Here is a 57,671-nt window from a genome sequence, read left to right as displayed (position 1 = left end):
AGCGGATAACCATAAAGTACACGATTTGAATCGATACAAAAGACACAAAAATCATAATGGACCCTTTTAATACAGAATAATCGACCAACTGCTGGAGTGCAATAAAAGCTACGCCGCTATGAATTAATGCCATCACGATAGGCAAAAAGAACATCAACACTAACTGACGGCTTACGATTTGATGCAGTTCTTTTCTTGTCAAACCTAGCTTGCCAATCATCTGATACTGCTGACGATCACGCTCCAGATCCGTATATAGTCTAAAGTACAAGAAGCTAGCGGCAAATGTAAAGAATACAACACCCACCAAGGTACTGACGATAAATAGGATGCCGTTTTCCTGCTTGGAGGAGATCCAATTCAATACTAATGCAGAAAAATAATAGTTGCCGTTATCATAATCATTACCGATTGTTTGTGCCAGTTGATTGGAGAGCTCTTTCGATTTCTGCCAGCCCGGAACTGCAAACAGATAACGCTTGCTCTGCTCTACCTTCTTGGTGGCTGCTTCATCCATTAAGGTCTTATACTTTGCATCTGTGATCACGATCGTTTCTCCATAATAGGGAAGTACAAGATAAGGGACTGCTTTCTGAATCTTTATCGCTTTCTCTACATTATGCTGCATGATCATCACTTCATCCGGGTATTCTCCCCGTTCATAACTGGTCTTCTCTGAGACAATTGAAGGTAGCAGTATAGCCTCATTATCGTTCGATAACGATTCCGTGGGATGCCCTAACGCCACTGCCAAGCTGTTATAATCGCTCAAATTAATCACGCTCACCCCACTATCCGTAAATAAGGGAACTGCTGTACCTAACTTATAACTGAAACCAGAAGCTGTAAGCTCTCGTTTAATCAACTCGACATGTTCTTTTTCCAGTTTATTAGGAAGATTTGATACATAAGTGAACGCATAAGGGTTTTCCATTTCTTCTAATCCCGGATCAGCAATGGCAATACAGGTTCCGATGCCCGTAAATGCTACAGCGGATATAATCGAAATCATAAAAAACATGGTTGCGTTGTCTTTCATACGATAAGCTAGCTCCGAGATCGTCACCATATTCGTCTTACTGAGAAATACCGGTTCCTTTTTACGTAAGGAATGAATCACATATACGCTTAGCTGTGTAAATAAGAAATACGTCCCTGCTACAACAAGCACGACACCTGATGCCAAGAGCAGCAAGGAATAAACACGCTCAATTACAAAATAAAACACAGCACTGTACCCAGCCAGAATTAAGACAACTGCAAGCAAAGACAACCAAACGGAAGCTTTTGGTTCTGGTTTTGGTTTCTCTTCTGATTTTAATAACTCTACCAAATGTCCTACTTTTACTAACCGTGAGGTAAAGAAGGAGACAACCAGGAACAACACTGCAAAGGCTGCAATTGTAATCCATATCGCCTGCACTGGGAAATAAAAGGGTAATCCTTTATCGATGTACAGCACTTTAGCGCTCATCAATAACACAAGCTTCGCAAAGATTAACCCGGTCAATATTCCCGCAGTCACTGCCGCACCGCCGATGATCATATTTTCCGTAAATACAAGACGGTGCAGCTGCTTATGCGACAGCCCATGAACCATCAGAATGCCGAATTCCCGTTTGCGGGTCTTCAAGAACGCACTAACCGAATATAAACAGAAGAAAAACGAGAAGATAAAGATCAAGTACTGTGATATATTCATCCCCATCGTCGCCAGATGACTCATCGTATCGCTTGTCGAAGCAAGCTCACCTTGCAGGTTCGGATGGAACAGCAACAATGCATACACAAAAAATACCATGACCGAAAATGAGCTGCTTAAAAAATGAGCGAGATATATCCGTTTGTTACGTATGACGTTATTAAACGCGAACTGTCGAAAAGTCATGGCGATAACCCCCCAGCAGCGATAACACATTAATGATCTTCTGATAGAATACCTCACGATTGTCACCACATGTGATCTCGTTGTGGAACTGTCCGTCCTTTATAAACACGACACGATCACAATAACTCGCAGCCATTGCGTCATGCGTCACAAGCATCATCGTTGCCTGCTCTTGTTTGTTCAGCACAGTCAGTAGTTCCATCACATCTCTTGCCGCTTTGGAGTCCAGATTCCCCGTTGGCTCATCCGCCAGCACCAGCTTAGGCCTATGGATAAGAGCGCGGGCAATCGCTGTTCGTTGGGCTTGTCCCCCCGATATTTCAAATGTACGCTTGCCAAGAATATCACAGATTCCTAATTTGCCAGCTACCTGTTCTACCCGGGTATGCATCTCCGCAATCGAGGTGCCATCAAGTGTTAACGGCAGCAAAATGTTCTCCTTTACGGTCAATGTGCTGAGCAGATTAAAGGACTGAAACACGAACCCAAGCTCACGCCGACGAAATAAGGCGAGTTGGTCGGGCTGCAGCTGATGCGGATTCTGCCCTTCTAGAATCACCTCTCCTGATGTTGGGTAATCAATCGTGGATACCAGATTTAGCAAGGTGGTCTTGCCACTGCCGGATGGACCCATGATACCTACAAATTCTCCCTTGTTTATGGACAAGTCAATGTTGGACAGTGCCGTATATGGAATTTTCTCATTATAAATTTTACTTAACTCACGGACCTTTAATATCTCCATGTCTTTATTCTCCTTTCCTTGTTTCAGCTTATGTACCCCATTTTAATCCAACTGTTTCCTGCTTCATATATGGCTGCCTTTCGTGCATCTTACATCTTTGTAAGATAGCTGATTCGCCCCTAAAATAAAAAAGACGATAAGCCTTCATCGCTCATCGTCCTAATTCAAAGCATACGGAAATACAATCTGCACAGTCGTCCCAACGCCAGCCTCTGACGCCAGTCTGATCTCATGATTCAGCCGATCAATCACTTCCTGGACAAGGTAAAGTCCCATCCCCGTCGACTCTTTATAAGCCCTGCCATTCTCACCTGTGAAGAAGGGCCTAAACACACGTGACAAATCTGACTTTGGAATGCCGATGCCATGATCCTTGATCTCAAGAATAACAGCTCGTTCCTCTGTGAAGGCTGACACGGTCACTTTCTCGCGGCTCCCTGCGGAATACTTAATCGCATTCGACAGCACCTGCTGCAAAATAAAGCGCAGCCACTTCGCATCCGTCTCCACAACAAACCCGACATCCACCATAATCTCAGGGTACACGTAACTGCGAATAAACGACCGTTTGTTGTCTTGTATGACCTCATTGACAAGTTCACGCAGTTCAACCTTATCCACGTGAAAATCTTGTGCAAATGTCTCTAATCTAGCCATGTACAACACCATTTCAAGCCCTTGCCTCAGACGATCTGTCTCTTCCCCAATGCTCTCGAATCGGGTATCATCTGCGTCCTGTGTTATTAATTCGATGACAGACAATGGAGTTTTCATCTGATGCACCCATTGATTCATAAATGTGAGGTGATCCTGCTGCTTGCGTTCCCATGACTTCAACTGCTGATGGTGATACCGATATTGCGTTGTCAGCACTTCATTAAATGCCTTTGGAAACGGAGCCGTGCTGACATTATCAATATTGGACACGACTTCTTGGGGGTGGGATAGCCGCTGGTACATATCACGATGGCTGACATATCGATAAACTAAATAGACAAGGAGCAAGCAAAGCCCTAAAAATATGGCATAAAACGCCGTCGGGAGCCGGTCATAGCCGTCAAACCAATAAACAAGCAGCATTATAAAAGATTGAATGATTGAGAAACAGATAAGTGGAATATGATCTCTAATAAACAGCCTCATCCTTCTACCTCATCATGCCATGTCACATTTAGTCGATACCCGTAACCTCTTACCGTCTCCAAACTATCCTCAATCCCAAGCTCCAGCAGCTTCTTCCGAAGACGGGTAATATTCACACTTAACGTATTATCATCGACATAATTATAGTCGTCCCATAACTTATCCAAAATAGCCTCTCGACTTACTACGCGTGGGCACTGCTTCAACAGCGTCTCCATGAGCAGCGTCTCCTTGCGTGTTAATACGGCATTTTTGTCCTTCAGACGCAGTTCCATTCGCTCCGGGTACAATGTCATCCCAGAATGCTCGATCACTCTTTCCTTCGTGGCATAATCGCCATATACACGCCGAATCTGGCTTCGAATCTTGGCCATCACGATCTCATAGTGAAAAGGCTTCGTTATATAATCATCTGCGCCGCTTTCTAACGCGAGCACCTGATCCATCTCCCCGCTGCGCGCCGAAATAAAAATAATCGGACAGGTGGAAACCGAGCGAATCTGGCGGCACCAATAGTATCCGTCATAACTGGGCAGATTCACATCCAATAGCACAAGCTGCGGCTGCACCTCTTCGAAGGTGTGCAGCACCCGCTGAAAATCCTTAATTATAATCCCTTCGTCTCCATACTTCATAATGTGAGATTGCAGCAATTCGGCAATTTTGGGATCGTCCTCTACAATTAAGATATGGTTCATTCCGTTTTACACTCCTTGTACGCCTGAGGTTACATCATATGACAATCCTTTACCTGAACACTTTAACATAATTAAGAATGGAGAGACAATGAAGGGGAAATTTTATTAACTTCGTCTAGTATGCTCCACATTCTCTGCCACCTGCTTGAAGCCCCATATCTTTTTAGGGCCTATGTTCGTTTACAAAGTGAAAGCAATTCATACAGGAAAGCAGCGGATAAAAAAGAGATTAAACGTGAGAACTTTAATTTTATTTTATGTATAAATTACATTTTGCAAGGAGGTCTGCTATTATGGAAATTTCAAAGGGAGTTGAGATGCTTTCTCTAGATTTTCATGGAAATATTGTTTACCCTGTTCTTGTATGGGATCGAGAAATGGCTATTTTAATAGACACAGGATTCCCGGGACAATTTGAGGATTTACGTGTGGCATTGGAAAACGTAGGCGTGTCGTTGGACAAACTAAAAGCTGTGATTTTGACGCATCAGGATGTGGATCATATAGGGAGTCTCCCTGAGATTCTGCGAGAATGTGGAAATAATATTAGAGTATATGCACACGAACTGGATAAGCCATATATTCAAGGGGAGTTGCCACTGCTAAAAGATGGTCACCTTGTAACCCCCCCGAAGGGCAAAGTGGACGATATCTTAATAGATGGTCAGGAACTGCCGTTTTGCGGCACGATTCGTATCATTCATACTCCGGGGCATACCCCTGGTCATATCAGTCTTTATTTAAAACAAAGTAAGACTCTCATTGCTGGAGATTCGATGTACGGTGTAGACGGGATTCTTGGGGGAATTCATGTCCCGACCACACTAGATATGAATGCAGCTTGTCTCTCATTAAAAAAGTATTTAGATCTCGACATTTCATCTGTGGTTTGTTATCACGGGGGATTAAGTAATATAAATGTTAATGATCAGATATTAGGGCTTAATCAGGCATTATAAATGGATTACACCCTGGATTTATGTACTGCTTCGTAAAGTAGCCCTAACTCTCAAAAATACATAATAACCCCTCTCATGAAATCTATTAATTCTAGTTTTTATGAGAGGGGTTATTCGATTGTATTGCTCTATTGTGTTCCCTTGAGTTCAGCTAGGAACGCAGATGACTGTTCTTATTATTGAGTTAAAAAGTTACTCCAAATCAACATATAAATAATAAAACCAAGCATTGCAGCACCCCAGCCTGTATGACTAGCTGTGTTTTCATCTCCATTTTTTATTTTCTTGGCAAGCGCAACACCATTAATAAAAAATATAACGGCAACAATTGGCGTTACATAAATCATTATATAGAGCATTGATAAGCCCCCCTGTTTATATCTTATCTTTAGCAAGAGCGTTAAGCAGCATGTATACGTTTCATCTTTCATTTTTATGAAGACTATCCGCTACTAAGCATTCCTGCCCATAAGTTCATTTAAAAGGATGCTCCGATGTCTTCACTCGGGCCTTCCTCCTCATTACATTCCATTTCCAGTTGTTCATGATAGAACTTACGCGATTTTTCGTATTGCTTCAGGATACGTAGCTCACTTAACGCGTAGATGAAGTCGTTGATGACTGCTCATTTCCTTTCGCTTTCTCCTGCATCTTTTTGAGCTTCGGGATGCCATTCAGACCATATACCTCGTCGTAAGCATCAAATATTTGCCGTGCAATCGGCGCTGCTCCATACGAGCCATAGCCGCCTTCTGGAACTACCACCGCAACTGCCAGCTTGGGCTTCTCTGCCGGCGCATAGGCGATAAACACCGCATTCTCAAGTCGTCTTCCACCCACGTCCTGCTCCGATGTCCCAGTCTTGCGATAGTACTTATACGGAAAGCCGTCGAACCCCTGAGTGCCAACCTTAAGCATCGCACCCTCGATTACTCGCCAGTACCTCTCATCAAAGTGCGTCTCGTTCAGCACTTCCCGACCAAATGTCTTCACAACTCGGCCATTGCCATCGACAATCTTGCTGACGAACTGCGGCTTAATCCGCTTGCCGCGATTAGCCAGCGTAGCCGTATACTGTGCAAGCTGTAAAGCCGTATATTTCCCCTGCTGACCAAATGAAGCATATACTAATGCAGATTGAGCATTATTACGCTCCGCTTCAACCATATAATCCTTCATGCCTCCCGACTCTAGCGGCAGCCCGCTTCCTGTCTGTACCCCTAGGCCAAAGGCATCCATGTAGGAATCCCAAATTTGCAAGCCATTCTTACCATCTCGCTCCTTCATTCGATAGAGACGTTTGCCTACCATATCTACCATAAAGGCATTTGAAGATCGCTCTAGAGCCTGCGCAGGACTGATTCTTCCCCAAGCACGATTGCTGGCATTCCACACGTTTTTCTCATACCCGCTGCGCCCAAATTGGGCATAACCTTGATCTGGGTATGTATCATCTGGGTCGAACAGACCTTCCTGCATCCCAATAAGCATCGTTAACGGCTTCATGGTAGATCCTAAATATACTAGCGAGTTCGCCCTTCTCATCCGTTCCTTGTCATCTGCATAAGGCGGCTGCACTTCACGTATGGCCCCATTCCCTGTAGAAAACCTCGTTAATTCGTAGTTTTTAATGCTGATTTGTCCATTTTTCCATACTTTCGGATCGTAGTCAGGCATGCTCGCAATCGCGACCACATTACCTGTATCAACCTCCATTGCCACCGCATACCCCGTTCTCGCATGAGCTGCGTGTTCGAACTTATTCGAAGAAGTACGCAACCTTGTTAGGTGCTCCATGATCGACTGCTCCGCACGAAGCTGAATACTCTTATGTATGGTCAAATATAAATCACTGCCTCGTTCTGGCTTGTTTAGTTCCATCGCTCCAATAATTCGTCCCGCTACATTAACAGGGAAGGTCTTAACGCCATTGAGACCGCGGAGCACATCCTGATACATTAACTCTATGCCATCAAAACCAACATCTTCATAATCCAAATAACGTTTTTCCGTAGGCATGTCCTTGCGCTGCTGAAAAATTTTCTTATAATGAGCGGAGCTCTCGCGCACTCCTTTAAATTTCTTTAAGTAACCAATGGTTTGTACAGCAACCGTGTCGTTGTCATAATTGCGAACACTATCTTCAACGACCTCTATCCCCTTAAATTCTGGACGATGCTCCATCAAATAAGCGATCTCTTTTTGATTTAACCCTGTCTTAATAAGCCTTGGCACATATACAAAGTTCAAAGCTCCTTCCAAATCCATTTTACTAACAATAAGTTTCGCTGTTAGCTTCTCGTTCGAGCGATCCCCTAACTTGGCAAGTACATTAGCCAACTGGAGTGCCAACGCATGAGCTTCCTTGCGGTTAGCTGCCTGCAACTCTGTCAGCTTCGCTTTTTTCGGATCGCCATAATTTTTCTCCACATTAAAATAGAGAGATTGCGTTGAGGTCGAATACGCAAGTCTTGTGTTGGACGCATCCCAAATTGTGCCTCGCAGCGGAGGTATGGGAACTTCGCGGTAACCAAGCTGAGCTTCCTGTGCTTTCATGCTCGGGCCTTCAACGAACTGCAATATAGCCAGCCGTACAATTAATACGGTAAACAACATAAAAGTAACAAAGAAAAACGCATTCATCCGAATCGATAACTGGCGCTGTCTGAGAACTCCATTCTTCTTAGGATCGTCTTCCTGTACGAGCTTCAATACGTTCACATCCTCCTGTAATTTCAGGTTATAGGACAGAACTATGCCGATACATGATGATATATAACCATTACGATGATTATATCAAAATTACACAAAATGGTATATCATTCCATTGTAATTTAATGCTTTTCCATCGTCATCACATGCAAAAAGCTCCAGGCCAATGCCTGAAGCTTTTCTGCTGATTGAATATAGCTAATCATAGAACCGATACATCGATAATTCATCATTCATGCTGCGACGTTTAATAAATATTTTTCCCATAGAAGATCTCATCCATCTCCAGCTTTAGCCCATCTGTAATCTCCTGCTGTTCCTCCGTGCTTATCGTGTCCTTTGTATAACCAAATAAGTAATTGTTCAGGTCAAATGCCTTCAGCTTACACTTTGTGTGAAAAATATTTTCCTGATAGACATTCACATCAATCATGTCAAACATGTCTTTGATCTCTTCCGGAATATAATTCTGAATAGAATTAATCTCGTGATCGATAAACAGCTTGTGCCCATTAATATCACGCGTAAATCCACGAACGCGATAGTCGATCGTCATAATATCCGTATCAAAAGAATGAATCAAATAGTTCAACGCTTTTAAAGGCGAGATTTCCCCACATGTGGACACATCAATATCTGCACGGAATGTACTAATGCCCTCATCCGGATGATACTCTGGGTAGGTATGCACCGTAATATGACTTTTGTCCAACTGTAACACTACATTGCTGGGAAGCGGTCCAGGTGATTCTTCAAACGATTCGGTTGGCACTTCTACAACAGGTCCCTCTGATACCAGTAACGTAACACTTGCACCCTGTGGCACATAATCCTGCTTGGCCGTATTTAGAACGTGTGCCCCTATAATATCGGACACTGTGTTTAAGATGCTGGTTAGTCGATCCGCATTGTACTGCTCATCGATATACTCGATGTAAGCCTCTCGCTCTTCCTTAGTCTTCGTGTAGCAGATGTCGTACATATTAAAGCTTAACGACTTCGTTAAGTTGTTAAATTCGTGCAGTTGGATACGCTGGTCCCGTGTTAATTTCATGCTGGTCCTCCTCAAAGCAAATGTCACTATAGGTTTACCCATCGGAGGGAATAAAAAACATGAAAGCGTACTGAACCTAATCCTCTCCTTACATGCAGATTGACTTATCCCCTCGTATACTCCGGCATCACAACAAAAAAGGAGAGCAGGCTGCTCCCCTTTTATAATCCTATATATCAACGCAATCCTTCACAAGTTGGATGAATAACATCTGCTTACTCAGGTTTGGTTCCAACTCGCTTCGCTAACTCAAACAAATCCAGCCCTTTCAGTGCCCCCTCTACCAGTTCAGGCAGCAAGGATGGTGTACATGCAAAGCAAGGCGTTCCGTCACGCGACAGAAGCTTAGCAAGACGTTCATCGTAGAAAGGTTGTCCCCGATCAGATAAAGCCAGCAGGCACATCGTCCTCACCCCTGCTTCACGCAGTTCGCGCATCCGCCGGATCAACGCAGACTGATTCCCGCCCTCATATAGATCAGAGACGATAATAAAGAGCGTCTTCTTTGGCTCCTCGATAAATTGCTCACAATAAGCAACTGACTTATTGATGTCAGTTCCCCCGCCAAGCTGTACGCCAAACAACATATCAACAGGGTCATTAGCGCATTGTTCGGTCAAATCAACCACTTCAGTATCAAATACGACAACTCGTGTGTTCAGCGCAGGAATACTTGCGAAAATGGAACCGATGACAGAAGCCCAAATGACCGATTCCGCCATCGATCCGCTCTGATCGATATCGACAATTACCGTCCATTCGTTGCTGCGCCGGGCCCGATCGAAAAAGTAGAACTTCTCCGGAATGATCTGACGCCGTTCCGCATTGTAATGCTTTAGGTTCCGCTGGATCGTTCGTTTCCAATCGATGCCGCTAACTGAGGGCAGTGGTGTATGCTGCCTACGATTAAGAGCTCCTGTCACAGCTCTGCGGATATCATTTTCCAGCAGCTTCACAAGATCATCTACGAGCGCTTGGACAAGCGAACGTGCTGTATCCTTGGTCTTCTCCGGTATTTTTCCTTTAAGCGATAACAACGTGCCGACAAGCTGAATATCTGGCTTTACTTTCGCCAACACCTCGGGTTCGAACAGGAGCTGCTTCCAGCCTTTGCGCTCCATTGCATCATGCTGAATGATGGAGACGACGTCCTCTGGGAAAAAGGTACGCACATCGCCAAGCCACTTTGAAAGCCGAGGTGCTGAATTACCCGATCCTGCACCTCTGCCGCCTGATGCTGATGCGCTATTGCCGTTCGTTCCTTCGCCTGTCTCGTCATAGATCGCCGCCAGTGCTTGATCCATAATTATTTCTTCCTCAGTTAAACCCACTACTCTGTCCGCACTAAATCCAGCTAATTGCTGCTCTACGGCCTGTCCCAGAATAAGCCGCCAACGGGATACCACCCGAGAATCCACTGTTGTACTCATCGTTAAAAGTCCTCAAAGTCAAAATCGTTCAGCTCATCTATCATTTTAACTTCGTCCTCCTTCAGCTCACCTGTCAGCACTTCTGCTGCTGCTTCTGCGTGCACACCCCATAACTCGCCTAGCAGTTCTGCTATCATCGTCTTCTCGCGAGGTGAAAATGTACTAAATGCTCTGCGCAGGAAGACAAGCGCACGGACAAACTCGTTGTCATCAAGCGATTGAATATAGCTGCTTAACTGCTCCCATAAGCTCATCCGTGACAGAAGCGCATATCGGTTACGCTGTGACAATCCTTCGAACCAGCCTGCTCCCAAGTCTGCAGGCACACCCGGCGACAAGCGTCGTGCTACTTCAGTGGAGCATTGCTCGACGGTGATTGCATTGCGCTCCATCAATATGGCACAGGCGAATCCAGATAGCCTCGGATTTCTGTCATCCCGCTCTGCCAGGTGCTGCAGTTCCCGCAGCCATAAGGGATCGTCCACATGCTCATGGTGATCCAATGCTACACTGTTCATCTCATTCATTGCTGTGCACATCGCATTAGCAGCTTCGTCGTTACAGCCGCTGCAGTCCAGCAGGAACAGACATGCTCGTGTAAATAATTGTTCAAGCAGCGGGATTAGCGGTGACGTGTCTACTCTGCGGATGTCACCATAGCTGATGATGGTAGACAGATCTCGTGCCGCAGCAGCAATCTGCACCACATCCCGGCTATCAGCGGCGAGCTGCTGCAAAGTTTGGCGTGCTGCTTCCATCTGTGCCAACATACCGCATTCACATGCTGTTCGAATCAGATTTGAGGCTTCAGCAATCGTACCGCAGCCATCTAACTTCTGCTGCAGTACATGAGCAGCAGCAACCTCCACCGTCTCGCCAAGCAATGTTGATTCGACGACTTGAATCTCTACTTCTGGCGACCACTGCATTACCCAATGCTCTGCCCAAGTGGCCCGATCCTGTCCGCTTGGCTGCAGCTTCGCAAGCGTAATTCCAAGCAAATTCAACCGATGGAGCAGGAACGATCGGTTTAAGTCCAAAAACGCCGCTTCCTCTGTAGACACACGGCGGTTTTCACGCAGATCAAGAGCTACATCCGTTGCTACTGCCGTCTTATATTTATCAAGCTTCAAGCGCTTGAGCAGCCGGTTCAGATCATCCTGAATCGGTGTCTGACTCACGCCATCCGCCAATGAGCCAATAGACGTACCTACATCTACCCGCGCCAGCGTATCTGCCACGACGGATAATTCGCCTCTGCCCAGCAGCGTCTGCGCCGCATCCCGCAGATCGCGCAACGTCGGCGCACTGCCTCCATGCAGCGCCGCTAACGCCTCTGCAAGACGTACCGCTTCTATAACCTCAGCGGTAGAGCGATGCGTTCCAGTGTCCCGCATCCCTCTTGCGACCATTGATAAATAATACTCTGACAGTTCGTCCAGCGTATCCGTACTCATCCGATGCCACATCATTTCGTAATAGTTGGGCGCATTGTTTCCCGCTCCATAACCAGACATAGATGACAGCTTATAGTAAGAATATGGCATCAGCGTAAGCTTGGCGCTGCGCCGAGGCAAGGCTTTAAGCTCTGTATCCGTCATCGCATCCGTCAGATCAACTAGTGCTGATGCATGGTAGGCCCCGCATACCACTACGATCTTGTGAGGGGCGTGACCTGCCGCGATGGTGGCGTTTATCTGTCTTCTCATATAAGCTTCCCGCACAGCATTATAAGCATATTCTCTTCGCTCATAACGCCGCTCGCTCGCTTCTGACAGCTCCCTCATCTGAGCGGAAAAAGCTAGTATCGCTTCTTGATAAGCCCCGGCGTTCAGGTTGTGCTCGTAATTCCGTTCCCAATACATGTCGTAGTCGTGCTCTCCAGCCAATTCAGCGATTCGGCTATAGATAGAGTGCTCTCCGGATTTATCTGCCTCCGTCTTTGCGACGGCGTCTTCCGTCAAGGAACGTTTCTTGGCTAGTTGTGGCTCTTGATCTTCCGGCTTATCTTGTTGTTCTGACCCTTGTACTTGCTCTTGTGGCTTATCTTGTTCTCCTGCCCTTTGTGCTCCCTCTTGCTCGTCGACCTGCTCTTTGACTTCCTGCTGCAGCCGAAGCTCCTGCAAGCCAAGCGTAACATCAGCAGGCAAATCAATAAAAGCAGCCAAAGCGTCGTGTTCCTGCGCCCACTTCATCGCTTGATATTCAGGCGAGTAAGCGGCGAACGGCCACAATACCGTCCGAACTGGCAGATCATCTGTAAAGGCCAGTATCGCCACAGGAGGCTGAGTCGCAGCATGAGTGAGATGCCGCATCTCTGCTGTCGCATCAGCAGGGCCTTCGATCAGAACAGCCGTAGGCTTAACCTCTTGCAAGTAATCGAGCAGGTGCTTGGCTCCGCCAGGCGACAGATGCCGTACACCAAATATATGTACAGCTCCTTCCGCAGTCACGCTCACTCGTTCATCTCCTTGCACGCCGTATACAAGCCGCGCCATTCTGCGCCGCGCTTCTTCATCACGTTATCGAGATATTCCTTCCACACCAATTTGTCTTTTACGTCATCCTTAACGATTGCACCTTGAAGACCAGCAGCCAAATCCTCATCCGTCAACTCTCCACTGCCAAAGCTGGCAGCAAGCGCCATACTGTTTGTCAGTAGCGAAATAGCTTCCGCTGTTGAGATGACCCCTGCAGGCGTCTTCACTTTCTCCTTCTTATCGATCGTCATACCGCTGCGCAGCTCACGGAAAATGGTCACTACCTTGATAAGCGCCTCGTCCGCCGGCACCGCAGCTTGAAGATCATAAGAAGCAGCAATTTCACGAACACGCTTCTTAACAATCTCAACCTCAGTGTCCATATCCGAAGGTGTAGGCAGCACAATAATATTAAATCGGCGCTTTAAAGCCGCTGACATTTCATTAACGCCGCGGTCCCTCGTATTAGCTGTTGCAATTATCGAGAAGCCTTTGCGTGCACTTACTTCACGGCTTAGCTCAGGCACCGAGACTGTCTTTTCGGATAATATAGAAATCAGGGCGTCCTGAACTTCCGATGCGCAGCGGGAAATTTCCTCAAACCGCGCGATACCGCCGGCCTCCATGGCCCGCATGATCGGACTTTGCACAAGCGCTTCAGGAGTAGGTCCGTTAGCCAACAGCATGGCATAATTCCACGAATAACGTACGTGTTCCTCGCTCGTGCCAGCCGTCCCCTGCACAACAAGTCCAGAATTGCCGTAGATGGCAGCAGACAAGTTCTCAGACAGCCACGATTTGGCTGTGCCCGGCTCGCCAATCAGCAGCAATGCACGATCCGTCACCAGTGTCGCGATAGCCATCTCAACCAAACGTTTGTTTCCCATATATTTGGGCGTAATAACGGTTTTCCCCGCCTTACCACCGACAATAAACGTAAGCACGGACTGCGGCGACATCTGCCAACCCGCTGGCACCTTGCCTTTATCTGCTTTGCGCAGCGCCTCAAGCTCTTCCTTATACAATAGTTCCGCAGGCAGTCGCATCATTTCCTGATTCTCTTGTCGTGCAGCCATTTGCTCATCTCCCTTTACGTTCTCAATTCGCTATCGCCCGCAAACACTATACGGGCTTACCTGCATTAACCCCTGTGCCGTCCGCCTGCATCATTCGCAGTACATACTCCAGCTGGCTGCCTGCTGTATACCGATAGTTAGGCGCAACAGCAGCTAACCGCTCTTGATACGTTGCTGGAAGCTGACACAGCTGCTCCCATACGTTCCATTCAAATACGTAACCCATTTTATTCCGCTTATGCTCCAAAAGGGTCATTAACGCTTCATGACGAACATGCTCATCAACCTCAGCACGCTCGAGCCCAGCCAGTAACAGTCCTGCAGTGGAAGTACTGAAACCTGCGTGCTCCGTTAACTGCTGCAGCATAAATTGCTGACAAGCCTTGTGTCCAGGGGACGCAAACGCACATACCAACTCGGTTGCTCCTTGTTCCATAAGCCACTCAAGCCACCGGTTATCCCATTGCGCTGCCATCTGCTCCAAAGGTATTAACTCAGCCGCAAACAGCGTTGATTGCTCATGCTGTGCCCCCCACAACGTAGGGCTAAGTTTATATCCTCGCTCGATAACCAGTCCTTCTACAACACTGAACAACTGCTGCTTTCTTTTGTTGGTTTCTTTATTAGTAGCAATCTTCCATTTATTACGCATCGATTCAACGTATTGATCAAACAATTCAGCAGGAGACAACTGCTGGAATGCAGCGCGGAACGCATGTGGTACATAACGTGCATTGTTCTGCTCCAATTGTTGCAGCAGATGCAGCGCTTCCTCTGTGTTTTCTTGACTCAGGTAGCTCGCCGCATAATCAATAAGCTCCATCCATCCTAATGAAATAAAGAAAGCATATTGTTCTACTGTATATTTATAGCGTGCATACAATTCCTCGCTGCGCTTTTCGTCCAGTCCTGTGAGATAATGCTGAATTCTCGCCCACAATACCTCAATCTTCTTTTTGTCATCCTTAAGTTCCACTGCTCTATGTAGCTCCACACCAAGATCGTTGACCAGCTTCACCATCAGCTGACTTGAAGCACACTTGGCGGATGCTTCAGCAGCCAGCTCAATGTCCTTGCCGGAAAAAGCCTCATGCAGACGCGCTGCCGCTGTGTCCGTTCCCATCTCAGCCAAAGCAAAGTAAGCTGCTTCGCGGATCGACTTCTTTTTGTCTTTGGACCACTCCAGCAAAGACGACTCATAACGCTGATGCTTAGCTAATGCTCCGATCCCCGCTATGCGAACATCGTCTGACCCCGACTCGGCCGCTTGATAGATAAGATCAAGCACATCCTCGCCACCGACCTGACCAATAACTTTCAGCTTTCTCGCTTCCAACTTACCGCCTGTGGCATCGAAACTCTCTACTAAATGCGGTACAATCTGCTCGCCATAACCTGGCAGTACATGCTTCATCGTGTAGTCTACAATGTCCGTATACGGATCTTGCAACGCGTTGATCGCTAATCTCATCAATCGTAAGTCCTGAAACATGCCCTCTTCAAATGCATGTACAATAATCTCATGTCGTCCGCTTCCCGTCGTCGTTAACGCCCGCTCCACATCAGCCAGCTTGCGGTAAGGCAAAAAGGTCGTTAAGCTCGTCGGACGACTGTGCAGTTGGCCAAGCTCCCCACTCACCGCTGTGGAGCCCAGCGTACGAAGCACGGACTCCAGTAACAGCGTTACGTCCTGCAAGCATTCAGCAGGACTATGCTGGAGTGAATCCGTAGGCTCCACAAGAGCTGTGATGCCTTCGGCAAGGCGCTTGAAGACAGGCGCACGCTCTCCAAGCTGTTGAAATTGGGGCAGCATGCGTTTCAAGCGGAAGTCCCCTGCCGCTAGATCACTGCCTGCAATATACAGCCGACGTAATTCTTGATGAAGCTCTTGCAACAGCGCTGTGCTCATGTTCTTCAGCCTCCTAATATAATAGTCGGATCATATCCGCGCCTTTGATAATGGTTAACGGTTGTGCAACGAGTCTACCTGAACCCATATGATACTCGAACACAACCAGCATCGTTGCATCCGACAATTGTTCAGCTGGAATATAAGGTAGCAGCTCTACTGATCCTTGATTTGACGGAGTGATATCCTCCAGCGCCAGATGATGCCCTGCCTGATCGACAAGGGCATAGTGGCCTTGCTCATTCTGAAGAACCTCCGACACATGCAGAAGCATCACCGGATTCCGGTCACTTAACGGATTTTTAAGTTGGTTCTTCACCAACTTAATTGCTTCCGCAAAAGATCGCTGCCCAAGCTTCGATAGCGACTCTATCTCTTGCAGCTCCATACGTCGCGGAATCATGTCCTCCCAACGAACGCGGCGGTTCATTTCACCGGGATATGTATATAGAGCGGATACCTGTACAGCATCAAAGTAGCTGTCTTCTTCCTTCATATGCTTTAACGCCTTATAAGGGCGGTATTGGATTGTTCTATGAATGTCTCCACTTGATAGTTCCAGCCAATAACCCAAATCCACAAGCTCCTGTCTTGCCTGATCATCATAACTGAAATACGCAAGCTGTACGAGTTCAACCTGTTCCCTCATCAGCCCACACGCTTTCAGTTGGTCCAACTGCCACGCATGGCCAAGCCACTCCTCGATTGTCGACTCGTGATCCAGCGCGAGATCAGGATCAGCAAGCTTGGCCGTTAAGTGTGCTCGACCTTTCCTCACAAGCGCATGGATTAGTGTCAACTGTTCCATCGCGTACGTGTAAAGCTCATCTTGTTCACTTGCTTGCTTGAGCAGTAAAGATAATTGACGCAGCTCAATCTGAGCACCAGTCAAATAATAATTGCCCATTTGCTTGACATGCTCATCGATCGTCTTGAGCACTTTCTTGTCTATAGTCGCCAATCCTCCACGTATGAGCGAAAGCGCGAGCTTCTCCAACAGTTCCAGTCCATCCAATTGCGCTTGGATCTTCTTCTTTAATGCTGATTTATTTACTTTTTTGGGCTTCGTCTCAATGCCTTCAGCCGCTTGCTTTGTCTTCTGCTCTTCACGTTTCTCCGCCTTCTCCCGCTTCGAAAGGATGTCTTCTGGAACTTCGGCTTCCAAGAATTCCGCTCCCCCAGCATAGGCGTATAACAGCCCAAGTGCATGTTTGCAAGGCAGTTGTCTGCTCGGACAGGAGCAGCGCAGCACTGGCTTTTCTGGATGAATAAAATCTGCCGAGCACTGATAATTGGATTTACCGCTACCTGAACATTCACCAAACAGCAAAGTCGCGTCCTGCGAGCGATTAAATCTCACGAAGCTGCGTTTCTTCACGAGTCCCTGCGCATTCTTGATGGCAGAGCTGTTGGGTGCCAACGAATCAATATAGGATTCTGTAATCTCGATCAACATTTATCGCTCCTATCTGTCATTCCCCGTATAAGTGTCCTGCACTATTAAAATGATACCTAAACGACTATCCACAACATACCAACTAAAGTCCTATTTAACAGTTATCGATATACACCTGACATGATATGTTCATATTCCATTTGCTATCTATCCCGCATCGCCGAGCTCTCAACATAGAGGAAACCCGCAGGACATAACAAAAAACAGCCCCATCATCATTCGATTTGAGCTGTTTTTAATAGTTATATCATTGGCATGGTACAATCCATGATCGGTTAATAACTGTAAATTGTAGACAATGTTAGGCAGCGAACCGCAGCTTATGTTCCAAATCTCTTTCTATAACCGCACTTTCGGCATAATTCCTCGACAGCCTCACGCCGGGAGAAACCATAAAACAAATTGTTCGCCCGCTCGCTCTCTACGATCTCGGAGAATGGATCATCGTGCACGTTGCCTAAATTAATAACACCTTCTCCATCCAGACAACACGGCACAACGGTTCCGTCCACGAGAATCGCCGCCTGACTGCGAAGCGCATGACAGAAACCTTTGCCATCATCCTCAGGGGCACTCAGGCTAGGCCATTCAAACTCATGGTCCTGATTCAAATAGACGTTGTCAGCAATCTTCAAGCCGCTGCCGCGTATCACTTTTTCCTCTATTTTATAATCAAGGTTAAACTCTTGCTCCAGAATTTCCAGCGTCTCGCGATTGCGATTCTTCACTTGATTGGTCACGTTATCTTGATCTAGATTCCAAAGTCTAAACGAAAAGATAACGTTATACTGCTTTGCTTCCCGTACAAATGAAAGGATTTCCTTCAAATACCCGTCGCGATCCTCTGAACCAATATGCCCATCAAAGCTGTGAAGCGAGAAATTCATCTGCCGCAGGGCAGGCTTGCCCAGCAGCTTTTGTCTATTTTTCCGGATCAAAGTACCGTTGGTTGTAATGTTAACTTTAAAGCCCTTTTCATGGCTCGCATCCAGCAGTTCATCCATTTTGGGATGAAGCAAAGGCTCACCCTTGACATGCAAATAGATATAGTCTGTATGTGGCTTTATTTGATCCAATATGTGATTAAAAGTATCCAGCTTAATAAAATTAGCCTTCCTTTCCGTTGGCGGACAGAAAGTGCAGGCCAGGTTACATACGCTTGTAATCTCGATGTATACTTTTTTAAACGTCTTCAATACCTGTTCCCCATTCCATGTTGATCATGTATGTTCTATATATTTATATTTTACAATAAAGTTGGTCGTCAGCCTTATGGCCTTTAATTAACTTAGCAGTTTTGTTGGGAATACGCTACATGAAAATAATAGCCTTCATACAAGCATAAACCACATTAAAAGAGGTGCCTGCATCGCAAGCACCCTTTCCTTAATACTATTCAGCTCACCAACGTTAGCCTCTTCGCCTCGCAGCAATCATGAAACGCTCAGCATTGGTTATAATCCCTTGGGCCGTCATATGATCCGCTACAAATTGTTCAAACACCTCCATATCACCCTTCACTTCACCGAAGTTAGGAATGATTGGTGTATGCGTTAACAGAAATAAGAGATCCTCCGGGGTCTCATAATATTCCGTTGCATAATATTGATCAAATTGAATATCCCGGAAGCCAGCAGCACTTAATTCGGCGATATACCCCCTCATTAAAGTTTCTGGCATAGACTCATACGCTTGTCCTCTGCCAAACGCCGCTTTGAGATTGATCTTGTCCCGCTCCCCTACTTGTTGCGTCATAAATAGGCCATCCGGTGCTAATACTCGGGCTACTTCTTCTGCGTAAAATCCCGAATGACGGCAGGACACTACGTTATAGAATTCGTTTGGAAACAGCAATTTTTCTGCATCCATCTGCATAAAACGTACATTTGGGATACCCGCTCGGTTTAAGTTTTGAACCGCTGTCTTGATCATGCCTGATGAATGATCAATCCCAACGATCAGTTGAGCGGAGTCGGCTATAGCCAATACAGCTTCTCCGCCGCCCGTTCCAATATCAAGCAAGAAGTCTGATGGTATGCATGCACGAACAACTTCTTGATAGAAATCCCATCCAATACCTTCCGAGGTTAACTTCATCTGAGAGAAGTCCCATCCATTTATGCGGCCTACTTTATCGTAATAAGCAACAGAATCAAAAGCTTTCATCTATAAACACCCTTTCCATAATTAAAACGTGATAATTGCGAAACCGTCCAACCTGTCGTTCATCAGCATAGTTCGTAAGATCAAAAGGGCAGACTACCCCCTTGATGGCTGGCACGCGTATTTTTCCAGCCCGAAAACTAGCTACCTCGAACGATACGGTAAGACATCCGCTTCACCCCAAATGGAAAGATTACGTTTATTATAAACCGCTCGAATTCGAACATTCAAGTTAGCGACAGCGATGCTCGTTCGTTTTAGAGCATAGGTATTCTTCCTGTAGCTGAATGATTCCTTACTTTTCGAGGCCGGCTCGCTCCCGCAGCTTTTCTATTGCAGGTACGGTGAAACATGCCAAATTGTCAGGAAGCTGATCAATCGGAAACCAACGTACTGCGCCGATCGCTCCGTCTTCTTCCATATTACAAGCCTCACCGCTTCGAACAATGGTATCATAAATAACGGATACCCAATGTTCCCCATCCTCGGCTCGTATCGTTTCCGCTGTAGTTAATAGGCCCTTCACTTCGATATCCAGGTTTACCTCCTCTTTCACCTCTCGTATAACACAGCTCTCCAAATACTCATACAGATCCACCTTTCCCCCCGGGATACTCCATGTTCCTTTCTCGGGACTCCGGTTTCGCAGCACGAGCAAAATTTCGTTGTTCTCATTTTGAATAACCGCACCTACCCCTAATCGAGGTATATGTATAGTAGATGTCATCCTGTTCTCCTTATTCCTTTCACCAATTCGCTCATCAGTAATAAAATAAGCCTCGTTGTATAACAAAAAGAGGAGCGTCAGCTCCCCGTTATTACTTATCAAGATCATATTACCATATATAAGCCACATCTTCTTCTGATCTCTATTTACTTGAACCAGCCCTTCTCTTTAAAACGGGTAATGGCTTCAATTCGATTTCCTACATTAAGCTTGTCGAGAATAACTGAGATATAATTCCGCACGGTTCCTGTCGTAAGATACAATTGATCCGCAATTTGTTTGGTGTTCTTCCCATCGGCAATCAGACTCAGTACTTCCTTCTCGCGCTCGGTTAATGGATTCTCTTCTCCATAAGCCTCGTCTACCAGTTCTGAAGCATAAATACGTCTACCTGCCATAATGCTTCTGATGGAATCCGCCAGTTCCTCACTTGGGCTGTCTTTTAACAAATAACCATTGGCTCCCGCTTTGAGTGCCCGTTCAAAATAACCAGGCCGTGCAAAAGTTGTTAATATCATCACCTTGCAGCCAAATCCTTTTAATTCCTCGGCTGCATCAAGCCCGCTCTTTCCAGGCATCTCAATATCCATGACACAGATGTCGGGCTTGTGGAGATGCACAAGCTTTACAGCTTCCTCACCGTTGCTTGCCCTGCCGACAACACTCATATCGTCCTCCAGATCAAGCAAGGAAGCGAGCGCTCCAAGCAGCATTCTCTGGTCCTCCGCAATTACGATTCGGATCATGAGCTTCCCTCCTCTTCTGGCTGCTTAAATACGTTTGGTACTTTAATGATGACCGTTGTACCTCTATCTGAATAGATTTCCATACATCCATTTACAAACTCAAGCCGCTCCTTCATACCCCGCAGCCCGTTACCTCTCGTATAAGGAGACTCGCTTGCAATGCCGATGCCATTATCCTGCACCTTGACGCACAGCTCAGTCCTTGACGGTTGGATCATAATCGAGCATGTCGAAGCGCTACTATGCTTCACGATATTGGTTACAGCCTCCTTGAGACACATACTGAGTACATTCTCATTTAACAAAGAGGTATTGCTTAGCTTCTCGTCGCCCTCCATCGTAAACTCAATCTCTGCCGCCTTTAAGATTTGCTTGATGCGGAACATCTCATCTTCTAGCCGTGTGCCCCGCATCTGAGTCACCATCTCCCGCACTTCTTTAAGGGCGCTTCTGGCTGTTTGACGGACATCGTTAATTTCCACTTGGGCCTGAGCTGGATTCTTGCTTATTAATTTCCCAGCCAAATCACTCTTTAAGCCGATCAAAGAAAGCTTCTGACCCAGAGTATCATGCAGATCACGGGCAATTCGTTGACGTTCCTCCAGCTTGACGAGCTCAGAGATCCGCTTATTTGCATCCTCCAGTTGACCTTGGAGTTTGTCCCGCTTGTTACGGTTATAAGTTGTCACAGGAAGTAGAATGACTCCAATCAGACTGACGAGGACAAAAGGCAACTGCGTAATGAGCAGCGAGTTCTTGGTCACAAATCCAACATTAATGGTCACAACCGTCGTAACTAAATGGATAGAATATAGTGTTACAAATCCGATCCAATGCTGAATGTTGCCAATAAAAAACGCCAAAAACAGGGAGAAATAAACGTATCCGAACTGCATCGTCATCGTAACGGAGATGATGATCTGTAAGGAGGTCCAAAAGTAAACAAGCCAACCTTTTGAAACAAAAGAAAGCATGTAGCAGATAAAAAAAGCAACAATCATCACAATCCCGATAACGACCTCATAGGTGGAAGAAGCCCGAAATATAAAATAAAAAGGAAGGATGTAAAAGACGACCCATACGTACGGACTAAGTCCCGTATTACGGTGAAATATTTGATACCATTTCTGCATGCTCGTCTTCCTCCTTCCTTACTCTAAGCTGAATACGTATTTAATTGTATAGTAGCACAAAACGGCTATTTTCTGATCATTCGTTATTCGCCCTGCACCTTCGGTCTGCGATTGCTCACTTTATCCGATAAGCGACCAAGCCTGTGCTGGAGCTGCTTTAAATCCTTAAAGCTGACAAACGTCTTGTTCTCCTCATCCCACAACCGGAAGCGTAAAGACTTCAAGCTGGTGCGCAGCGTGATCGTTGTCGCCTTCTGAAGGGGCGGTGTCGCATTATGCGCCTTCTCCAAATTATAGTTAGGCACCTTCGGACTTAAATGGTGAACATGGTGAAACCCGATATTGCCAGTTATCCATTGCAGCAGCTTTGGCAGTTTGTAATAAGAACTGCCTTCTACAGCCGCCTGTACGTAACTCCATTCTTCTTCATGCTCAAAGTAGGAATCCTCAAACTGATGCTGCACGTAGAACAGCCAAATACCAAGTACACCCGACAAGAAAAAGATCGGGCCCTGTACAAGCACAAATGCCTGCCAACCGATTGCCCAAACCAAAATCGTATATAAAGCCACAATAGATACATTCGTTACATAAGTATTGATCCGTTCTTTTCTTCTTGCTCCTTTGTGATTAAAGCGATAAGAGATCAAAAAGATAAAGATCGGGCCCAAACCCAGCATGACAATCGGATTCCGATAGATACGGTATGCGATACGCGTAAATAAAGGCGCTGCCTTATATTCATCAATGGTCAGCACCCACATATCCCCGGTACCCCGTTTGTCCAGATTACTGCTCGTCGCATGATGGATCGAGTGGCTATTTTTCCATTGCTGATAAGGCACAAGCGTCAATACGCCTGTAATCGTGCCTAATATATCGTTAGCCATACGGCTCTTGAAGAAAGACTGGTGACAACAGTCATGGAATATGATAAATGTACGTATGACAAATCCAGAAGCAAGCACTGCAATTGGGACTGTGAGCCAATAAGATACGGAAAGGCTTAAATATGCAGCGTACCAAAGCAGAACCAGAGGTACTAAAGTGTTTATGATCTGCTTAATACTCGACTTCGTATCGATTTGCTCGTAGGGTGCGACATTTTTCTTTAAGTTAGCCAGCTTGGATTGATTCATTTTATCTTTTTCCTCCTACTATAGGGCGCATAGAACGTCTCCGCCGTTCGCACGGCTGTAGATTCCTATTTTCAGTATAGGAAATTCATCTGGTTTGTAGTAGTCATAAACGTCAAGTACGAGGCATGACAAATGTCATATAGGAAAACTTCATACAAACCGGATAATGGCACAACATAAGCTGATTCGTATCTCATAATAGCCCACTAAATAGGAAAAGCCCCCATAAGGGGGCTTGCTTATTATTTATAAATGCGAACAGTCTCATGCGGACACATGCCGTTATTCTAATACAATTCGATTCAGCATCAGATTAACTGGATTGCTGATGGAATCTCCTACCGGACAAGTTCGCTCAATAAACTGAACGAATTCCTCTACCTGCTCAAGCGTAGCATTTGACTTCACGTGAATATTGTACCTGATATCCGAGTACCCTCGCCGAACGTCTGATTTGTTCATAAAACCGTCCGTATCCAGGTCCCCTTCCACTTCTACTCGGAATTCCTCCAGTTCAATGTTGAACTTAGGGGCATATACGCGGGCAACAATGGATTGACAGGCTCCCAGCGCACATAATAGTAACTCTACCGGATTCATAGCTGTATCTGTACCGCCTAAGTATTTAGGCTCGTCTAACGTAATTTCGAAATTTCTGGATTGCGCCTTCACGACCATGCCTTCCTGCAGACTTGCAGTTGCTCTAAATGTTTGAACGGGCATATCGCACCTCACTCCCATCTATTTCCTGCAATTATACCACGCTTCAACAATAAAAATAGTCATATTTGTAAATTCACATAAACGTTAACGACAAATACCGCACTGATAATACTAAGGTGCAGCAACCGCTTGAATGTATATCCCTTCCCATGCCTTAATCGCAATCGCCTTACTGCTGGACTCTCCTTTGATTGCATAAAGCTTGGTACCTTCTCGATAGTAGTTGGAATAAGGTTCGGTCAACGTCTCGGTCTCATCCAGAGAGTAACCTGCGATTTCTCCTAGTTCTTCGTCTACTTCCGATAAGGTGACGTCGGTTATTCGGTACGTTTGATGATTCCATCTCACCGAGGGGTAAGGAAAAGAAGCAGCGGATTGCAAACGTGGCTCTAGTGTTGCAGGATCCGCCTTCTTTGCTGTCTCGTTATTCATACAGGCACTGAGAAGGAGAATGGCTAGGATCATAACTAATTTCCTCACGATACATCACCTCAGTATCTTAACGCTCCTTGGTATCCAATTGTTTCAGCTGCGCCGCTATAATTTTACAAATACACGTTTAAAAGTGAAGCTGATTTTGACTAGATATATTGTTAAACTGACCATTTTGAAGAATAAACACACCATCGTCTTCATTAAGAGGCTTATACGTACCATCATTTGATTTGCGCAGGAACAAAACCACTTCCTGATTGGCTTGCAAATAAGTTGTATGCTCAGCATATACATTCAACCTGCCATCACTTCCACCCATCTGGGCAATCCGGATCTGTGCACCTGCTTGAGACCGGTCTCCCTTCATCACTTGCTTAACTTTAACTTTAGCTTGCGTAACATAAGTATGATACTCCCCTTCTTCATACTTGCTGCCCGCCTCGGCAACCACTCTACCTTGGACGACTAGATCAGCCGCCTTGGCTAACTGCTGCTCGTTTTTATAGTGAACAGCCCAAGACGGATGCAGATATACACCGCTCGCCTTTTGGTTTGAGCTTGTGCCCTCTTGTATTACCCCGTTCATTAATGGATACAAGTTGTTAACAACCGCAAGATCAGAAGCAGAAGGAGATAGCGCACGTGCTCTTGTACCGTCACTGTTAAACGTATAGGGATGCATGATGGAACTGGTTTCTACAATAGAAGTATGATTCAAACCGAGGGAGTGGCCAATCTCATGACCCGTGACAGCTGCTTTAATAGCTGATGTGTATTTGGCAGTAGAGGTATAATACGTATTCATTCTTAGTTGCGCATTCGAGATCATTCCATTCGTGACCGTATAATCGGCAATACCGTCCCAATCTACTCTGGAGTCGTTAACATCGTAGGCATAATATTTTGTCGCTGCACCTACAACCGTTGTCAGGCTAAAATGTGAAGCATTTCTCCATTTGGCAGCCCCTTCGTTCCAGGCAGCAGCATCTTTTGAACTCAACGAGACGTTCATCGTATGGATTCTGCTTGGCCATTTCGCGAAAGAAGTAACTGTCGCATATACAGGAGCAGTGCTGATCATGATAGCAAAAGCCCCTAACGCCAATACGCTAAGTAAAGACTTTTTTGACTTCATCGAAACCCTCCTAAATAATATGATAGACAAAATCGTATTGATCTTGCCTTCTCTATCATATATAAAATACCATTATTTTACTATAATAAATAATTTAGAAGGATTGTGCTATCATGAGGATGCTTTGCGTGCTTTTTTCCCCAAGGTGAAAACGCTAGCTATCATCCGCTGAGCCCTTTGTATACGAATACATAGGGCTTGACCAGAAGCGCACGTCCATATATAGTAGCTTTCGACAGCTACTATACGAAAGAGGAGAGAATATATGAAACGTAATCGTATCATCCCCCTCATCATGGCCACCGTATTATTTATGTCCCTATCATCGTTCCATGGCGGCCTTGCTAACGCAGTAGAAGCAGATCCTCCGTCGGCTCCCTTGTCTCCTACATTCAAGTATCCCGAAGAGATTGTCGTCAAGTTTAAGCCGCATGTCGATATACCGTATCAAAATCAAATTGATGCCGAAGTTAAGGCACTTCAAGATCCTTCACTTCATGCCGCACTTACACAAGTCCCACAATTAAACTTCAGTCGTTTATTTTCCATACTAGATAACAACTCACAGTCCCTCTTTTCAGCACCAGGAAATCTATCCGTTTTCGAACAATACTATACCGTGTCTATTCCAGACGGTGCTAACATGGACATTCTTCTAAAGCAGTTCAAGGATTCGCCGCTTGTCGAGGAAGCTTACATCAAGCCGCAGCCAGTAATGGCCCCATCTATCCCACTCACACCTAACTCTACACCCGTACAACCTGACGATGATCCTAACTATCCGCTTCAAGGTTATGCCTCTCCCGCTCCATCAGGTATTCATGCGCCTTATGCATGGCAGTTCGAGGGGGGCGATGGCAAAGGCATCAAGTGGGTTGATGTCGAACAAGGCTGGGCCTTTAACCATGAGGACCTGGTCAATCACGCCATTCCCTTGCTGCCTGGCAGCTTAAATGCCTTGTACTTCGGACACGGTACAGCCGTACTCGGACAAGTGGCTGCGGTAGATAATACGATCGGCAATATTGGCCTGGCAAGTAAAGCGCAGCCATTTGCCTCTTCCCAGCACCGCACAAATTATACATACAATACCGCGGAAGCAATCATCGTTGCAGCCAATACGTTATCAGCAGGCGATGTCATCTTGCTTGAGGCACAGACTAGTTATCCTACTGCCTCAGGGTATATCCCGATCGAAGTATATCCTGCGGAATTCGACGCCATTCAATATGCGGTCAATCGCGGTATCACCGTTGTTGAAGCAGCCGGTAACGGCAACGTAGACCTGGATCGGTTCCAAACGGTCGATGGTAAGTACATCCTGAATCCGAATCACCCGGACTTCCGCGATTCAGGTGCGATAATCGTTGGAGCAGCCAGCGCCAGTCTGCCCCATAAACGCATGGGCTTCAGTACGCACGGCAATCGTATCGATGCGTATGCATGGGGATCATGGGATGTGCACACACTCGATGCCGTTGACGCGAACTCTACCACGGGTTACATGAAGGACTTTGCCGGCACATCAGCAGCGTCTCCGATCGTGACAGCATCGGCCATCTCCATGCAAGGGATCGCCAAGGCAACATTTGGCACCCCATACTCACCGGCTGAGCTGCGCAGACTGATAAAGAGTGCTGCGTACAATACACCGACAGCTGACCCGGCTCGCGACAAGATCGGATTCATGCCTAATCTCAGGGAAATGATTAAGAATCTGAAAGCACCCGGCAGCGTGCCGCATGATATCATTGCTCCGCTCGCACCAACAGGATTAGTGGCTGCAGCTACCGCACAGGACAATGTAACCCTCACATGGGATGCGACCACGGATGATGTGACTTTAGTTGGCTATGATATATTTGTGAATGGGAACCTGCTTCCAAGCGCATGGACATCCAGTACTTCCGCAACCCTTCATTCTCTTAACCCAGGCACAACCTACACGATTACTGTCAAAGCAAGAGACGGCAGCAACAACCTGTCCGAGGCAAGCGCTCCGCTCAGCGTAACTACCGTCAAGAGCAGCATTTGCTCGAATAACGAATGGAATGCTTCCACCGCCTACTTGAATGGGCATCAGGCATCTTATAATGGTGTCCTTTATCAGGCCAAATGGTGGTCTCAAAATCAACGGCCAGATCAGAACAGCGGCCCATACGCGGTGTGGAGCATTGTTCAGTCCTGTTCTGCAGCGAACTAGACGCCTTATTCAGAACAGACCGTAAATGCCTGTCATTCGCACAGGTGTTTACGGTCTGTTTTCTTTTGAAATGACGCATCGCAGCTTTAATCTATAACTATAAAGACGATCCTCACGACAGTGCTTCCCATCGCGCCCACATCTCCCTTGGATTTAACTCGTATACATCATTGTCCCTATACATGAATTGATGCATAATAAACTCCCGGCGAATCGTAGCAAAATCATCATGATATAGTTTAATAAACTCGTTTAACTCCTTTTCTTTGTACTTTCTTCCCTTTTCCAGCTGCGCTGCCATATGATCCAATATAATCAACTTCTTCTTAAGTTGAGCGGGTAAGCTCTTTAATCTGCCATCAGTCGTGAAGAAATTTCTAATAACGGTATCCTGTACACGTGAAGATTGATTCTCCATGACATCCATCCTCTCCTTCGAATGTATATGACGATAAATCAATGCCTCTGTTGCCAATGCACTAAATCAACCGTAGAGTGACTGCTATCAGCAAAGTCTGCACAAAAGTCATATTTTTTGTCCATTGAGTGCAGGAGCATAATTGTTCTAAGATAGACTAACTGATAACGATTATCAATAATTGTGTCAATTATGTTTATGATAAGGGGATTAGACAATTCATGAAACGATACTCCAGAAAAAAATTCAATACCTTGACAACTGCATTTCTGCTGCTTGCCCTGCTGCTGGCTGCTTGCACTAATATCGGAGCATCCGATCATTCAAATGAGAAGGTAAGTTCACCGACGACTGCTTCAGAATCTAAAACAAAATCGACGTCCCCCTCTCCCTCTACGCGAGAGTTCACCGATTCGGAGGGAAACCAAGTTCAAGTGCCAGTTAACCCACAACGGATTGTCCTCAATAGCAATCGTTATGGTGACTTGAAAATATTTGACGTACCCATTGTAGGACTGGATAAACGTTACTATGACAAAACGATATTTCCGGAAGTGGAACAGCTAGAGGATATCGGCTTCCCCATTAATTTGGAAAAGACACTGTCACTGACCCCAGATCTCATTATGCTAGGTGATGTGATGAATGATAAAGAATACGACAATCTTTCTAAAATAGCCCCTACCATCACCTACGATTACACATTATCGATAGCAGATACGGTACGAAACTTCGGGAAATTACTCGGAAAAGAACAAATAGCGGAAAGATGGATTACGAGCTATGAGCAAAAAGCAAAAAATAGTTGGAACAAGCTGCGACAGGACGGAGTAATCGGTAAAAGTGAAACAGCAACCGCCCTGGTCTTCTTCGGCAATAAGAAGTGGTACGTCATGGGAAGTGCTGGCATAACGAGTACTTTATATCACCCGCTTGGCTTTAAACCTGCTCCCAAAGTACAGGAGGTTATCGATGCCGGACAAGCCTATCCTGAAGTGTCCGCTGAGTTGCTGCATGAATATGTTGGGGATCGCTTATTTGTACTCACGAATGTGGACAAGAGCGGACAAGCAGAACTAGAGACCTTTATGAAAAGTCCGATCTGGACCAGTATCCCTGCCGTCAAAAATGGAAAGATGGTCAGAGTGGATTACAAGTGGAATTATGACGATGCAACAACGGCCAACCTGCTGCTAGATGAACTCCCAAATATGCTGATTAAATAACAAATTTCACTATAGAACGAAGCCATTTTCGACTTACCTTGAAAATGGCTTTTTGATATTATACACTTCCGATATATAGTAGCGATAATAATTCTCAATTAAAGCTGAGCTGGAGGTACTACCATGGCTTTGAACAAAACAGAGAAAAAGAACTCCGAGCTGCGTTCCCTTTCTTACTTCTTAAACAGCATACGCCAAATAACGTCGGACAAGCCGGCTCTCATTAATAATACAGTCTCACGACCAGCCGAATACCGTTTGCTGCTGATCATAAAAGGACATGTCGAGCTGAGCGTGAATCGACAGCAGTATTTAGCGGGACATCAATCCTATTTCCTTCTTGCCCCTACCCAAACTGCCGAACTAGAACGCGTAAGTGAAGAAGGCCTGCTCTATGAACTAGCCTTTGAAGTGGAACACCGTAGAGGAGAGACTTTTCACTTAGCTAAAGTATGGGGAATGGAGCTCAACTACGGAGAATGTTCCGTCTCTAAAATATTAGAGATAATAGAAAACTTGCTTCAATATTCGACTGTACATGACGATCTTACCTGGCTCAAATATCAACAGCAGTTCCTTGCCTTGCTTGGTGAATTACTGGAACAGCTAACTGCTCAGCCAGTCCCAGCGGCCGATCCTAAAGCAGCCATAATAGATACCATTTCCTTTTTACAAGCAAACTTCCATAAAGATATAACCGTGCAACAACTAGCTGCTATGTCTAAGCTCCCTCGCTGGCAGTTCTGTCGTATGTTCAAGCGCTTAACGGGCCAGACACCAATTGATTATATGACCGCGCTCCGGATCGAACAAGCGAAAGAACTGCTGACCGTATCAACAATGCGTGTATGGGAAGTGGCACACCAAGTTGGCTACATGGACGAACAGTACTTTAGCCGTCGCTTTCGACGCATTACAGGTCTGACACCAAGCCAGTATTCACAACTGCACAGCACGGAGCAATGCATTAAAGATTGGCGGGGAAGGCAGATTCTCATTCCAACTCATCCGCAGCGAATCGTTTATGACGACGCCAGCACACTTGGCGATCTGCTTGCACTTCATGTTCCTCTTGTGGGAGCCGATTTGCGCCAACACCATGTGGACTGGTTTCGTGCAAGGCTGAAAGATACACAGGAAATCGGTTTTCCCGCTATTCCAGATAAGATCCGTGCACTGCATCCTGACCTTGTACTGCTAAGCCGTTATGGGAGTGAGCAGTACGAACAGATTGCTTCGATTGCGCCAACGTTTACCTTTAATGAGTACGCCCCACTCTCTCAGCGTTTGCACAAGCTAGCTCATATTTTGGGCATCAAGCAGGAAGCTCATGCCTGGCTCGATGAATATGAGCAGCAGATCGAGCAAATGTGGAGAGAACTAAGAGAGCTTCACTCCCAACAGACCGATACGGAGACGGCAGTCGTACTATTTTATGATCATAATCAAAGGTTGTATCTGCTGAATCGGATGTGGGGATTGGCCAAGCTGGTTTACCATCCACTTGGCTTCCGTATGGATCCGCGCCTGCAAATGGTGCGGCCTAACATGGGCAGGTACTTTTGTATTCCACCGGAACAGTTAGAGGATTATGTCATGGGTGATCGTTTATTCGTCCTTGTTAGACCAGCTAGAAATATAAGTGCTGCCCAAGCCGCACTTCGTCAACTTTCAGGCTGGAACGAACTACCCGCTGTTCAAGCCAACAAAGTGCACTTTCTCGACTGTGTCTGGAATAGTGATGATGGCTTGACAAGCAATTTGCTGCTCAAGCACTTTCCACATCTCTGGACGCCATGAATTAGGGGAGGCCCGCTGTGATTCCGTTGGGATCACTCATTGTCCGTGCCACCTGCAGGTCGATCAATTATTCGCTGCGTATATTGATAAAAAAGAAGCTGCTCCCCTCTTGTTACACTTAGGGAAAGCAGCTTCTTTATTCTCTAGACTGACTATAAGCTTAAGCTTCGCCCGCCGGTGGCGTGAACGTACGCTTCGCAAGCTCGGAATCAAGCATATAGAAAGCGTTGCTGTCATTGTCAATACGACGAAGCTTTTGAATGATGCTGTCGAAGGTTGACTCTTCCTCCACTTGCTCATCGATAAACCACTTGAGGAAGTTGATTGTCGCATGTTCGCGTTCATTCCACGCAATGTCGGATAATTCATAGATACGCTTTGTTACAGACTGCTCATGCGCATAGGAATGTTCAAAAGCGTCAAGCAAGGAGCTGTACTCATTCTGAGGGTTCTCCATCCCGCTGATCACCGCACGCTTGCCCAATGTATTAATAAAGTGGAATATTTTCATTCCATGGAATTTCTCTTCTTCCGCCTGCACGATGAAAAAGTTAGCAAACCCATCAAAGCTCTCCGACGAACAGTAGGCCGCCATGGCCAGATATACCTGCGAGGAATAAAATTCATAATTCATTTGATCGTTTAACTTGTCGAGCAGCTTCTCACTTAACATCGGATCACTCTCCCTAATGGCTTGTCTTGATGAAAGGTAAGCTTTTACAGCTTGTGCACATAAAATGACACAGCCTGACGGAAACGTCTCCGTCCGGCATCATTCCTTATCCTGTACAAGCATGCTTCCTTCTATTCTCAGTATGTTAGAAATAAGCGGAGATGTAAATGAAAACTTGCCTACAGTACAAGCTCTTATTGATTCAAATGGCTATGCTTGCGTGAATATACAAAGTATACGACCGTCCCTACGCCAATCCATATCACAAATGAAATCCAAGTGATTAAAGGCAAACTGACCGCCAAATATAAGCAGAATAATGCACTAAGAATGGGCAGTACCGGCACAAACGGAACCCGGAAAGAAGCTTTTAAATCCGGGAATTTCTTGCGTAAAACGATAATGGCGATGGATATTAACGTAAATGCAGCCAATGTACCCATATTGACTAAATGAGCAAGGGTGGTTAAATCAATAAAGCCTGCAATTCCTGCAGCTACAAACCCGGTTATCCATGTGTTAGCGAATGGAGTTTGAGTCTTGGCTTTGACTTGCGAGAACTTCTTCGGTAGTAATCCATCACGGCTCATGGCGTAGGCTAGGCGAACTTGCGCATAAATTAAAGCCAGAATAACAGTTGTAATCCCAAATACAGCTCCGACTGAAATGATACCCGCTATTGAATTTTGTCCAACTGATTGTAGTGCTAGTGCAACAGGGGCACCCACATTTAACTCGGTATACGAAATCATCCCTGTTAATACACCCGATACGACCATATAAACAAGGGTACAAATAAATAAGGACGCGATTATGCCAATAGGCATCGTTTTTTTAGGATTTTTTACTTCTTCTGATGCTGATGCGATAACATCAAACCCGATGTAAGCAAAGAACACAGTAGCTGCACCTGTAATAATCCCGTTAAATCCAAACGGAACAAATGGCACCCAGTTGTCTGGTTTAACATACCAAATTCCCACAACGATAAATAACAAGATAACTGCTAATTTGACAAATACCATCATGTTGTTAAATTTAATACTTTCCTTTACCCCTTTACTAACAAGTGCAGTGATGGCCAATATGATGAGCACGGCGGGTAAATCGATAATTCCTCCTTTTCCTACACCAGGAGCAGAGGACACAATGGCGGGGACATGTATTTGAAAGCCCTTAAGCAAGGATTGAAAGTAAGCTGACCAGCCCGTTGCTACAGCAGAGATTGCCAGTACATACTCAAGCATAAGATCCCATCCAATCAGGAAAGCACACAATTCGCCCAACGTTGCATACGTGTATGTGTACACGCTTCCCGAAACAGGTACAGCTGATGAAAACTCAGCGTAACAAAATGCGGCGAGTGCGCAGACTATGCCTGCGAGTGCAAATGATAGCATGATTGCAGGTCCAGAAGCTTCTGCCGCTACCACACCAGTAACCACAAAAATACCGGTACCGATCACACAGCCTACGCCAAGAAAAATTAAATCCATTAAGGACATAGCCCGAGCCAGTTCTTTTTTCTCACTTTGAGCAAGCATAAGACTCAGTGACTTTTTTCGAAACAGCTGATTCACAACAATTCCTCCTATGCAATGGGCACAAAAAACATTTTTAGTATGCCGACATATGCAAAATTTATTAATTTTGCAAACCATCTCCGCGTCGACGTTCATCGTATGCATGCAGCATAGGAGAAATAGATTTTGCTAAATTTTCAGTTATACTATCATTTTTCTGTTTAAAGCATCAATTTAGAATAAATTCTGTTTTTATAAATTTTTGTATATTAAAATAGGCGAGGAGCGAAGAACCTAACATAGATTCTTTGGTTGTATAGTCATACTCAATAATCCTTTAGGCGTGATCCGTTTCATATGTCCAATTGCAAAGAAAAAGCACGCTCGTGTCGATGTGTATACATCGCAGCAGCATGCTTTCTTCATAGCTTTCTATCTATACAATTTGTGGCTAGTTACTTCTTCGATCGTTGCCCGACTCATCATATCAATTTACGGCTATACCATTTCTCGCCTCTGAAGCGCCAGACAAAGATCGAGCCACGAACGCCCCATTCAATGACCATCGCAATCCAAACACCCATGATTCCCATACCGAGTGTTATCCCTAACACGTAGCCCAAAATTACACGGAGTACCCACATCGTAAGCAGCGACGTAATCGAAGTAAAATTCGAGTCACCGGCTGCTCGTAAGGCGGAAGGCAAAATAAAGCTAATTGACCATAAAAATGGCTGTGTGACTGCAATCAGCACCAGCAGTTGAAAGATATCCGGCACAATCTTGGCTGGCGGAGAGAATAAGCTCACGATGAACGGGTATAAAGGTAAAAGAATCGCCGCCATCACAACAAAAAATATCGAGGACAGCCATATAAACGACTTAATAAACTTCCTCGCATCTTGAGTGTTCCGTCGCCCGATACATTGGCCGACCACCGTTACTATGGAGATGCTCAACGCATTTGCCCCGATCTGAAATACCAATGAGATGGAACCGCCAATCGCGTTCACTGTAATGGCCATCGTTCCAAGTTGGACGATAAACGTCTGCGTTAATAGCTTTCCGCCATTAAAAAACATCTGCTCCGCCGCGAATGGAACGCCAATAATCATAATTTTTTTAAGAATAGAGAAATTAAGCTTAAGTGCATTTTGGATGCGGAACCGCAGCGTCTGATTGTATTTAACTAAATAGATTAACGCAATAACCATGCCCAATACTCTTGCTGTGATCATCGAAATAATTAACCCGACGACCCCCATATCCAGAAACGTAATAAACAAAATATTTAAGCCCAAGTAGGTAAGGTTCATAATAAGCGACAAACCCAAGCATGCTTTGGTCTCGGCAATCCCTCTCAGCGCTCCCGTTATAGCTTGGAAAATCGCAATAAAGGGGTAAGAGATACAGCTACCAATCAGAAACAATTTCGCATTGTCGAACACTTCCGCATCAGCCCGTCCAAACAATAAATCTAACGTTGGATTATGAAAAATAATGACCAGCGCGCTAATCAGGATCGATAAGATGGCCACGGCAGATATGGCCTGCGCGGCTGACTTGGCAACCATCTCCTTGTTGCCGCTGCCCTTATACTGCGCTACGATAACGGTTCCGCCCGTTGCCACAGCAACAAAAACGTTAATTAAAAAGATATTCAGCGAATCAACCATACTCACTGCACTGACGGCTGCAACACCTGATGAGCTGATCATCGCCGTATTTAACAAGCTCATCAAAATAATAAAAGCTTGATCCACAAATATCGGGATAATTATCGCGATAATTTGTTTATAATCAAGCGTGTCACCTGTGAAATATTTGTTCAGCAGGAACGTAGTCCTTCTCTTTATACTGGGATCTATTGTACTCAGTGTAATCATCTCTTTTTTTGGTATTATTCTGCCATGGAATCCATTGACAGCGCTAGTTGCTGCATTATTATACCACTATCCCAAGGATATAAAAGTGATGACTGTTACCTTAACAGGGCGTAAAAGCGACCTTTTGAGCGACATATGGGCAGTCGCCGCTCCAGATCGCAGGAGAGGTGGAAATGTGGCGGATGCTGGATATGTTTATCCAGTGACGTTCTGATCAGACCTCTACCAGTTCCTTATCACGCAGCGACACCAAGATGACAAAACCGATCATGACCTCCGTAATGTCCATCGCGGTTTGTTTGCCATTCCACGTATCGGATTGCCACATCGCAAACCATTCTGAACCCACAATGGCAAAGCCAAAAAACCAAATACAGAATGCCAACATGTAGGCGATATATGCGCAAGTCTTTGCATTATTAAACAACTTTGCTTCTTGCTTTACGTTTCGAAGCATCCTCACTGCTGCAATCCAGGCGAACAAAGAGAACAAGCCTTCCGCAGCAATGATGCCAACGTAGGCCACCGTGTGCAGGATCGGACTCGTTATGGAGCGCCACATAAGCGCATTCCCGTCAAAGGTAGTATCCATCGACAGCACATGCTGTACAAACATATAGTTGGAATGATAATCCATCAGATTGCCTGCAAAAATTGCCGTTCCAAAAAGTGCCGTAAAGAAAACGATCAATACTTTTAAATATCGTAAAGTCAAATTGCTCAAGACACATCACATCCCTCTCATGTTTTGTAGGCAGAACGACAGTTCGATAATGCTTACACGATTTCCCTCCTCAGAAGGGATACCTAAATTTTACCACATATAATGATTATTATCTGAATAAAAAAGGACACGCTTGAGGCATGTCCCTTGTCCTGCTTATACTGTTGTTTTACCGCCGCCGTCCTGCTTCTTTTTTAACTTAGCTTCTGCTTTCTCTAGATTCTCAGCAACTCTGAACTGTACAATTTTGCTTATTAATTCATAAGGCATCGGCTGATCAAGCGGAAATTGCACGGAGCCTTTAGCCCCTTTGAATGCTGATAGTTCCTGTTCAAATGCGCTGATTCCGCTTGGAGTCGGATAAAAGCCAATATGATGCTTATAGGCTGCAAAATGCACCAAATTGCCATGCAGGACAAACGTAGGCATTTGATAACTGATCTTTTCGCTTGCACCTGGTGCTGAATCTCGAATTACTTTTCTTACCGCTTCAAGAATAACCTGAACTTCAGGAGAAAATTGTGAAATATACGCATCGATGGTTTCATATATTGTTTTGTTTCCGTCCATTGCTCTCCCCTCTCCTCACCTTTAATAAATTCAGTTACTCCTCACTAAGCAGCTGCTTTAGTGTGTCAATATCATTCATCGAAACCAATTCCTCAAGGTGATCAAATATCTTCTTCTCATCCCAGTTCCACCATTGTAGCTCCAACAATAACTGAATCACCTCATCGTTGAAACGCTTCTTAATCATTTTTGCAGGGTTGCCGCCAACAATTGTGTACGGTTCAACGTTTTTGACTACAGTTGAATTAGAAGCAACTATTGCCCCGTCACCAATTGATATACCTGGCATAATCGTGACATGTTGACCAAGCCAAACATCATTACCTATTTGAGTATCACCCTTGAAAGGCAGCTGTTCAATCGTTGGAGTAACCTTTTCCCAGCCTCCAGCGAAAATATTGAAGGGATATGTAGTGAATCCATCCATCCGATGATTCGCACCATTCATAATAAAAGTAACTCCTTCAGCCAAGGCGCAGAACTTGCCGATAATCAGCTTATCACCTAAAAAATCATAATGGTGCTGGATGTGATCATAGAAACGCTCTGGAGAGCTGGTATTATCGCTGTAATAGGTATAGTCACCAATCTCAACGTTTGGTCTACCTGGCAAATTTTTGATATAACAAATGGTTTTAATCTTGTCATTAGGATACAGCTTCGTTTTATCTGGAGCTAGCGACATGCATTCACTTCCTCTCTAATACATAACATCAAAATCCTGAGATACATCCTTGAGTGCGTTCGGGCTCGTGCGTGAACCATATAGAGCTACTGCACGAATATGCTTATCTTGATTGGCAACTTCTGATACCAAGTCCATGATCGCTTGTTCTGTACGCATAAGATTCCTTTAATACATGTTCACTTCGCGTGTTTTCCCTTACATAACTATTCCTATCCTTCACAGCCCATCCAATGACCTATTTATAGGAAATAATAACAAGAATACGCTTCGATAGCGATACTTCAAATTAAAAATAGGTTGCGAATTTTAGACGATGTTTGCGGATTATGGGATTATGTAACCGGTAACATCCTTGCTACAATGAACATGCAACTAAACGATCTTAGTTCAGGGGGAATAAAAATGAAAAGGCTTTCTATATTAGTGATGGCTTGTATGTTGTTTATGGGAGCACTAAGTGGATGTGGAAATAACGAGTCCGAGCAAGCGGCATCCAATAAACTCGTCATCTACAGTCCGAACAGTGAAGAAATTATTAAGACAATCATCCCAATGTTTGAAAAACAAACAGGAATTACGGTTGAGCTTGTAACGGCTGGGACTGGCGAAATTATAAAGCGTTTACAATCAGAAAAACAAAATCCTTATGCTGACGTAATGTTCGGTGGTTCTATGGCAGGCTATCGTGAACATGCCGACTTGTACGAGCCTTACGTATCACCAGAAGACAAAAACTTAATTGAGGGACATCGTAATACGTCAGGATTTGCAACTCCTTACATCTCAGATGGAAGCGTGCTGCTCGTAAACAAAAACCTCGTTGGCGACATTAAAATTGAAGGTTATGAAGATCTGCTTAATCCAAAGCTTAAAGGTAAAATTGCATCGGCTGACCCAGCGAGTTCAAGCTCCGCATTCGCACAGCTGACCAATATGCTCCAAGCGATGGGCGGCGATTATGAGAATGATAAAGGTTGGGACTATGTCAGCAAGTTGATCCAGAACCTTGATGGTAAAATTGCAAGCGGTTCCGGCGCGGTTCACAAAAGTGTAGCTGATGGTGAATATGTGGTTGGTTTAACTTATGAAGACCCTTCTAGCACATATGTGAAAAACGGTGCTCCGGTAGAAGTGGTGTATCCAAAAGAAGGCGCCGTATTCCTGGATGCAGCATCCGCGATTACAAAAGGTGCTCCACACATGGATAATGCCAAGAAATTTATCGACTTCATTCTTTCTAAAGATGCTCAGGATGCGTTTGGTACGCAATTGACAAACCGTCCGCTCCGTCAAGATACGAAGCTTGGCGACCATATGAAGCCATATGCCGACATCAACATGATTAAAGAAGACACGGACTATGTAAGTGCTAATAAATCCAAAATTGTAGAGCATTACATCGAAATGTTCACAAGCATCAAATAAATTATAGAGAATTAGGTGACAACTATGAGCGTGAATATATCCATTAAAGACTTAGTAAAAAAGTATGGAGATACTACCGTCATTCCTGAGTTGTCCCTGGAGATTAAGAAGGGTGAGTTTTTCACCCTCCTTGGTCCTTCGGGATGTGGAAAGACAACTCTGCTGCGTATGCTCGCTGGCTTTAACAGCATTGAAGGCGGAACAATTAATTTTAACGAACGAGTTATTAATCAGGTGGAACCGGGAAAACGAAATATCGGGATGGTATTTCAGAGCTATGCGATTTTCCCTCATTTAACGGTCAAAGGTAATATCGCTTTCGGCCTTGAGAATCGAAAGTTATCCAAAGCTGAAATTGCCTCCAAAGTGGATGAGATTTTGAAAGTTGTTCAAATCGAACAATATAAAGATCGGATGCCAAAAAATCTGTCAGGCGGTCAGCAGCAGCGTGTTGCACTAGCAAGAGCGATCGTCATCCGACCAGACGTCCTACTAATGGATGAGCCTCTATCGAATCTGGACGCCAAGCTTCGGGTCGACATGCGGAATGCCATTAAAGATATTCAAAGAGAAGTTGGCATTACAACGGTATATGTAACGCATGATCAGGAAGAAGCTATGGCGGTATCTGATCGGATTGCCGTTATGAAATCCGGAATCATTCAGCATTTGGGCACACCTCAAGAAATTTATCAGCGTCCTGCAAATGTGTTTGTTGCTACTTTTATCGGCCGGACCAATATTATCAATGGGTGTCTTACAAAAGAAGACAATCACTATAACTTACATTTCGGTGTAGAATACGTCGAAGAACTCACGAACATTAAGCTAATGGGATCAGATAAGCAAGCCACTCTTGACGTCAAAATCTCGGTTCGTCCTGAAGAGTTTATCATCACTGAGGATAACACTGGCATCAAAGCAACCATTGTACACAGCGTATTTTTAGGCCAGAACACTCATTACTTTGTGGACTTGGAATCCGGTCAGCGGATTGAAATTACGCAGGAATCAAAATCCACACACATATTAGAGCCTGGTCAGATTATTTTCCTAAAAGTGAAAAAGGATAAAATTAATGTGTATGACACAACAGGTGAATTGAATTATACAAGGAGCGGTCAGCTATGAAGGGGACACGCAAACGATTTGATGTCTGGACCAACATTTCATTCCTGATCTTTATCTTCTATGTTCTCTTTCTTGCATTACCTTTGTTTACGATGTTGATCAAAAGTGTATACAACGGCACGACGGGTGACTTTTCCTTCGCCTATTTTACAAAATTTTTCAGCAAGCCTTATTATTTAAATGCACTATTTAACAGTATTAAAGTAACCGTCAGTGTGACATTCCTTGCTGCACTCATTGCAACACCGCTAGCCTATATTATGGCAACGGTTAAGATTAAAGGTAATGCTACTATTCGAGTATTAATTCTGATCTCATCGATGTCAGCCCCATTCATTGGAGCTTACTCTTGGATCCTGCTGTTAGGTAGAAACGGCGTCATTACCAGATTCATTAGTAACACGTTTGGAATTACGATGCCTGATATATATGGCTTTACAGGTATACTAGTGGTCTTAACTTTACAGATGGTACCTCTTATCTTTATGTACGTATCCGGAGCACTAAAAAATGTGGACCAATCGTTAATGGAAGCTGCCGAAAGCATGGGTTACAAAGGCTTCAACAAAATGCGCAGAGTGCTGCTTCCACTCATTACACCAACGCTGCTCGCAGGCGGACTGCTCGTATTCATGCGTGCACTCGCTGATTTCGGTACACCGATGCTTATTGGTGAAGGATTTAAGACCGTCCCTGTACTGATTTTTAATGAATTTATCAGTGAAGTCGGCGGCGATGATGGCTTTGCAGCTGCAATCAGTGTCATCGTTGTTCTCTTTGCAACAGCGATCTTCCTGATGCAAAAATTCATTTCCAATCGTAAATCGTTTACGATGAGTGCACTAAATCCGATTGAATCCAAGAAGAAAAAAGGAATTGGCAATATTGCAGCACATGTCGTCATCTATCTGTATACTTTGATTGCACTGTTACCGCAATTGTACGTCATCTATACTTCTTTCTTGAAATCAAACGGCCGCATCTTTGTAGAAGGTTTCTCGCTTCAAAGCTATCGCGATGCATTTAACAATATCGGGAGCGTCATTACGAACACGTTTGTGTTAGCTATCGTATCCCTTGTCGTTATTATTCTGTTAGCAATACTAATCGCTTATGTAACCGTTCGCAGAAAGAACGCCTTAACCAATACGCTTGATATTTTCACAATGTTCCCTTACATCGTTCCGGGTTCCATTTTAGGGATAGCGTTATTGATTACGTTCAACGACAAGCCGCTTGCATTAAGCGGAACTGCGTTAATTATGATTATCTCGTTTGTTATTCGGCGGCTGCCTTATACGATTCGATCAAGTGCCGCCATCTTGCACCAGATCAATGATGGAATTGAAGAAGCAGCAATCAGCTTGGGTGCTTCCCAGATGAGAACCTTCTTTAAGATTACACTGCCGATGATGCTTGCCGGTGTCGTCTCTGGTGCTATCTTAAGCTGGATTACAATCATTACCGAATTAAGCACCTCGATCATCCTATATACGGGCAAGACAAAGACCGTAACGGTTGCCATTTATACCGAGGTTATTCGCGGGAACTACGGGGTTGCTGCAGCACTGTCCACGATCCTTACCATTATTACAGTCGTGTCGCTGCTGACCTTCCTTAAACTGTCCGGGCAAAAAGAAGTTTCACTTTAATCAGATAAGCTTCAACCACTTCCAAGTCGGTACCTGCATCAAGGGGCCGACTTGGTTGTATTTGGATGACCTTCGGATGAAGTGATTATATTCAGCCTTGTCCAGCAGTAAGGTATAATAAAACAAAGGTCTTGGTATGGATGGGGGGCACAATGGAACATAAAAAGTATCGCAACTTCAAAGAATCAACCCGTCACTTATTTCGAATATATACAATTATCCCGTTTGCCGTGTTAATGATATTGTTTCTGGTGTTTACTATCATTAATGGCAGAATGAATTTGACTCAAAAGACAACCGAGGCTGCCCAATCCATTAGTCAGTCCATGGCAGAAGTGTATCAGCAATACTACAACGAGATTAATAGGATGGCTGCCTCACCTGCTGTGACAAACTACGTAAACTCACACTTGGGCAGTGATAAGGTGTACTCTGAATTTTATGATTTTAATAACCATCAGAAGGTGAAGAGTATTTTCCATATTGTCAGTACGGGAGGCATCTTTCTGGCTAGCTCTGCTCCGCCGGAAGTGCTGTCGTCCAACTTTGCTTTCAGCAATCTGATTAACCGGATTCATCAACGGCCACAAGATACGCTGAGCGAAATGAACAGCTTCCGTTACTCCCATGATCGCGATACGAGCTATACGTTTGGCAAAGCGATCATTAAGAACGGGCAAACGCTTGGATATATCATTTATCAACTGTACGAATCGGACATTCAGAAAATTATTTTCGAGCAAAATAACGAAATTGCGATGATCACCGACCAACATAATACGATTATTGCCACTACAAGCAATGCAACCAAAGGGGTTCTGAATAAATTCAGCCCTACGTTCGATAACCAGGGGCATGTATTATTAAATAATGGCAAGTATTATATGTATACCAAACGGATACCTGATACGCCGATTCAAGTCGTCACGCTTAACTCTTACAAGTCCGAGCAATACACCTACTATACGGTGTCTGTGTTTGTCCTTGCTGCGAGCGTATTGTTATGGATCATGATTCAGATCATGTCTCATAAAATGTCTACCCGCAATTCTGAATCTATCGACAAGTTAATTCATGCGTTAGCGCAGCTGCGCGAGGGGAATTTTAACGGGTACGTCGACATTCAGACCAATGATGAATTTGAGATTCTTGGGGATGAATACAACGTGATGCTGGATCGATTAAAAGATCTGATGGAGAAAAACAAAGAATTGTCAGAGCTCAGCACCATTATTGAGGTAAAACAGCTGCAATCGCAATTCCATCCGCATTTTATGTTTAATGTGCTGGAAACCCTACGCTATGCCATTAAAATAGACGCCAATCAAGCACAAGACATTGTAATGATTTTATCCCGACTGCTCAGGTACAGCATCGGACACGATCGCAGTGTCCAACTGCAGGATGATATGAATTATGTGCAAGACTACCTTAAACTGCAGCACATTCGTTTTAATGAACGTCTGGAGTATCGGATATCCGTAGCGGAGGAAACCCAGGAGGTATACGTCCCTAAGCTGCTATTGCAACCTATCATTGAAAACGCTATCAAGTATGGCTATCAACACCAAAGCAAGGTGCTTATTGAGATACGGATTTATACATCTGCAGGTAAGCTAATACTGGAAGTGCATGACAATGGCCACGGTATGAACGAAGAGACGTTGCAGCAAGTAAACCAAATCCTACAGAGTCAGAGCAATACGACAAAGCATATTGGGCTATACAACGTTCATCGCCGTTTAGTGCTGTTATATGGTGAGCAATCTGGTATCCACATAGACAGTACGCAAGGAAAAGGCACCTGTGTGACACTTACAATTCCTTACGAATGGGGTGAAAATGATGTTTAAGGTTCTGCTGGTAGAAGATGAAGATATGATTCGCAGAGGGATAAGATTTAGTATAGATTGGCTGAAATATGATTGTATCGTCATTGAAGAAGCCCTGAACGGACAAGAGGGCTATGAGAAGATCTGCGAACTTCGGCCTGATATCGTCATTTCGGATATCAACATGCCGATCAAGGATGGCATCTCAATGATTAGAGAGGGGCTGCAGCAGCACACGTTTAGCAGTATCATCATCTCGGGCTATAATGAATTTCATCTTGCCAAGCAAGCTATCCAGTTAGGTGTAACCGAGTTTCTCGTAAAACCATTAGAGGATGACCAACTGATCCGAGCACTGGAATCTGCCAAAGCAAAAGTAGATTTAATCCGTAAATATGAAGTCATCTCCAGCTTCAAGCAAGAAAGAGAAGAGATTATAAACAGCCGTTTTTTAGAAAAAGAAACCAAAACATCAAAATATGTAGCCAAAATGATCGCCTATGTACAAGAGCACTACGCCAAGAAGATCAGCATTCATGATCTCGTGGAGCAGCTCGACTTAAGCGCCTATTATTTAAATCAAAAATTTAAGGCAGAAACGAGTTATACATTTAATGAGTTTGTTAACCGCTATCGCATCCAAATCGCGATCGATTTATTAAAGGCAGGAGATAGCAAAGTATATACAATCGCGCAGGATATCGGCTTTAGTGACTACAAGTACTTTATTAGCATTTTCAAAAAGTATGCCCATAGTACGCCGAGCCAGTATCAAGAAATATTTCGGAAGCAAGAATGATGATTTGAAACATAACCTAATGCAGCCAGTTACTTTACTCCCCCTTCTACTAAATAAATATAGTATGAAACTTTAGCATCCAGCGCGTACCGCTAATTCAAGCAGTGTGCGCTGGTGAGCTGATGATAAGACTTTTCCCATATTAGTATCCCCTTCCACATATCATTATCACTTTCTTCTAATAGGCCCTACATTAAAAACACGATATTTCTATTTACCTGACAGAGGACATGGTGTATACTTCTTAAATGATAATTTAATTGATAATGATTATCATTATCTTGAAAATTTGTTTTATCTTTGAAAGGGGCCCTATTTTCATATGTTTAGAAACAAACGCACACTTGTATTTCTTTGTATGATGTTTATAATAGCGATGTTGTCCGCCTGTGGCGCAGCAGCACCTCCTGCCCAGACATCAGCATCGAACCAGCCAGCAAATAATACGGATACCGATAAAGCAGCAACTCGAATGTTCAAAGACATTCAAGGCCGCGAAGTTGAAATTCCAGTTGCACCGCAGAAAGTCGTATATGTCGGCAGCAACCCGGGTGACCTGCTGGCCATTGGCGTCAAGCCAATTGGAGCGACCCTTAGCGTCATCGCCAGCCAGATTGCCTATCCCGAAATGATTAAAGGGATTACGGATGTTGGTTATCCTTACTCACAAGAGAAGGTACTGGCCTTAGAGCCTGACCTTATCATTTTTGATGACTGGGATGTGAAGGGACTTGCATCACTGGAGAAGATTGCACCTACCATCGTGACCGGGCTGGATGACGCTACGCCTACCAAGGATCGTGTCATGCTTACAGCAGACGTACTTGGACGTACTGAAGCAGCCGAAACATGGTTCAAGGCATATGAAGAAAAAGCAGCCGCCACTAGGAACAAGCTGCAGCTTAAAGGGAATGAAACTGCTGTGTCCTTGCTGCTTATGGGTAAGAATATGTTTATCATGGGCAACCAAGGCTTAAACACGACGCTGTATGGACAGCTTGGATTCAAGCCTTCGGCTGGAACACAGCAGCTTGTCGATAAGAATGAGCGCTTTGTGGACATTTCCAGCGAAGTACTGCCGGACTATATGGGCTCTGATATTTTTATCCTAAACGACTCCGGTAGCGAAACAATGGCCGCTCAGAACAACCTAATGGATAGCTCCATGTGGAAGACGATTCCCGCTGTTAAGCAAGGACATGTGTATACCTTAGACAGCAAGTTTAACTATGACGATCCGATTACACTGGATCTGCTGTTGGATGAGATCGTTCAGGTCATGTCTGGAGCCGGTAAGAAATAACAACATGTATATTGGGTTAGACATGATAAAGCCGCTTGCGTACACCACGCAAGCGGCTTTATTTCTTCCTAGAATCTTTAGGTCTACATGCCTCAATCCTATTTCAACGCTACCTCCATATCCCCCTATCCCCTAGCAGACCTACCTTGCAAACCTAACAACATCTTCGTTCAGCAAGGCATCTGCTGTAAGAGAAACATTCCATCACCATTTTCGCCATCAATCTTGTAGACTTACTTGTCGTTATATTCATATTGAATATTAATTAATACAAAATTATAATTATACAAATATAAATAGGAGGATCATTACTAATTATGGATATCAAATGGATTGAAGAGTTATCCTTGAACAACTGGCCCTCGCTATCCACGCTGCTTTATGATGGATGGATATTACGCTTTGCCGATGGCTATACCAAACGTGCCAATTCGATAAATCCCCTGCATTATTCCACCTGTGATTTGAATACTAAAATTGAACATTGTGAGAGCCTCTATTCCGTCCATCAGTTGCAGCCAACATTTAAAATTACTCCCTTTGTTCAGCCCCTAAATTTGGATCACGTGTTAGAGCAGAAAGGCTATTCCTTAGTTGATTTGACAAGTGTACAAACCTTAGATTTACACCACATTAATGAACCCCTATTAAATTCCGTTATCATAGAAGATCAGATGAGCACTGAATGGATAGAGAACTACTGTAGACTAAATCGTGTTATAGATAAACACAAAGACATTATGGAACGTATGCTGTCCAATATTAAGACTAAAAAAGGATTTGTATCCCTTTGTTTCGAAGACCAGGTTATTGCTTGCGGCCTTGGGGTCATAGAGCGAGAGTATATAGGATTATATGATATCGTGACAGATCTTTCTTTTCGAAATCAAGGATTTGGCGAACAGATGATACTAAATCTGCTCAAATGGGGACGCGCAAATGGCGCCACACACAGCTATTTAGCGGTTGTAGCCCACAATGAACCTGCGCTTCGACTTTATTCAAAGCTCGGATACTCAGAAGTTTATAAGTATTGGTATAGGGTTAAAAACGCTGTATCCTGCTAGGCCAGCGCCGTATATCCAACAAAAAGAGGGGACGTCCCCTCTTTGCTATTTCTACCCTTTCATCTCTAATCTATCAGGTTTTGTCCTAACGGCTTCCTTATATTCATTGCCCTACATCTTTAGATTCTAGCCATGAATTGTTGAAAACGTTGTTCAATTACAGGTTCAATCAAGTCATAATTTTCCCACGTATTAGCAATGTGATAGAAGGTAGGCTCATCCCCTTGCAAGGTTTGGACATAATCCTCAGCTGTATATATGTCGTTTTGAATATCCAAATATTCATTCACGAATGGTATAATCTCATCCGAAAGTTCTTGCGTTGAGAACACGCCATCCAGACATTTTCGATAAAATTCAGCACCCATAAGCTGCCGCTTCTTGACTTGCTCAATCTCAGCATGGAATTCCTGCTCGATATCCTCTGTAAACCAATTGTTATTTATGATCCAAGTGATAAACATGCCCGTTGCGGTATATGCGGCATCTCTTGTTAAATCCTGCGGAAACTCCCCTTCGTAATGCCACTTCGCTTTATCTAATACTTGAATTTCAGGGACCTTAATTGCATCCAATATCGATTCTGGCTCTTCGCTGTATCCTTTCGCTTGGTATTCCAAGGACAGCTGCTCAAGCTGCTGAACCGCTTCTTCTGGTGGATATTGTTTATATACCGCATTAGTGGTTTTCTTGCGTAATGTTAAGCGGCCTTTTACGATATTTAAAATATCTTGATCTGTAGAAGTCTCTGTAATCATGAGATGGATATAATTTTTATAATTTTTGCTCGGCTTTGTAAGCAATATTCTCGTTCGCTTCACTTTTCTTTCCTCCTCATAACTGCATAAACAGAACATAGTTTCCATTATACAGCCTATTTTAAAAAAAAGAATTCATAGAAAAATAGACCACAACCGCAGCATTAGTAAAACAAACCACTGAGATTGCGACTGCTCTACCTCTTACATAAGCAGCAGGAAAATGGATAAATAATCGCTTGACACCCAGTTCCATTTATTGTATGTTTTATTTATTCTATCTGGTCAGTATAAAATAATTCAGTTACCTATTCATGACCCCAGGAGGTAATAAAATGCCTAAAGTAGGGATGGAGCCTAAGCGGCGAGCAGATTTAATTAACGCCACACTACTGTGTATTAGTAGTCATGGGATTGATGGCATGACGCTGGATAAAGTCGCTGAGTATGCGGATTGTTCAAAGGGTGTTGTCACTTATTACTTTAAGAATAAAGACAACTTGATTATTGAAGCTTTCAGGTCGTTTTTAGCTTATTATGGTTTGAAGATCAATTCTCAAATTCAGCATACAATGACTCCACAGACCATGATTGAGATTACACTGCAGAACATTCTCCCACCTTATAGTGAGGATGCGCAAATGGCAATCAACGTTTCGGAACTGGAGGGTATTGAACGGATGCATATCCCCCATGAAGTTCAGGCAAAGCTTTTCCTTCATTTCTTTTCTAAAGCCGTGCTCGACCCCCGTTTACAAGAAGTTGTAGCAGCCGGGTACAAGGAAGACATGCAAGGTATCATGAAAATCTTTGACTATGGAAAGATGCTGGGGAGTATGAAGGTGGATGACTCGGGCAGCGCTGCTTACGGCCTGCTGGCCATGGTGGTAGGGCTCAGCTTCTTTAAAGTAGCTAATATTCAACCTATGAACGGTGAAGATAATCGATATATCTGTGAGGACTATGTCAAAAGGTTAACTGGAGGATTATGATGAAAATTATCAAGCTAACAGTGAACAGTATAGGAATTGCTGTTGTAAGCGGCAGCGAAATACTGATACCGCAAATCAAAAACTGAGCATTAGTTCATCCTGAAGTTGAGGGGGCATGTCGAGTGCCAGCAGTATTAAAAAATAATTATCATTATCCAATGGTTAAGATTCCAGGTGGAGAAATAGAGTTAAGGGACGATCGAACCAAAAGGACATGGAAGACCGAACTCAAGCCCTTCCTGCTTGCCCAGTATCCAGTAACAGTCGACCTGTATGATGCGATTACGACTATATCCCCCACTTCTATCGATACAAATCAGACGCCGGTTGTGAATATTTCCTGGCATGAAGCTGTTTCCTTTTGCAATCTGCTTTCTCAACAAGCCGGATTAAATGAATGTTATTCAATAAGGAATAACATTGAAGAAATCATCTGTAATTGGGATGCAGACGGTTATCGCCTTCCTTCAGAAGCAGAGTGGCAGTATGCCTGTAAGGCAGGAACTACAGGATATAGGTACGGAGAAATGGATAAGATCGCTTGGTACAGTGAAAATGCAAACGGCCAAATCCATAAAGTAGGACAAAAGCAGCCCAACGCATGGGGGCTGTACGACATGATCGGGAATGTGTGGGAGTGGTGTTGGGATTTATATGACGAGAAAGTATATGGTTCCTACCGCATTTTCCGAGGTGGCAGCTGGGCAGAAGAGGAACGAGGCTGTGGAGCTTCTTGTCGTCGTCGCAGTCACCCGACATTTGCTATCGATGATCTTGGATTTCGCTTAGCCCGATCTTTAAAATAGGATTGACTCGAAGGTGATGATTGCAAGTTACTATAAAAAGAGTTCAAGCAATATTTCTGTTTGAGCTCTTTTATCGGCAATTGTAGCGATAAATGACTGCTTCGGCACATACGTTGTCCATTTCGGAAACAGTTAGATCGCCCTGTTCGATTCCATAAAAAAATCGGCCTTAGAAATATGCATGGGCAGGCATACTAAGTTAGGCCGATTCTAATATACTCATAGGATATAACGATGAATCAAGTTACGACTTCTCTGCAGATGCATTCTCAACCATTGTGTTCAACACATTCTTAAATATCCGCAGGTCTTGTTCGGAAATACCTGCTATGGTCTCATTTTTAAACTTTTCAGCGATCGGCATCAAACTTAGACATATCTTCACGCCTTTATCCGTTAATTCCAACTGCTTAATCCGTTTATCGGATTGAATTCCTTCGCGGCGCAGATGACCCTCGAGCTCCATTTTCTGAAGCATTCTAACCACGCTGGGCTCCTTTATCGACAATTTATCGGCTAGCTCCCGCTGGGTAATGGACTCGTTTTTATAAATATAATACATCGCAATCCATTGACTTCGAGTCATATGATAAGGTCGAAATTCCTTCTCCAACGTTTCCGCGAATATCTTTGCACTGCGATTTGTGACAAATGCGAGACAGTCATCTAAATTAAACAAATGGTACACCAACCAATCCAATTAGTTTCTCTTTAGGTATTTTCCTTCTTTTATCATGATTATACCAAATTTTATAATGGATGCTTGGTGTACTTTTTAACATGCCCTTTATTGGTGCAGCGCTCCAATGCCTAAACCGAAGGCAGCTTCGTGAAGTACTTCACCCGTTGTTGGATGGGCAAAGATCGTCTGTGTAATTTGATGTTCCGACAGCTCATTGGCTATTGCAAGGGTAAGACTGCTGATGAGAGAAGAGGCATCAGGCCCAATGATCGCACCACCAACGATTTTCCCAGATTGTTTGTCCTTGATTAATTTGATAAAGCCATTCGGCTCATTCATCGTTAATGCCTTACCATTGCTCGAAAATGAAACCTTGCTCACCTGATAGTCCATTCCTTGTTCCTTACACTCGTCTTCAAGCATACCTACACTAGCTATCTCGGGAGATGTAAAAATTACATTTGGAACAGCTATATAGTTCATCTCATCAGGTTGCCCAAGTATCACGTCCACAGCAACAATGCCTTGATGAGAAGCAACATGAGCCAACTGTATAATATTCGTAACATCCCCAATAGCAAAGATATGGTTCACGTTTGTTCTCATTTGTTTATCCACCATAATCCCTTTTCCACGCTCATTCAACAACACGCCGGCCTTCTCAAGCTCCAACCCCTCAAGATTTGGCTCTCGTCCTATGGCGACCAACACCTTTTCGCTAACAAGAAGATGCTCTCCGCTGCTGTCTACGTAGGTGACAACGGCTTGCCCTTCATTTGCACATTGAATTTGGGAAACCTTTGAACGAGTATGAATATGGATTCCAGCCTGTTCAGCCGCAAGCCGTATTTCATCTGAAATATCACGATCCAGCATGGTCAGAAGACGATCCATAAATTCTACAACATGAACCTCTACGCCAAAATTCCGATAAATAAAAGCAAACTCCATGCCAATCACGCCGCCACCTATGATGGTGATGCTTTTTGGCAATTCTTCGCATGAAAGCGCATCCGTACTGTTCATCACAAATGAATGGTCAATGCCTGGAATATTTACTTTGGAAATTTTGGAGCCTGTTGCAACAATGATATTTTTAGAAGTAATATGATAATTCTGTTTACCGGTAACATGTACTGTAGTAGACGATAAAAATGAAGCCTGCCCTCGAATCACCTTAATATTATTTTTATCCATCAAATAGGATATGCCTGAAATTAAATTGTCTTTCACTTCATTCTTACGTCGAATGACCTGAGCCATATCAACTTGCAGGGAAGAGCCTGCGTTAATACCAAATAATGCAGATTCTCTGACATGATGACAGACTTCTGAAGATTTAACGAAAGCCTTAGTTGGAATGCACCCCACATTTAGGCAAGTGCCACCCAGTTCCTCTTTTTCAAGCAATGTGACTTGAATGCCATGTTTGGCGGCATATATCGCAGCAACATACCCTCCTGGGCCTCCGCCTATAATGAGCAGTTCTGTACTTACTTCCTCATAAGACTGCTGCTCTACAGCTGCTGATTCTTGTCTTGATAATTCTGCCGAATCTGCTTTGGCTATTTCCAATTCAAACAAAACTTGGCCTGAGGTAACTTCGCTACCTTCTTCACACAGAATCCTCTTAATGCATCCGTCTGCTGTCGCTGTAATCTCACGATTTCCTTTTCCCGTTTCAACCTGTATCAAGACATCTCCTACAACTACCTGATCGCCAACCTTAACATCTATCGTTCCTGCTCTACCCGTTTTACCACCTGGAATGATTGACATTTTAATTTCCACAGCTATTCTCCTTAGGACCCGCAAGACACTTCTAGTCTGTCTTAGGTGGATGTATTAGTGTGTGACTACTCCCGCTTTAACCAATTTCACACCTTTGGCAAGACAATCTCCAACTGGACATGTTCTCTCAACAAATTCTACAAAAGCTTCCGTTTTCTCTTGGCTTTCATTCGTTTTGAAATGCATCACGAAACGAATTTCCTGAAATCCTGGTCTTACATCCGCAAGTCCCATAAATCCATCTGGATCGAGGTCACCTTCAAGTTCGACGTGAAATTCTTCATATGTGAAATTTTGTACTTGTGCAAACGCAGCAACAACAATGGACTGACATGCTCCAAGCGCACACAACACTGCCTCTACCGGATTCATCCCAGTATTGGTTCCACCCAACTCCTCAGGCTCATCCATAAGGATTTTAAACCCTCTCGATTGTGCTTCGACTTGCAGACCACCTGGTAATTTTTTTGCCATGGCTTGAAATGTAGTTAACATAAACTAACCTCCTTCTTGTTTGTGAATATAGTAACATAGTCAGATATGAATTTCAATAGTTAGCTAAGTAAGTTTTATTGAAGCCACCTATACATCCATAGTTGACGAACTTTTACAATATGAAGAATCTCAATCAGCTATGGTGGTGAGAAAGGATTGAAATTAAGCTTGCTATCGTCCCTACTTTTTTTTATGCGAGTGTAAGTTGTTAGTTTAAACGCGCAGCCATTAATTTAACGAATCGGAGCATTGCCATTAAACCTGCGACACATCTGGCATTTTAGATGGAACGGTCATTAAATCTAAAAGGACCATACAATAAACAATATCCGTTAACGGCCTTACCGTTAGTTGAAATATTATAGCAACCTATGATAAGCGCATAGACGAACAAACGATTGCCCATTATGTAAATCTTGTTGTTAATTTAAGGAGCTACAATGATCTTGAGTTTCAGTTGCCTGCAGTTCCCGAGCTATTACCTCCACTTCGCTTGCCTCTTAGGTCCCTTCTATTCATGAGTACCTCCAAGTACAAGGAAAGAGCCGCATTAGCGATTGAAAAAGCATACACTTTTTCCGCTCTTTAAGACTTTCTAAATCTCTCATAGTAATCTCCCTTATCTAAAGCTCTATTTCACCTGCTTGATCCTGCTCTAGATGAACAAGTGGAACAGGCGAGTAAATAAACGTATCCCCGTCGTCTTCAAGCTTATACATGATACAATACAAAGCTGAACCTCGCTGATCGCCACTCGGTATAGGGAAAATCATGGCTGGACAGCGCAGCTCAGCAGAATGAACACTCGCACACAGATCTTTATAAGTAACAACAGCGAGGTTGTCGACATTAATGAGATGCTGTTGACAATCCCCGATAACTTGCATGTAATACGCTATATTCTGATTATACTTATTCGTAAAACTCCGCTTATACTCTTCAATACTAAGAAAGCAGCATTCCCAATCCAAGGGTGGGATACTTAACACATAACGATAGAACTTCAATTTTCAGATGCCTCCTCTTTAGCCTATAAATATTTTTGAAAAGATCCATCCTACTTAAGTATAACATCCTCGATTTAATTGTCCTTCCACACCAACAAAGTCACCGACTCCACATTTGGTGGGCGCTGAGTGCAGGATACTTTTTTACTATGTGTACACATCGAATAAGTTGAACTACTGACGCTGTGCAGATATCCAGCGTTCAAGGGAACATGTCAGCAACCACCATGATCATCGAAGTTAATAATTGACACTGACAATAGCATAGGTTACTGTTAACCTATGTTATTTATAACGAGGTGTATTCATGTCAATCCAATCAGCAATACTAGGCATACTGAATTGGAAGTCCTCAACAGGATATGAACTAAAAAAGATTTTTGAGGATTCCTCCTTCATGCATTGGTCCGGTAATAATAATCAAATTTACAAAGCTCTAATGAATCTGGAAAATGATGATTTTGTTACGAACGAAGTGGTTCACCAAGATAACTCTCCTTCAAAAAAAATATATACCATAACAGAAGAAGGACGTAATGAACTAAAAAAGTGGCTTGTCTCATCACCAGAAGCTCCAGAAATAAAAAAAACATTTTTGGTACAGCTTGCATGGTCAGATATGTTAAGCGATCAAGAATTAAGTAAGGCACTCTCCACATACGAAAATGAAATCAAACTGCAATTGATTATGCAGAAGGAGAAACACAGACGTGCTCTTCATTCACCTAATAGAAGCGCTAGGGAAAGCTTAATATGGGAAATGATTTCAGAGAACATGATTTCAACCTATCATAATGAACTTAATTGGGTCCGTGAAACCCGCCTGAAGTTGTTTGAAAATGAAGTGATGGAGGAAAAAGACAACATGAAGTATCACGTTAGAGAAATAGAGAATAAAAAATATATTGAACTGATTTCTACAACTGAACCTTTAAGTACAGAGAATGATGCACTTGATCTAATAGCTCTATGCTGGGAACATGAGGCAAATGCGCTTATGATACACTATGCAACCATATCAGAAGACTTCTTCAAGCTTAAAACCAAAGTAGCCGGTAATATGATTCAAAAATTTATAAACTACGGTATAAAAGCTGCTGCTATTATTCCTCCAGAGACCATTCAAAAAGGCAGATTTAAAGAAATGGCCATGGAAACGAACAAAGGCAATCATTTTAGATTGTATGAAAGTACAGAAGAAGCTGAAGCATGGCTTCTGGAATAGAAAGAAAGGCGAAGTGAAATGGTTAATATATACAAGTCCGAGGTGGGCAAACGAGATGTTTTAGGACAGTACCGAAAAATACTTGCGAGCTGGCCCGTGGAAAACCACCAATACGAAGTTGAGACAAGATTCGGGCCGACTTTTGTCATTGAGTCAGGATCAAAGGACAGTCCCCCTCTGATCCTCCTCCATGGAAGCGTATCGAACTCGTTCACTTGGTACGGTGATGTAGCTTCTCTTTCTAAAACTCACCATGCTTACGCTATCGACATTATTGGAGAAGCCGGATTATCCGCAGCAAGCCGACCAGGCTACAAAAGTGGTGCATATGCTCTATGGTTGAATGAAACCATACATGCACTTAGATTAAGCTCCTGCTCAATTGTAGCGATGTCATTAGGCGGCTGGATGGCATTGAGCTTCGCTACCACTTATCCGGAAAAGGTTGATAATTTAGTTTTGCTCTGTCCCGGAGGGCTTGCACGTGAAAAAGCCAGTTTTCTTTGGAAAGCAATCTTTTTCTCACTTCTTGGCAAATGGGGACAGCTACAAACACTTAAATTAGTGGGTGCTGGTCATATTTCTTCATCATCGTTATCTGTATTGGGAGAAGATCCCCCATTTGCATCACTTGTGTTCAAGTATTTCAGACCACGAACTGCAAAAATGCCACTATTTAGTGATCAATCCCTTCATCAATTAACGATGCCGATTTTAATGCTTTTTGGCGATTCTGATCAATTATTACCGGCTAGCAAGAGTATGAATCGACTTAAACCAATTGCACAACAAGCTGAGATCGAGCTGCTGCCGGATACGGGCCACCTCATTGTCAACCAAGCTGATAGAATACTAAAATTCTTGAACCTTCAGGGCAGTTGATAGGTTGCCACAAACCATACAATTAAGGTTTCCAACATCAGCCCTCCTGTCGATCAACGAGAGATGAGCTCAATGTCTGGAAGCCCGTTATTGTTTCGGCACCAACAATAACGCCATGGAATGCACAATCAGGAGACATTTTTGCGGTTCAGGGTACGGTAGACAGTGCGAGGACTTACTTGCGTTGAAGCTCCATCTTTAATGCATATAGCAGCTGAAAACCTTACTCCAGACTCTTGAAGCGTTCAAGGTGCATCCCACTGTGCATGAAGATCCCGACTGCCACAGCAATCAGCACGAACATTCCGATCAGCCCCAGCAGCGTGTCCTGTTCCATCGAATTGTTATTAGACATAATCGTATTATTTTCGAATAGTGTATCCAGAACTAGCAGCAGTGCCACCCCGCTTGCGCAGAGAAAACGCAGAGACCCGTCCATCGTCCGGCCTTTCGTCTTGTAGCCATAAAGGTGTAAACCTCTTTTTCCGTCAGCACAGGTACTGCCTGCTCCAGTCCAGTTAAATGGAGACCAAGTTCGGCAGTCAGTCCCTCAATATTGCCGAATTCCGAAATATAGGTACTTTATAAAACTGAATTAGACAAAAAAGAGGGATTCTCAGCCCCTCTTTACTATTTCCGCCAATACATCTACAACTCAATCTAAATACACGTTGGCCTATCGTGTCCCATGCAATGGCAAGAGGAGACAGGTATTTATCCAGATCACTATGTCCTTCTCAAAGCCGTTCAATTACCCCTGCCTTATACGGCTGACATTTCGATTCATCAGATGCCGAACGACCCAGCTATAGATTGTTTTCTTGAGTGGGCTGAGCCCTTGTTGATGAACGGAGAAGAAGGCATCGGGACTGTCGTAAATCCCAAAATCCCGAACGATTCCTTCTTTTTGCACGTAGGTATCGTTTTCATTCCAATAAATTTCCGGGTTTTGAAAATGATCTGTAGCAACACCGTAACCGCAAAATGAACCCGTACAATGTCCGAATTTTTGCTGAAGCTTGGTCAAGTAGGGAATATCCAGTATAAACCCTTCGATATTCAACCACTTGCCTTCATATAACACTTCAACCCAGCTGTGAACGATCTCCCGGGGCGACAGTTGGTAATACCACCCTTTCATAGCTCCCTTTTGCAGCTTTTTATCAATGGCAAATCCATGCATGCGGCAAGGCACTCCCACAGCCCTCAGCAACGCCATAAACAGCACACCCTTTGTATTGCACTGACCGTAGCCATTCTGCAATACTTCTGACGCCGAAATATCATCCGCCCTATTATAGCCGAACAGGATTTCGTCACGGACGTAGTTATAAATGCCAAGAATTTGTTCCTTCCTGGGCATACGATCCCACTGGCGACTGTGAATGACCTGCCGGATCAGGGGATGAGAATAGTTCAGCAATTCCGTTTCCTTCAAGTATGCTCTCATTGGAAACACCTCCTGCACCAATTGTACGGTTAATGCAGGCAGGAAACTTTTAAAAAGACGCTATCTTTGCGAATATCCTTCGCCGTCATTCCCAGGAGCCGCTTACTGGTGGCGGCTAAATGCGACGGACTGTCAAATCCCGCCGCCATAGCCGCATCCGTAATGCTGAGCCCTTTAAACATAAAATAAGTTGCCTTCTGCAGCTTGTGTAACAGCATGTATCCGCTAAGCGATATGCCTGTATTCTCTTTAAAGAGATGCGACAATCTGCTGTTGGACAAACCCATTTGCCTGGCGTATAGACTTACGGAGTGCTCGGAGTCGGTGCAATCTTTTATAAGCTGTATAAACTCTCTTATTCTCGAATCAACAATAGCTGTATTTACATGATCCACGCCCATTAGCTTCATAAGTTGTCCCAGAAAAGAAAGATAGCTGTCCGTATCCTTAACGCCAGGATACTCTTTTGACACAAATTCGCGAACAGCCTTCATCATCCCCGGCGGAAATACATGATAATTCCGACCCTCTATATATCGCTTAAAGCTTGCCGCTATCTCAGAGGTGCTGTCCATCAGAAGAAGCATCAAAGGGTGCCCCGCTCCTTTTAGCCGATGAACCACATTGGAATGGATAATGATGCCGGCGCAACTCAAGCTTTGTCCCTCTACATCAATGTCAAATTCGTCCTCCAAAGAGATGGTCACCTGTAAAAAAGAATGCTGATGTTCATCCGCATCAATAGTATTGGATATCACCAGCAAGTGATGCTCCGCCCCATAAAAAATCATCATCAGACTCTTAGCGAGCCGCGGAAGCCCCTTGCAGCATAGTAGGATTCAGCTCCATTGTGGTACACAAAGACCGTGTCATAGCGGCGGTCACAAAAGACGGCACCGCCAAGCTCTCTAA

Annotated in this window: 52 protein-coding genes and 1 pseudogene (2 of these 53 cut by a window edge); 15 read left to right on the top strand and 38 right to left on the bottom strand. The window is 44.2% G+C overall.

Annotated features, from left to right (window positions below; genetic code table 11):
- The 4 genes from MH117_RS19635 to MH117_RS19620 all read right to left on the bottom strand — a co-directional run.
- A protein-coding gene (locus MH117_RS19635; protein WP_239331565.1) for an FtsX-like permease family protein crosses the window boundary here: on the bottom strand, positions 1-1,888 show its 5' portion. 38 nt of this gene lie to the left of the window's left edge; only the first 1,888 of its 1,926 coding nucleotides appear in the window; it begins with the start codon at positions 1,886-1,888; its stop codon lies off the left edge, out of view.
- Entirely contained in the window at positions 1,863-2,633 is a 771-nt protein-coding gene (locus tag MH117_RS19630) for an ABC transporter ATP-binding protein (RefSeq protein WP_239331563.1), read from the bottom strand. The genes MH117_RS19635 and MH117_RS19630 overlap by 26 nt, the downstream gene beginning before the upstream one ends.
- A gap of 159 nt (positions 2,634-2,792) precedes the next feature.
- The gene (locus tag MH117_RS19625; protein WP_239331561.1) at positions 2,793-3,776 is read right to left on the bottom strand and encodes a sensor histidine kinase; all 984 of its coding nucleotides are present in this window, start codon (positions 3,774-3,776) and stop codon (positions 2,793-2,795) included.
- Positions 3,773-4,474, bottom strand: a complete 702-nt coding sequence (locus tag MH117_RS19620) for a response regulator transcription factor (protein ID WP_239331559.1) — start codon at positions 4,472-4,474, stop codon at positions 3,773-3,775. The genes MH117_RS19625 and MH117_RS19620 overlap by 4 nt, the downstream gene beginning before the upstream one ends.
- Positions 4,475-4,767: 293 nt before the next feature.
- Between MH117_RS19620 and MH117_RS19615 the strand changes: the two genes are divergently transcribed.
- Complete coding sequence (locus MH117_RS19615; protein ID WP_239331557.1) at positions 4,768-5,433, top strand: MBL fold metallo-hydrolase; 666 nt, start codon at positions 4,768-4,770, stop codon at positions 5,431-5,433.
- A 176-nt stretch (positions 5,434-5,609) separates the two neighbouring features.
- Here MH117_RS19615 and MH117_RS19610 read toward each other — a convergent pair whose 3' ends face one another.
- The 17 genes from MH117_RS19610 to MH117_RS19530 form a co-directional block, all read right to left on the bottom strand.
- Positions 5,610-5,864 carry a hypothetical protein gene (locus MH117_RS19610; protein ID WP_239331555.1) on the bottom strand — a complete coding sequence of 85 codons (255 nt, stop codon included), beginning with the start codon at positions 5,862-5,864 and terminating at the stop codon, positions 5,610-5,612.
- 163 nt (positions 5,865-6,027) lie between these two features.
- The gene (locus MH117_RS19605; protein ID WP_239331908.1) at positions 6,028-8,076 is read right to left on the bottom strand and encodes a peptidoglycan D,D-transpeptidase FtsI family protein; all 2,049 of its coding nucleotides are present in this window, start codon (positions 8,074-8,076) and stop codon (positions 6,028-6,030) included.
- A gap of 316 nt (positions 8,077-8,392) precedes the next feature.
- On the bottom strand, positions 8,393-9,199 hold the full coding sequence (gene speD, locus MH117_RS19600; protein WP_239331553.1) for an adenosylmethionine decarboxylase: 807 nt from the start codon (positions 9,197-9,199) through the stop codon (positions 8,393-8,395).
- 215 nt (positions 9,200-9,414) lie between these two features.
- Positions 9,415-10,629 carry a VWA domain-containing protein gene (locus MH117_RS19595; RefSeq protein WP_239331551.1) on the bottom strand — a complete coding sequence of 405 codons (1,215 nt, stop codon included), beginning with the start codon at positions 10,627-10,629 and terminating at the stop codon, positions 9,415-9,417.
- 2 nt (positions 10,630-10,631) lie between these two features.
- A complete protein-coding gene (locus MH117_RS19590; protein ID WP_239331550.1) occupies positions 10,632-13,088 on the bottom strand; it encodes a DUF5682 family protein in 2,457 nt (818 codons plus the stop codon).
- On the bottom strand, positions 13,085-14,185 hold the full coding sequence (locus tag MH117_RS19585) for an AAA family ATPase (protein ID WP_239331548.1): 1,101 nt from the start codon (positions 14,183-14,185) through the stop codon (positions 13,085-13,087). Before MH117_RS19585 ends, MH117_RS19590 begins: the two co-directional genes overlap by 4 nt.
- Positions 14,186-14,231: 46 nt before the next feature.
- Positions 14,232-16,094, bottom strand: coding sequence for a HEAT repeat domain-containing protein (locus MH117_RS19580; protein WP_239331546.1), 1,863 nt, complete (start codon positions 16,092-16,094; stop codon positions 14,232-14,234).
- A gap of 13 nt (positions 16,095-16,107) precedes the next feature.
- Complete coding sequence (locus MH117_RS19575; RefSeq protein ID WP_239331544.1) at positions 16,108-17,547, bottom strand: SWIM zinc finger family protein; 1,440 nt, start codon at positions 17,545-17,547, stop codon at positions 16,108-16,110.
- 323 nt (positions 17,548-17,870) lie between these two features.
- The gene (locus MH117_RS19570; protein ID WP_239331542.1) at positions 17,871-18,746 is read right to left on the bottom strand and encodes a radical SAM/SPASM domain-containing protein; all 876 of its coding nucleotides are present in this window, start codon (positions 18,744-18,746) and stop codon (positions 17,871-17,873) included.
- A 214-nt stretch (positions 18,747-18,960) separates the two neighbouring features.
- Positions 18,961-19,716: a class I SAM-dependent methyltransferase gene (locus MH117_RS19565; protein WP_239331540.1), complete on the bottom strand. Its 756-nt coding sequence runs from the start codon at positions 19,714-19,716 to the stop codon at positions 18,961-18,963.
- A 292-nt stretch (positions 19,717-20,008) separates the two neighbouring features.
- Complete coding sequence (locus tag MH117_RS19560; protein WP_239331538.1) at positions 20,009-20,440, bottom strand: NUDIX domain-containing protein; 432 nt, start codon at positions 20,438-20,440, stop codon at positions 20,009-20,011.
- Between the two features lie 146 nt (positions 20,441-20,586).
- Positions 20,587-21,186, bottom strand: a complete 600-nt coding sequence (locus MH117_RS19555; RefSeq protein ID WP_239331536.1) for a response regulator transcription factor — start codon at positions 21,184-21,186, stop codon at positions 20,587-20,589.
- Entirely contained in the window at positions 21,183-22,319 is a 1,137-nt protein-coding gene (locus MH117_RS19550; protein ID WP_239331534.1) for a sensor histidine kinase, read from the bottom strand. Before MH117_RS19550 ends, MH117_RS19555 begins: the two co-directional genes overlap by 4 nt.
- 83 nt (positions 22,320-22,402) lie before the next feature.
- Positions 22,403-23,458 (bottom strand): Delta(5) desaturase DesA, encoded by a 1,056-nt coding sequence (gene desA, locus MH117_RS19545; RefSeq protein ID WP_239331532.1) that lies wholly within the window; start codon positions 23,456-23,458, stop codon positions 22,403-22,405.
- Positions 23,459-23,740: 282 nt separating this feature from the next.
- A complete protein-coding gene (locus tag MH117_RS19540; RefSeq protein WP_239331530.1) occupies positions 23,741-24,181 on the bottom strand; it encodes an OsmC family protein in 441 nt (146 codons plus the stop codon).
- Positions 24,182-24,292: 111 nt separating this feature from the next.
- Complete coding sequence (locus MH117_RS19535; protein ID WP_239331528.1) at positions 24,293-24,613, bottom strand: hypothetical protein; 321 nt, start codon at positions 24,611-24,613, stop codon at positions 24,293-24,295.
- Between the two features lie 127 nt (positions 24,614-24,740).
- Complete coding sequence (locus MH117_RS19530) at positions 24,741-25,751, bottom strand: matrixin family metalloprotease (RefSeq protein ID WP_239331526.1); 1,011 nt, start codon at positions 25,749-25,751, stop codon at positions 24,741-24,743.
- Positions 25,752-26,016: 265 nt separating this feature from the next.
- Here MH117_RS19530 and MH117_RS19525 point away from each other — a divergent pair, with 265 nt between their 5' ends.
- Positions 26,017-27,954 carry a S8 family serine peptidase gene (locus tag MH117_RS19525; protein ID WP_239331524.1) on the top strand — a complete coding sequence of 646 codons (1,938 nt, stop codon included), beginning with the start codon at positions 26,017-26,019 and terminating at the stop codon, positions 27,952-27,954.
- A gap of 112 nt (positions 27,955-28,066) precedes the next feature.
- On the opposite strand, the pseudogene MH117_RS19520 reads toward MH117_RS19525, so the two are convergent.
- Positions 28,067-28,435: pseudogene (locus tag MH117_RS19520) on the bottom strand (DUF2087 domain-containing protein); the annotation flags it as partial.
- Between the two features lie 158 nt (positions 28,436-28,593).
- Between MH117_RS19520 and MH117_RS19515 the strand changes: the two are divergent.
- Together MH117_RS19515 and MH117_RS19510 are read left to right on the top strand one after the other, a co-directional pair.
- On the top strand, positions 28,594-29,598 hold the full coding sequence (locus tag MH117_RS19515; RefSeq protein ID WP_239331522.1) for an ABC transporter substrate-binding protein: 1,005 nt from the start codon (positions 28,594-28,596) through the stop codon (positions 29,596-29,598).
- Between the two features lie 123 nt (positions 29,599-29,721).
- Positions 29,722-31,398 carry an AraC family transcriptional regulator gene (locus MH117_RS19510; protein ID WP_239331520.1) on the top strand — a complete coding sequence of 559 codons (1,677 nt, stop codon included), beginning with the start codon at positions 29,722-29,724 and terminating at the stop codon, positions 31,396-31,398.
- Between the two features lie 160 nt (positions 31,399-31,558).
- Here MH117_RS19510 and MH117_RS19505 read toward each other — a convergent pair whose 3' ends face one another.
- From MH117_RS19505 to MH117_RS19475, 7 genes are all read right to left on the bottom strand, one after another.
- Positions 31,559-32,071: a ferritin gene (locus MH117_RS19505; protein WP_239331518.1), complete on the bottom strand. Its 513-nt coding sequence runs from the start codon at positions 32,069-32,071 to the stop codon at positions 31,559-31,561.
- A 194-nt stretch (positions 32,072-32,265) separates the two neighbouring features.
- Positions 32,266-33,651, bottom strand: a complete 1,386-nt coding sequence (bcaP, locus tag MH117_RS19500) for a branched-chain amino acid transporter BcaP (protein ID WP_239331516.1) — start codon at positions 33,649-33,651, stop codon at positions 32,266-32,268.
- A 425-nt stretch (positions 33,652-34,076) separates the two neighbouring features.
- Positions 34,077-35,480: an MATE family efflux transporter gene (locus MH117_RS19495; protein ID WP_481857287.1), complete on the bottom strand. Its 1,404-nt coding sequence runs from the start codon at positions 35,478-35,480 to the stop codon at positions 34,077-34,079.
- A gap of 214 nt (positions 35,481-35,694) precedes the next feature.
- A complete protein-coding gene (locus tag MH117_RS19490) occupies positions 35,695-36,204 on the bottom strand; it encodes a DUF2165 family protein (RefSeq protein ID WP_239331514.1) in 510 nt (169 codons plus the stop codon).
- Between the two features lie 156 nt (positions 36,205-36,360).
- The gene (locus MH117_RS19485; protein ID WP_239331512.1) at positions 36,361-36,774 is read right to left on the bottom strand and encodes an iron chaperone; all 414 of its coding nucleotides are present in this window, start codon (positions 36,772-36,774) and stop codon (positions 36,361-36,363) included.
- Between the two features lie 34 nt (positions 36,775-36,808).
- Complete coding sequence (locus MH117_RS19480) at positions 36,809-37,459, bottom strand: Vat family streptogramin A O-acetyltransferase (protein ID WP_239331510.1); 651 nt, start codon at positions 37,457-37,459, stop codon at positions 36,809-36,811.
- Between the two features lie 15 nt (positions 37,460-37,474).
- Positions 37,475-37,618, bottom strand: a complete 144-nt coding sequence (locus tag MH117_RS19475; RefSeq protein ID WP_239331508.1) for an aminoglycoside 6-adenylyltransferase — start codon at positions 37,616-37,618, stop codon at positions 37,475-37,477.
- Positions 37,619-37,864: 246 nt separating this feature from the next.
- On the opposite strand from MH117_RS19475, the gene MH117_RS19470 reads away from it, so the two are divergent.
- From MH117_RS19470 to MH117_RS19440, 7 genes are all read left to right on the top strand, one after another.
- Positions 37,865-38,887, top strand: coding sequence for an ABC transporter substrate-binding protein (locus tag MH117_RS19470; protein WP_239331506.1), 1,023 nt, complete (start codon positions 37,865-37,867; stop codon positions 38,885-38,887).
- Between the two features lie 24 nt (positions 38,888-38,911).
- Positions 38,912-40,018, top strand: a complete 1,107-nt coding sequence (locus MH117_RS19465) for an ABC transporter ATP-binding protein (RefSeq protein WP_239331504.1) — start codon at positions 38,912-38,914, stop codon at positions 40,016-40,018.
- Entirely contained in the window at positions 40,015-41,670 is a 1,656-nt protein-coding gene (locus tag MH117_RS19460) for an ABC transporter permease (RefSeq protein ID WP_239331502.1), read from the top strand. Before MH117_RS19465 ends, MH117_RS19460 begins: the two co-directional genes overlap by 4 nt.
- A 152-nt stretch (positions 41,671-41,822) precedes the next feature.
- Positions 41,823-43,523 (top strand): sensor histidine kinase, encoded by a 1,701-nt coding sequence (locus tag MH117_RS19455; RefSeq protein WP_239331500.1) that lies wholly within the window; start codon positions 41,823-41,825, stop codon positions 43,521-43,523.
- On the top strand, positions 43,516-44,301 hold the full coding sequence (locus MH117_RS19450) for a response regulator transcription factor (RefSeq protein WP_239331498.1): 786 nt from the start codon (positions 43,516-43,518) through the stop codon (positions 44,299-44,301). The genes MH117_RS19455 and MH117_RS19450 overlap by 8 nt, the downstream gene beginning before the upstream one ends.
- 322 nt (positions 44,302-44,623) lie before the next feature.
- The gene (locus MH117_RS19445) at positions 44,624-45,604 is read left to right on the top strand and encodes an ABC transporter substrate-binding protein (protein ID WP_239331496.1); all 981 of its coding nucleotides are present in this window, start codon (positions 44,624-44,626) and stop codon (positions 45,602-45,604) included.
- A 317-nt stretch (positions 45,605-45,921) separates the two neighbouring features.
- A complete protein-coding gene (locus MH117_RS19440; protein ID WP_239331494.1) occupies positions 45,922-46,671 on the top strand; it encodes a GNAT family N-acetyltransferase in 750 nt (249 codons plus the stop codon).
- Between the two features lie 119 nt (positions 46,672-46,790).
- On the opposite strand, the gene MH117_RS19435 is transcribed toward MH117_RS19440, so the two are convergent.
- Complete coding sequence (locus tag MH117_RS19435; protein ID WP_239331492.1) at positions 46,791-47,492, bottom strand: DUF7832 domain-containing protein; 702 nt, start codon at positions 47,490-47,492, stop codon at positions 46,791-46,793.
- 272 nt (positions 47,493-47,764) lie between these two features.
- On the opposite strand from MH117_RS19435, the gene MH117_RS19430 reads away from it, so the two are divergent.
- Positions 47,765-48,421, top strand: a complete 657-nt coding sequence (locus MH117_RS19430) for a TetR/AcrR family transcriptional regulator (RefSeq protein ID WP_239331490.1) — start codon at positions 47,765-47,767, stop codon at positions 48,419-48,421.
- 158 nt (positions 48,422-48,579) lie between these two features.
- Positions 48,580-49,227 carry a formylglycine-generating enzyme family protein gene (locus tag MH117_RS19425; RefSeq protein WP_275444751.1) on the top strand — a complete coding sequence of 216 codons (648 nt, stop codon included), beginning with the start codon at positions 48,580-48,582 and terminating at the stop codon, positions 49,225-49,227.
- Between the two features lie 244 nt (positions 49,228-49,471).
- Here MH117_RS19425 and MH117_RS19420 read toward each other — a convergent pair whose 3' ends face one another.
- The 4 genes from MH117_RS19420 to MH117_RS19405 form a co-directional block, all read right to left on the bottom strand.
- On the bottom strand, positions 49,472-49,927 hold the full coding sequence (locus MH117_RS19420; RefSeq protein WP_239331486.1) for a MarR family winged helix-turn-helix transcriptional regulator: 456 nt from the start codon (positions 49,925-49,927) through the stop codon (positions 49,472-49,474).
- 87 nt (positions 49,928-50,014) lie between these two features.
- Positions 50,015-51,700: a dihydrolipoyl dehydrogenase gene (lpdA, locus tag MH117_RS19415; RefSeq protein ID WP_239331484.1), complete on the bottom strand. Its 1,686-nt coding sequence runs from the start codon at positions 51,698-51,700 to the stop codon at positions 50,015-50,017.
- Positions 51,701-51,754: 54 nt separating this feature from the next.
- Positions 51,755-52,195 (bottom strand): OsmC family protein, encoded by a 441-nt coding sequence (locus tag MH117_RS19410; protein WP_239331482.1) that lies wholly within the window; start codon positions 52,193-52,195, stop codon positions 51,755-51,757.
- Between the two features lie 623 nt (positions 52,196-52,818).
- A complete protein-coding gene (locus MH117_RS19405; protein ID WP_239331480.1) occupies positions 52,819-53,202 on the bottom strand; it encodes a hypothetical protein in 384 nt (127 codons plus the stop codon).
- A gap of 307 nt (positions 53,203-53,509) precedes the next feature.
- On the opposite strand from MH117_RS19405, the gene MH117_RS19400 reads away from it, so the two are divergent.
- A complete protein-coding gene (locus MH117_RS19400; RefSeq protein WP_239331478.1) occupies positions 53,510-54,427 on the top strand; it encodes a PadR family transcriptional regulator in 918 nt (305 codons plus the stop codon).
- Between the two features lie 42 nt (positions 54,428-54,469).
- Entirely contained in the window at positions 54,470-55,309 is an 840-nt protein-coding gene (locus MH117_RS19395) for an alpha/beta fold hydrolase (RefSeq protein ID WP_239331476.1), read from the top strand.
- 223 nt (positions 55,310-55,532) lie between these two features.
- On the opposite strand, the gene MH117_RS19390 is transcribed toward MH117_RS19395, so the two are convergent.
- The 4 genes from MH117_RS19390 to MH117_RS19375 form a co-directional block, all read right to left on the bottom strand.
- Positions 55,533-55,748: a hypothetical protein gene (locus MH117_RS19390; protein WP_239331474.1), complete on the bottom strand. Its 216-nt coding sequence runs from the start codon at positions 55,746-55,748 to the stop codon at positions 55,533-55,535.
- Positions 55,749-56,060: 312 nt separating this feature from the next.
- The gene (locus tag MH117_RS19385; protein ID WP_239331472.1) at positions 56,061-56,759 is read right to left on the bottom strand and encodes a transglutaminase-like domain-containing protein; all 699 of its coding nucleotides are present in this window, start codon (positions 56,757-56,759) and stop codon (positions 56,061-56,063) included.
- A gap of 29 nt (positions 56,760-56,788) precedes the next feature.
- Positions 56,789-57,553, bottom strand: coding sequence for a helix-turn-helix domain-containing protein (locus tag MH117_RS19380; protein ID WP_239331470.1), 765 nt, complete (start codon positions 57,551-57,553; stop codon positions 56,789-56,791).
- Positions 57,553-57,671, bottom strand: the 3' end of a protein-coding gene (locus tag MH117_RS19375) for a DUF4256 domain-containing protein (protein ID WP_239331468.1). Its footprint extends 463 nt past the window's final position; 119 of the gene's 582 nt are visible here — the last part of the coding sequence; its start codon lies beyond the right edge, outside the window — the gene reads right to left on this strand; the stop codon is at positions 57,553-57,555. The genes MH117_RS19380 and MH117_RS19375 overlap by 1 nt, the downstream gene beginning before the upstream one ends.

It is taken from the genome of Paenibacillus sp. ACRRX, assembly GCF_022346885.1.
GTDB lineage: Bacteria > Bacillota > Bacilli > Paenibacillales > Paenibacillaceae > Paenibacillus_B.
Note: the sequence above shows the minus strand (reverse complement) of the source record. Positions and strands in the feature narration are given on the sequence as shown.

Excerpts from the sequence above, each read along its gene's own strand:
- MH117_RS19580 (WP_239331546.1), bottom strand. The coding sequence starts at position 16,094 with ATGAGCACAGCGCTGTTGCAAGAGCTTCATCAAGAATTACGTCGGCTG.
- MH117_RS19465 (WP_239331504.1), top strand. The coding sequence starts at position 38,912 with ATGAGCGTGAATATATCCATTAAAGACTTAGTAAAAAAGTATGGAGAT.
- MH117_RS19495 (WP_481857287.1), bottom strand. The coding sequence starts at position 35,480 with ATGATTACACTGAGTACAATAGATCCCAGTATAAAGAGAAGGACTACG.
- MH117_RS19530 (WP_239331526.1), bottom strand. The coding sequence starts at position 25,751 with ATGAAGTCAAAAAAGTCTTTACTTAGCGTATTGGCGTTAGGGGCTTTT.
- MH117_RS19470 (WP_239331506.1), top strand. The coding sequence starts at position 37,865 with ATGAAAAGGCTTTCTATATTAGTGATGGCTTGTATGTTGTTTATGGGA.
- MH117_RS19505 (WP_239331518.1), bottom strand. The coding sequence starts at position 32,071 with ATGTTAAGTGAGAAGCTGCTCGACAAGTTAAACGATCAAATGAATTAT.
- MH117_RS19525 (WP_239331524.1), top strand. The coding sequence starts at position 26,017 with ATGAAACGTAATCGTATCATCCCCCTCATCATGGCCACCGTATTATTT.
- MH117_RS19630 (WP_239331563.1), bottom strand. The coding sequence starts at position 2,633 with ATGGAGATATTAAAGGTCCGTGAGTTAAGTAAAATTTATAATGAGAAA.
- MH117_RS19385 (WP_239331472.1), bottom strand. The coding sequence starts at position 56,759 with ATGAGAGCATACTTGAAGGAAACGGAATTGCTGAACTATTCTCATCCC.
- MH117_RS19480 (WP_239331510.1), bottom strand. The coding sequence starts at position 37,459 with ATGTCGCTAGCTCCAGATAAAACGAAGCTGTATCCTAATGACAAGATT.
- MH117_RS19585 (WP_239331548.1), bottom strand. The coding sequence starts at position 14,185 with ATGGCTGCACGACAAGAGAATCAGGAAATGATGCGACTGCCTGCGGAA.
- MH117_RS19515 (WP_239331522.1), top strand. The coding sequence starts at position 28,594 with ATGAAACGATACTCCAGAAAAAAATTCAATACCTTGACAACTGCATTT.
- MH117_RS19455 (WP_239331500.1), top strand. The coding sequence starts at position 41,823 with ATGGAACATAAAAAGTATCGCAACTTCAAAGAATCAACCCGTCACTTA.
- MH117_RS19560 (WP_239331538.1), bottom strand. The coding sequence starts at position 20,440 with ATGACATCTACTATACATATACCTCGATTAGGGGTAGGTGCGGTTATT.
- MH117_RS19485 (WP_239331512.1), bottom strand. The coding sequence starts at position 36,774 with ATGGACGGAAACAAAACAATATATGAAACCATCGATGCGTATATTTCA.
- MH117_RS19595 (WP_239331551.1), bottom strand. The coding sequence starts at position 10,629 with ATGAGTACAACAGTGGATTCTCGGGTGGTATCCCGTTGGCGGCTTATT.
- MH117_RS19610 (WP_239331555.1), bottom strand. The coding sequence starts at position 5,864 with ATGAAAGATGAAACGTATACATGCTGCTTAACGCTCTTGCTAAAGATA.
- MH117_RS19565 (WP_239331540.1), bottom strand. The coding sequence starts at position 19,716 with ATGAAAGCTTTTGATTCTGTTGCTTATTACGATAAAGTAGGCCGCATA.
- MH117_RS19440 (WP_239331494.1), top strand. The coding sequence starts at position 45,922 with ATGGATATCAAATGGATTGAAGAGTTATCCTTGAACAACTGGCCCTCG.
- MH117_RS19475 (WP_239331508.1), bottom strand. The coding sequence starts at position 37,618 with ATGCGTACAGAACAAGCGATCATGGACTTGGTATCAGAAGTTGCCAAT.
- MH117_RS19410 (WP_239331482.1), bottom strand. The coding sequence starts at position 52,195 with ATGTTAACTACATTTCAAGCCATGGCAAAAAAATTACCAGGTGGTCTG.
- MH117_RS19620 (WP_239331559.1), bottom strand. The coding sequence starts at position 4,474 with ATGAACCATATCTTAATTGTAGAGGACGATCCCAAAATTGCCGAATTG.
- MH117_RS19540 (WP_239331530.1), bottom strand. The coding sequence starts at position 24,181 with ATGCCCGTTCAAACATTTAGAGCAACTGCAAGTCTGCAGGAAGGCATG.
- MH117_RS19430 (WP_239331490.1), top strand. The coding sequence starts at position 47,765 with ATGCCTAAAGTAGGGATGGAGCCTAAGCGGCGAGCAGATTTAATTAAC.
- MH117_RS19615 (WP_239331557.1), top strand. The coding sequence starts at position 4,768 with ATGGAAATTTCAAAGGGAGTTGAGATGCTTTCTCTAGATTTTCATGGA.
- MH117_RS19445 (WP_239331496.1), top strand. The coding sequence starts at position 44,624 with ATGTTTAGAAACAAACGCACACTTGTATTTCTTTGTATGATGTTTATA.
- MH117_RS19625 (WP_239331561.1), bottom strand. The coding sequence starts at position 3,776 with ATGAGGCTGTTTATTAGAGATCATATTCCACTTATCTGTTTCTCAATC.
- MH117_RS19510 (WP_239331520.1), top strand. The coding sequence starts at position 29,722 with ATGGCTTTGAACAAAACAGAGAAAAAGAACTCCGAGCTGCGTTCCCTT.
- MH117_RS19535 (WP_239331528.1), bottom strand. The coding sequence starts at position 24,613 with ATGAATAACGAGACAGCAAAGAAGGCGGATCCTGCAACACTAGAGCCA.
- MH117_RS19400 (WP_239331478.1), top strand. The coding sequence starts at position 53,510 with ATGTCAATCCAATCAGCAATACTAGGCATACTGAATTGGAAGTCCTCA.
- speD (WP_239331553.1), bottom strand. The coding sequence starts at position 9,199 with ATGAAATTAACACGGGACCAGCGTATCCAACTGCACGAATTTAACAAC.
- desA (WP_239331532.1), bottom strand. The coding sequence starts at position 23,458 with ATGAATCAATCCAAGCTGGCTAACTTAAAGAAAAATGTCGCACCCTAC.
- MH117_RS19550 (WP_239331534.1), bottom strand. The coding sequence starts at position 22,319 with ATGCAGAAATGGTATCAAATATTTCACCGTAATACGGGACTTAGTCCG.
- MH117_RS19425 (WP_275444751.1), top strand. The coding sequence starts at position 48,580 with ATGGTTAAGATTCCAGGTGGAGAAATAGAGTTAAGGGACGATCGAACC.
- MH117_RS19555 (WP_239331536.1), bottom strand. The coding sequence starts at position 21,186 with ATGATCCGAATCGTAATTGCGGAGGACCAGAGAATGCTGCTTGGAGCG.
- MH117_RS19380 (WP_239331470.1), bottom strand. The coding sequence starts at position 57,553 with ATGATGATTTTTTATGGGGCGGAGCATCACTTGCTGGTGATATCCAAT.
- MH117_RS19460 (WP_239331502.1), top strand. The coding sequence starts at position 40,015 with ATGAAGGGGACACGCAAACGATTTGATGTCTGGACCAACATTTCATTC.
- MH117_RS19605 (WP_239331908.1), bottom strand. The coding sequence starts at position 8,076 with ATGAATGCGTTTTTCTTTGTTACTTTTATGTTGTTTACCGTATTAATT.
- MH117_RS19450 (WP_239331498.1), top strand. The coding sequence starts at position 43,516 with ATGTTTAAGGTTCTGCTGGTAGAAGATGAAGATATGATTCGCAGAGGG.
- MH117_RS19390 (WP_239331474.1), bottom strand. The coding sequence starts at position 55,748 with ATGGACGGGTCTCTGCGTTTTCTCTGCGCAAGCGGGGTGGCACTGCTG.